53 protein-coding genes and 2 tRNA genes (1 of these 55 cut by a window edge) are annotated in these 57,671 nt (G+C 39.3%); 29 read left to right on the top strand and 26 right to left on the bottom strand.

Annotated features, from left to right (window positions below):
• Positions 1–395, top strand: partial view of a glycosyltransferase gene (locus V6C71_20565; GenBank protein ID HEY9770851.1) — the end only. 856 nt of this gene lie to the left of the window's left edge; the window shows 395 of its 1,251 coding nt (coding positions 857–1,251); the start codon falls outside the window, past its left edge; the stop codon is at positions 393–395.
• A 38-nt stretch (positions 396–433) separates the two neighbouring features.
• Positions 434–1,105: a Fe2+-dependent dioxygenase gene (locus V6C71_20560; protein HEY9770850.1), complete on the top strand. Its 672-nt coding sequence runs from the start codon at positions 434–436 to the stop codon at positions 1,103–1,105.
• Between the two features lies 1 nt (position 1,106).
• Here V6C71_20560 and V6C71_20555 read toward each other — a convergent pair whose 3' ends face one another.
• The 4 genes from V6C71_20555 to V6C71_20540 all read right to left on the bottom strand — a co-directional run bounded on the left by V6C71_20555 (position 1,107) and on the right by V6C71_20540 (position 5,550).
• A complete protein-coding gene (locus tag V6C71_20555; GenBank protein ID HEY9770849.1) occupies positions 1,107–2,069 on the bottom strand; it encodes an NAD(P)-dependent oxidoreductase in 963 nt (320 codons plus the stop codon).
• Positions 2,070–2,482: 413 nt separating this feature from the next.
• Positions 2,483–3,919 (bottom strand): DNA phosphorothioation system restriction enzyme, encoded by a 1,437-nt coding sequence (locus V6C71_20550; protein ID HEY9770848.1) that lies wholly within the window; start codon positions 3,917–3,919, stop codon positions 2,483–2,485.
• Between the two features lie 31 nt (positions 3,920–3,950).
• Entirely contained in the window at positions 3,951–4,181 is a 231-nt protein-coding gene (locus V6C71_20545; GenBank protein HEY9770847.1) for a DUF4327 family protein, read from the bottom strand.
• A 253-nt stretch (positions 4,182–4,434) separates the two neighbouring features.
• Entirely contained in the window at positions 4,435–5,550 is a 1,116-nt protein-coding gene (locus V6C71_20540) for a Gfo/Idh/MocA family oxidoreductase (protein HEY9770846.1), read from the bottom strand.
• 253 nt (positions 5,551–5,803) lie between these two features.
• Here V6C71_20540 and V6C71_20535 point away from each other — a divergent pair, with 253 nt between their 5' ends.
• The 4 genes from V6C71_20535 (at position 5,804) to V6C71_20520 (ending at position 12,128) form a co-directional block, all read left to right on the top strand.
• On the top strand, positions 5,804–7,519 hold the full coding sequence (locus V6C71_20535) for an ABC transporter substrate-binding protein (GenBank protein ID HEY9770845.1): 1,716 nt from the start codon (positions 5,804–5,806) through the stop codon (positions 7,517–7,519).
• A gap of 147 nt (positions 7,520–7,666) precedes the next feature.
• Positions 7,667–8,872, top strand: coding sequence for an argininosuccinate synthase (locus V6C71_20530; protein ID HEY9770844.1), 1,206 nt, complete (start codon positions 7,667–7,669; stop codon positions 8,870–8,872).
• Between the two features lie 807 nt (positions 8,873–9,679).
• Positions 9,680–10,966 carry an oligosaccharide flippase family protein gene (locus tag V6C71_20525; GenBank protein HEY9770843.1) on the top strand — a complete coding sequence of 429 codons (1,287 nt, stop codon included), beginning with the start codon at positions 9,680–9,682 and terminating at the stop codon, positions 10,964–10,966.
• Positions 10,959–12,128: a glycosyltransferase family 1 protein gene (locus tag V6C71_20520; GenBank protein HEY9770842.1), complete on the top strand. Its 1,170-nt coding sequence runs from the start codon at positions 10,959–10,961 to the stop codon at positions 12,126–12,128. Before V6C71_20525 ends, V6C71_20520 begins: the two co-directional genes overlap by 8 nt.
• 54 nt (positions 12,129–12,182) lie before the next feature.
• Here V6C71_20520 and V6C71_20515 read toward each other — a convergent pair whose 3' ends face one another.
• On the bottom strand, positions 12,183–12,383 hold the full coding sequence (locus V6C71_20515) for a hypothetical protein (protein ID HEY9770841.1): 201 nt from the start codon (positions 12,381–12,383) through the stop codon (positions 12,183–12,185).
• Between the two features lie 39 nt (positions 12,384–12,422).
• Here V6C71_20515 and V6C71_20510 point away from each other — a divergent pair, with 39 nt between their 5' ends.
• Positions 12,423–13,619 carry a glycosyltransferase family 4 protein gene (locus V6C71_20510; protein HEY9770840.1) on the top strand — a complete coding sequence of 399 codons (1,197 nt, stop codon included), beginning with the start codon at positions 12,423–12,425 and terminating at the stop codon, positions 13,617–13,619.
• Positions 13,620–13,822: 203 nt separating this feature from the next.
• Here the strand turns inward: V6C71_20510 and V6C71_20505 are convergent, their stop codons facing one another.
• Together V6C71_20505 and galE are read right to left on the bottom strand one after the other, a co-directional pair.
• Entirely contained in the window at positions 13,823–14,773 is a 951-nt protein-coding gene (locus V6C71_20505; GenBank protein ID HEY9770839.1) for an NAD-dependent epimerase/dehydratase family protein, read from the bottom strand.
• 422 nt (positions 14,774–15,195) lie between these two features.
• Positions 15,196–16,176, bottom strand: a complete 981-nt coding sequence (gene galE, locus V6C71_20500) for a UDP-glucose 4-epimerase GalE (protein ID HEY9770838.1) — start codon at positions 16,174–16,176, stop codon at positions 15,196–15,198.
• Between the two features lie 540 nt (positions 16,177–16,716).
• Between galE and V6C71_20495 the strand changes: the two genes are divergently transcribed.
• A complete protein-coding gene (locus tag V6C71_20495) occupies positions 16,717–16,881 on the top strand; it encodes a hypothetical protein (GenBank protein HEY9770837.1) in 165 nt (54 codons plus the stop codon).
• A gap of 251 nt (positions 16,882–17,132) precedes the next feature.
• Here the strand turns inward: V6C71_20495 and glcD are convergent, their stop codons facing one another.
• Positions 17,133–18,611: a glycolate oxidase subunit GlcD gene (gene glcD / locus V6C71_20490; GenBank protein ID HEY9770836.1), complete on the bottom strand. Its 1,479-nt coding sequence runs from the start codon at positions 18,609–18,611 to the stop codon at positions 17,133–17,135.
• Positions 18,612–19,017: 406 nt separating this feature from the next.
• Between glcD and V6C71_20485 the strand changes: the two genes are divergently transcribed.
• Both V6C71_20485 and V6C71_20480 read left to right on the top strand, forming a co-directional pair.
• Positions 19,018–19,248 (top strand): hypothetical protein, encoded by a 231-nt coding sequence (locus tag V6C71_20485; protein ID HEY9770835.1) that lies wholly within the window; start codon positions 19,018–19,020, stop codon positions 19,246–19,248.
• A gap of 366 nt (positions 19,249–19,614) precedes the next feature.
• Complete coding sequence (locus tag V6C71_20480) at positions 19,615–20,463, top strand: rhomboid family intramembrane serine protease (GenBank protein HEY9770834.1); 849 nt, start codon at positions 19,615–19,617, stop codon at positions 20,461–20,463.
• A gap of 25 nt (positions 20,464–20,488) precedes the next feature.
• Here V6C71_20480 and V6C71_20475 read toward each other — a convergent pair whose 3' ends face one another.
• On the bottom strand, positions 20,489–21,715 hold the full coding sequence (locus V6C71_20475) for a methionine gamma-lyase family protein (GenBank protein ID HEY9770833.1): 1,227 nt from the start codon (positions 21,713–21,715) through the stop codon (positions 20,489–20,491).
• Between the two features lie 256 nt (positions 21,716–21,971).
• Here V6C71_20475 and V6C71_20470 point away from each other — a divergent pair, with 256 nt between their 5' ends.
• The gene (locus tag V6C71_20470) at positions 21,972–22,799 is read left to right on the top strand and encodes a fatty acid desaturase (GenBank protein ID HEY9770832.1); all 828 of its coding nucleotides are present in this window, start codon (positions 21,972–21,974) and stop codon (positions 22,797–22,799) included.
• Positions 22,800–22,965: 166 nt separating this feature from the next.
• Here V6C71_20470 and V6C71_20465 read toward each other — a convergent pair whose 3' ends face one another.
• The 3 genes from V6C71_20465 to V6C71_20455 form a co-directional block, all read right to left on the bottom strand.
• Positions 22,966–23,310 carry an STAS domain-containing protein gene (locus V6C71_20465; GenBank protein ID HEY9770831.1) on the bottom strand — a complete coding sequence of 115 codons (345 nt, stop codon included), beginning with the start codon at positions 23,308–23,310 and terminating at the stop codon, positions 22,966–22,968.
• A gap of 126 nt (positions 23,311–23,436) precedes the next feature.
• On the bottom strand, positions 23,437–24,039 hold the full coding sequence (locus V6C71_20460) for a DUF6272 family protein (GenBank protein HEY9770830.1): 603 nt from the start codon (positions 24,037–24,039) through the stop codon (positions 23,437–23,439).
• 50 nt (positions 24,040–24,089) lie between these two features.
• Entirely contained in the window at positions 24,090–25,802 is a 1,713-nt protein-coding gene (locus V6C71_20455; protein HEY9770829.1) for a SpoIIE family protein phosphatase, read from the bottom strand.
• 532 nt (positions 25,803–26,334) lie between these two features.
• Here V6C71_20455 and V6C71_20450 point away from each other — a divergent pair.
• A complete protein-coding gene (locus V6C71_20450; protein HEY9770828.1) occupies positions 26,335–28,833 on the top strand; it encodes a diguanylate cyclase in 2,499 nt (832 codons plus the stop codon).
• Between the two features lie 30 nt (positions 28,834–28,863).
• Here V6C71_20450 and V6C71_20445 read toward each other — a convergent pair whose 3' ends face one another.
• Positions 28,864–30,201: a histidine phosphatase family protein gene (locus tag V6C71_20445; protein HEY9770827.1), complete on the bottom strand. Its 1,338-nt coding sequence runs from the start codon at positions 30,199–30,201 to the stop codon at positions 28,864–28,866.
• Positions 30,202–30,374: 173 nt separating this feature from the next.
• Between V6C71_20445 and V6C71_20440 the strand changes: the two genes are divergently transcribed.
• The gene (locus V6C71_20440; protein ID HEY9770826.1) at positions 30,375–31,934 is read left to right on the top strand and encodes a CPBP family glutamic-type intramembrane protease; all 1,560 of its coding nucleotides are present in this window, start codon (positions 30,375–30,377) and stop codon (positions 31,932–31,934) included.
• 208 nt (positions 31,935–32,142) lie between these two features.
• On the opposite strand, the gene V6C71_20435 is transcribed toward V6C71_20440, so the two are convergent.
• Positions 32,143–32,310 (bottom strand): hypothetical protein, encoded by a 168-nt coding sequence (locus V6C71_20435; GenBank protein HEY9770825.1) that lies wholly within the window; start codon positions 32,308–32,310, stop codon positions 32,143–32,145.
• On the opposite strand from V6C71_20435, the gene V6C71_20430 reads away from it, so the two are divergent.
• A complete protein-coding gene (locus V6C71_20430) occupies positions 32,246–32,848 on the top strand; it encodes a DUF928 domain-containing protein (GenBank protein ID HEY9770824.1) in 603 nt (200 codons plus the stop codon). The two genes, V6C71_20435 and V6C71_20430, sit on opposite strands and share 65 nt — an antisense overlap.
• A gap of 4 nt (positions 32,849–32,852) precedes the next feature.
• Here the strand turns inward: V6C71_20430 and glyS are convergent, their stop codons facing one another.
• The 3 genes from glyS to V6C71_20415 form a co-directional block, all read right to left on the bottom strand.
• On the bottom strand, positions 32,853–34,994 hold the full coding sequence (gene glyS / locus V6C71_20425; GenBank protein HEY9770823.1) for a glycine--tRNA ligase subunit beta: 2,142 nt from the start codon (positions 34,992–34,994) through the stop codon (positions 32,853–32,855).
• 951 nt (positions 34,995–35,945) lie between these two features.
• Entirely contained in the window at positions 35,946–36,545 is a 600-nt protein-coding gene (locus V6C71_20420; protein HEY9770822.1) for an ATP-dependent Clp protease proteolytic subunit, read from the bottom strand.
• 73 nt (positions 36,546–36,618) lie between these two features.
• Positions 36,619–37,308 carry an ATP-dependent Clp protease proteolytic subunit gene (locus tag V6C71_20415; GenBank protein ID HEY9770821.1) on the bottom strand — a complete coding sequence of 230 codons (690 nt, stop codon included), beginning with the start codon at positions 37,306–37,308 and terminating at the stop codon, positions 36,619–36,621.
• A gap of 225 nt (positions 37,309–37,533) precedes the next feature.
• Between V6C71_20415 and mgsA the strand changes: the two genes are divergently transcribed.
• The 6 genes from mgsA (at position 37,534) to V6C71_20385 (ending at position 43,218) form a co-directional block, all read left to right on the top strand.
• Positions 37,534–38,829 carry a methylglyoxal synthase gene (mgsA, locus tag V6C71_20410; protein ID HEY9770820.1) on the top strand — a complete coding sequence of 432 codons (1,296 nt, stop codon included), beginning with the start codon at positions 37,534–37,536 and terminating at the stop codon, positions 38,827–38,829.
• A 212-nt stretch (positions 38,830–39,041) separates the two neighbouring features.
• Positions 39,042–40,781: a GUN4 domain-containing protein gene (locus V6C71_20405; protein HEY9770819.1), complete on the top strand. Its 1,740-nt coding sequence runs from the start codon at positions 39,042–39,044 to the stop codon at positions 40,779–40,781.
• A gap of 49 nt (positions 40,782–40,830) precedes the next feature.
• Positions 40,831–41,256, top strand: a complete 426-nt coding sequence (locus V6C71_20400) for a secondary thiamine-phosphate synthase enzyme YjbQ (protein ID HEY9770818.1) — start codon at positions 40,831–40,833, stop codon at positions 41,254–41,256.
• On the top strand, positions 41,253–41,606 hold the full coding sequence (locus tag V6C71_20395) for a DUF952 domain-containing protein (protein HEY9770817.1): 354 nt from the start codon (positions 41,253–41,255) through the stop codon (positions 41,604–41,606). Before V6C71_20400 ends, V6C71_20395 begins: the two co-directional genes overlap by 4 nt.
• A gap of 57 nt (positions 41,607–41,663) precedes the next feature.
• Positions 41,664–42,098: an NUDIX domain-containing protein gene (locus tag V6C71_20390; protein ID HEY9770816.1), complete on the top strand. Its 435-nt coding sequence runs from the start codon at positions 41,664–41,666 to the stop codon at positions 42,096–42,098.
• A 13-nt stretch (positions 42,099–42,111) separates the two neighbouring features.
• Positions 42,112–43,218, top strand: coding sequence for a tRNA (guanine-N1)-methyltransferase (locus tag V6C71_20385; protein ID HEY9770815.1), 1,107 nt, complete (start codon positions 42,112–42,114; stop codon positions 43,216–43,218).
• 344 nt (positions 43,219–43,562) lie between these two features.
• On the opposite strand, the gene hisA is transcribed toward V6C71_20385, so the two are convergent.
• From hisA to V6C71_20370, 3 genes are all read right to left on the bottom strand, one after another.
• Positions 43,563–44,333 carry a 1-(5-phosphoribosyl)-5-[(5-phosphoribosylamino)methylideneamino]imidazole-4-carboxamide isomerase gene (hisA, locus tag V6C71_20380; protein HEY9770814.1) on the bottom strand — a complete coding sequence of 257 codons (771 nt, stop codon included), beginning with the start codon at positions 44,331–44,333 and terminating at the stop codon, positions 43,563–43,565.
• Positions 44,334–44,423: 90 nt separating this feature from the next.
• Complete coding sequence (locus tag V6C71_20375; protein HEY9770813.1) at positions 44,424–45,308, bottom strand: carbonic anhydrase; 885 nt, start codon at positions 45,306–45,308, stop codon at positions 44,424–44,426.
• A 107-nt stretch (positions 45,309–45,415) separates the two neighbouring features.
• A tRNA-Ser gene (locus V6C71_20370) sits at positions 45,416–45,502 on the bottom strand.
• Positions 45,503–45,628: 126 nt separating this feature from the next.
• Between V6C71_20370 and V6C71_20365 the strand changes: the two genes are divergently transcribed.
• From V6C71_20365 to V6C71_20335, 7 genes are all read left to right on the top strand, one after another.
• Positions 45,629–45,997, top strand: coding sequence for a 2Fe-2S iron-sulfur cluster-binding protein (locus V6C71_20365; GenBank protein HEY9770812.1), 369 nt, complete (start codon positions 45,629–45,631; stop codon positions 45,995–45,997).
• A 99-nt stretch (positions 45,998–46,096) separates the two neighbouring features.
• Positions 46,097–46,612, top strand: coding sequence for a thermonuclease family protein (locus tag V6C71_20360; GenBank protein HEY9770811.1), 516 nt, complete (start codon positions 46,097–46,099; stop codon positions 46,610–46,612).
• A complete protein-coding gene (locus V6C71_20355; GenBank protein ID HEY9770810.1) occupies positions 46,609–47,436 on the top strand; it encodes an inositol monophosphatase family protein in 828 nt (275 codons plus the stop codon). The genes V6C71_20360 and V6C71_20355 overlap by 4 nt, the downstream gene beginning before the upstream one ends.
• 291 nt (positions 47,437–47,727) lie before the next feature.
• The gene (locus tag V6C71_20350; protein ID HEY9770809.1) at positions 47,728–48,537 is read left to right on the top strand and encodes a DUF3747 domain-containing protein; all 810 of its coding nucleotides are present in this window, start codon (positions 47,728–47,730) and stop codon (positions 48,535–48,537) included.
• A 319-nt stretch (positions 48,538–48,856) separates the two neighbouring features.
• A complete protein-coding gene (locus V6C71_20345) occupies positions 48,857–49,855 on the top strand; it encodes a DnaJ domain-containing protein (protein HEY9770808.1) in 999 nt (332 codons plus the stop codon).
• A gap of 69 nt (positions 49,856–49,924) precedes the next feature.
• Positions 49,925–51,178, top strand: coding sequence for an ATP phosphoribosyltransferase regulatory subunit (locus V6C71_20340; GenBank protein ID HEY9770807.1), 1,254 nt, complete (start codon positions 49,925–49,927; stop codon positions 51,176–51,178).
• Positions 51,179–51,396: 218 nt separating this feature from the next.
• Positions 51,397–51,966, top strand: a complete 570-nt coding sequence (locus tag V6C71_20335) for a Uma2 family endonuclease (protein ID HEY9770806.1) — start codon at positions 51,397–51,399, stop codon at positions 51,964–51,966.
• Between the two features lie 40 nt (positions 51,967–52,006).
• On the opposite strand, the gene V6C71_20330 is transcribed toward V6C71_20335, so the two are convergent.
• Complete coding sequence (locus V6C71_20330) at positions 52,007–52,324, bottom strand: DUF433 domain-containing protein (protein HEY9770805.1); 318 nt, start codon at positions 52,322–52,324, stop codon at positions 52,007–52,009.
• A 275-nt stretch (positions 52,325–52,599) separates the two neighbouring features.
• On the opposite strand from V6C71_20330, the gene V6C71_20325 reads away from it, so the two are divergent.
• On the top strand, positions 52,600–53,202 hold the full coding sequence (locus V6C71_20325) for a Uma2 family endonuclease (GenBank protein ID HEY9770804.1): 603 nt from the start codon (positions 52,600–52,602) through the stop codon (positions 53,200–53,202).
• A 1-nt stretch (position 53,203) separates the two neighbouring features.
• Here the strand turns inward: V6C71_20325 and V6C71_20320 are convergent, their stop codons facing one another.
• The 3 genes from V6C71_20320 to V6C71_20310 all read right to left on the bottom strand — a co-directional run bounded on the left by V6C71_20320 (position 53,204) and on the right by V6C71_20310 (position 55,638).
• The gene (locus tag V6C71_20320; protein HEY9770803.1) at positions 53,204–53,962 is read right to left on the bottom strand and encodes a phytanoyl-CoA dioxygenase family protein; all 759 of its coding nucleotides are present in this window, start codon (positions 53,960–53,962) and stop codon (positions 53,204–53,206) included.
• 85 nt (positions 53,963–54,047) lie between these two features.
• Positions 54,048–55,364: an aminopeptidase P N-terminal domain-containing protein gene (locus V6C71_20315; protein ID HEY9770802.1), complete on the bottom strand. Its 1,317-nt coding sequence runs from the start codon at positions 55,362–55,364 to the stop codon at positions 54,048–54,050.
• An 85-nt stretch (positions 55,365–55,449) separates the two neighbouring features.
• Positions 55,450–55,638, bottom strand: a complete 189-nt coding sequence (locus tag V6C71_20310) for a hypothetical protein (GenBank protein ID HEY9770801.1) — start codon at positions 55,636–55,638, stop codon at positions 55,450–55,452.
• Positions 55,639–55,727: 89 nt separating this feature from the next.
• Between V6C71_20310 and V6C71_20305 the strand changes: the two genes are divergently transcribed.
• Positions 55,728–56,567, top strand: a complete 840-nt coding sequence (locus V6C71_20305; GenBank protein HEY9770800.1) for a prohibitin family protein — start codon at positions 55,728–55,730, stop codon at positions 56,565–56,567.
• 154 nt (positions 56,568–56,721) lie between these two features.
• Here V6C71_20305 and V6C71_20300 read toward each other — a convergent pair.
• Positions 56,722–56,801: transfer RNA gene (locus V6C71_20300), tRNA-Leu, on the bottom strand.
• A gap of 386 nt (positions 56,802–57,187) precedes the next feature.
• On the bottom strand, positions 57,188–57,526 hold the full coding sequence (locus V6C71_20295; GenBank protein HEY9770799.1) for a P-II family nitrogen regulator: 339 nt from the start codon (positions 57,524–57,526) through the stop codon (positions 57,188–57,190).
• Positions 57,527–57,671: the final 145 nt, after the last annotated feature.

The following is a 57,671-nucleotide window of genomic DNA, read 5'->3' as shown; positions in this document are numbered from 1 at the left end:
CCTTAGGAGGCGCAACTGAACCAGATGAATTAGGCTATGTTCCTGGTTCACCGATTGTGGTTAAAGCAGCACCGCAACTAGCTTTACTTCAGCGCGCTAGTTTATGTATTACACATGCTGGAATGAACACTACCCTAGAATCTTTAAGTAACGGTGTGCCAATGATAGCTATTCCGATAACCAACGATCAGCCAGCCGTAGCTGCACGCATAGCTTGGACAAAAACAGGAGAGGTAATTGACCTCAACAATTGCACCGTAGACACTCTCAAGACAGCTATCCAACAGGTTTTATCTCAACCCGAATACCGTCAAAATGCTTTAAAGCTAAAAGCTGAAATTGAACAGGCAGGAGGCGTAAGCAAAGCAGTCGAAATCATCGAAGCCAATATTTAACAGTTAGTATTAAATATTTATTTCATACACAGCGCAATATGATTTTTTCCATCGACCAAATACTTTCCCCTGACGAGGTGGCAGAAATTAAGCAAGTTTTGTCACAAGCCGAATTTATTGATGGCAAACTTACAGCAGGATGGCACGCTAAGTTAGTTAAGAACAATCAGCAGTTAAAAGCAGGAACATCTCAGAAGGAGTTAAAAACCAAGGTTCGCACCGCAATTAATAAAAATGCTCTATTTGAGTCAGCGATTCGCCCTAAGCTAATTCATTCATTACTATTCAGCCGATATGATGTGGGAATGTCTTATGATACCCATGTTGATAATGCGCTAATGGGAGGAAGTTCTGGTTTATATCGTTCTGATATTTCTTTTACCCTTTTCCTCAATTCACCTCAAGATTATGAAGGCGGAGAATTAGTTATTGAGGGAGTACAGTCAGAACAAAGCTATAAATTAGAGGCGGGTTCGGCGATTGTTTATCCTTCGACTACTCTGCATCGTGTAAATCCTGTGACACAGGGAACTAGATTAGTTGTGGTAGGTTGGGTGCAAAGTATAATACGTAATGCTAGCGATCGCGAAATTCTGTTTGATTTGGAAACCGCCCGTCGTGCAATCTTCGCTAAATCGGGAAAAGTCCCAGAGTTCGATCTGATTTCTAAAAGTATTGCTAACCTACTCCGTAAATGGGCAGATGTCTAATTTACATGCCTGAAGCTTTCATTAAATCTTTAACGGTGGAACAGTAATTCTCCATGCCAAAGCTAGCAGGAGTAACGGGGTTGCTGTAGATAAAATGGCGGTAATTGAGAGAGAAGCGACTCCAAGAATCCATTTGAATCCGAAAGATTTTAATGAAGATGTTAGTTAGCCAAACATAAAGCGGAATACTTAGATAAACCTTTTGATTAAAATAGCTAGTTATTTCGGCGATCGCTCGATCTACGGAAATTGCTGGGTTACCTAATACTAGACAGTCTACTGCTGCGCTTTCTTTTGGTGTGGGGGAAAAGTCAGGATTTTCTACTAAATAGCGAATTACTTCGGCAATATCTTTAGCGTGGATAAAGTGGAAACTACCATCGAGGCTAAACCAGCGAATTAAGCCGATCCATTTAGTTACGTCGCTGATTCCAGCACTTAAATGAGAATAAGGTTTATTTTTTTCGCCCCCAAAAACTAAAGTCGGAAAGACGGCGATAATTTTATCGGCGATTGTCTGTTGAGAAAGTTGGGAAAAGCACTGATACTTAGTACGAATGTAGTCATGACCAAACTGACTTGCGGGTAACAATAATTGATTATTGCGGTCTAAAATACTAGCGGTGGAAAAATAAATAACTCGTTCACAAATTTGAGGATTGAGCAGATTGATTAACGCCAAGGTTTTAACTACATTAATATCGTAGGTTTCGTCTCTGCCTCCCCAAGCTGTTGCTGCCAAGATCGCCACATTAATATCTTTTAAGAGTAAATCACTGTATTTTTCAATATGAGATATATCCCCAACTAAAAGATGAATTCCTGAACGAGCCTGGTAATCAAACTGAAGCTTATCTGGATTTCTTACTAGCAAATATAGTTCATGATTGGTATTTTGAATTAATGTCTCTGTCATGTAGTGACCAATACAACCACTCGCGCCAGTAATAAAAATCCGTTTCATATATTAGTTTTTACTAAAAAATCTAGTTTACAACCATATTTAATTCACAATTTAGGTTACTTCACTTTCTATTTTTTGCAAAGAAGTTGAGAAGAGTAGATGCAAGTAGCTCAAAACCCAAGATAGTGAGTAATAAGTAATGAATAATTAGTAGCTATCAGCAATCATCTCAAGCTAATTAATATTTTCCAACGTGGTTTTAGTTGTCTCGTCTATTCCATATCTATTCCGTCATAAAAATACGCCACATTACAAACACAGTTATGCCTAAATAACCACACACTGCCAACCAATCCAGTTCATTACTACTAATCATTTTTGCCTAACGCTCAAATATATACACGTTCACTGTTATCTTATTTTTGTAACATCTACAGACAAATAAACATAGTGCAGAACTTCAAACTTCAAAATCAAAGCTCATATCGTTCTTGCAGTTGAAGTAATTGCTTGGTAGCCTCATCTGCATTGTCAGCTAATTCGGCAAAGGTGAGAAATCTGAGTAATTCCTTACGTAATAAATTTCTTTCTACTTCCCAAGTATCTCGTTCTAAACTGGGAGGAATAACAATAGTGTCAAACAAGGTTGCTTGACTTTTGCCAGGATGGGGACGCAAAATTCTACCGCGACGTTGAATGAATTGACGAGGATTACTGCTGCTGGCGAGGATGATCGCGGTTTTGATGGCAGGGATATCTATTCCTTCGTCTAAACAACGTATTGCCACTAACCCTTGTAACTCGCCTAGTTCAAATTGACGGCGTAGACGTTCTCGTTCTTCTAAAGATGTATCGGTAGTATAGGTATTGACACGGTAGCCTAATTCTTTACCTAATAGGTGGGTGACAGCATCGATTTGCCGTGTTTCAGCATCTAAATTTCCATCACCGCAATAGAAAAGTGTGTGGCTAGTATTTAGCCTTGATGTCATTAATTCTTTAAGACAAGTTAACTTATTGGCTGCGGTGGCAATTAACCGCGATCGCTTGGTCAATAATGAGGTTAATGTATCATTACCTAAAAAGCTAGGATTTTTGTTTAAAGTCCAGCCGATACGTTTAGTAAGTTGAGCATATTCCCAAGATTCCGATGCGGTTAATTCGACAAATACTGGATAGTATAAATAGTTAACTAATGCTCCTTGTTTGATAGCATCGGCTAAAGTAAACTCTGGCTGAATTATTGAACCGAAATAGTTAAGTAAGGCTTCTGTGCCTAATTCATCGTATTGTCTTTCTGGAGTTGCCGAAAGAGCTAAACGTAGACCAATATTACGGGGTAAGCTTGATTCTAGGCGACTTGAACCTAAGTTATGTGCTTCATCTCCAACTATTAAAGTTTTGGCAGGAAAGTATTTTAGCTGCGATTGAAAACCTTGACTAATTAAAGTCGAGTTAGTAGTAATAATTGTCAGAAAAGATTGAGCTGAGTTTTGTAAATTATAAAGCTGGTTAGAAAGTTTCCCTTGCCAATTGTCCGCCCGCGTCATCGCAATAATCGGCAAGAGATTAAACTTCTGACATTCTCTCGACCACTGAGTTACTAAGTGCCGATAGGGACAAACTATTAATAAGATCTGTAGTCCTATCTGCTGATATAGTTCTACGGCGATCGCCAAAGCAATGATAGTTTTACCACTGCCTGTTGCCATTTTTAATGTTCCCCTACCTTTATTTTCTAGCCAGTTAGCTACTACCTGATGCTGGTATTTTCTCAGGCTTAAGTTATCAGGAAAAACAGGAATTCCTAAATTACTACTTTGATAACTTTTTTTACTTTCTTTTAATCGTTTGTCTTGATGTTTATCGCGATATAAAGCAGCTAACTTTTGCCAATCTATTTGATTCACTAATTAATTACAACAAAAAACGAAGACGTGTTTAGTCGCTTTCCCAACTTATTTTTCCAACCAGATCAATAATGCGATCGCGCAATAAATAGTCATGCCTCTCCAGTTCACATTCAATTACATTCCACTGTTTAGCAGGTAAATATTCAAATAAAATTCGTAGAGGTCGATCCAAAGCGATCTCGCCAATTTGAACCAGATAGATCGCTTCTTCACGAATTTCAACAAAAGAATAGCGTTTAGTCGATGCTGTGGATATCATAAGCGATACTTCAATCGGTAATGAAATCTAATTTAATAGCGATCGGTAGCTTAATAGTGAATTTGAGCAAAATGAATTCGCAATTATTCACTCCAAGTACAATATTTTGTAAATGGTTAAATAAGTAACTGAATTGGCTTTTGTCAATTTGATATTATTAAGTGTTTTTACCGATCTTAAATCTAATGATATTCTTTTTACTAATTTTTGCCAATTATTAAATGTTAGGGTTTCTTAACATTATCTTCAATATTTAATTAGCCATAAATTGTTCAATGTCAGGTACATTTACCCAAGTTTTTTGTTGATGAGACTGATGGGTTAAATCCATCAATAATTGTGAGTAAACCCCCTCTTTAAGAGAGGGAACAAGAGATTTATCAGAATCGATTGAGGCGATAAAGCGATCGACTACTCGAATAAACGGGGCTAATCTACCGTCAGTAAATACCTGAGAAAAATCATATTTTTTAGGTATGGAAACCTTTTTTAAAGATTTTTCAGCGGGGGCAGCCAATAATTCAAACCCATGAACATAATCTTTCAAGTTACTACTGCCTAAAACCAATGTTCCTTCTTCGCCATATATTTCTACCCAATGCCCTCTACCGCTATAGGTAACAGAACTAATCGATAGCTGTATTGGAGTACCGTCTGCCAACTCCATCATAATTAAGCAAGTATCATCTGCATCCACAGGCTTCATTATGCCACCGTCGTTATGATCGGGGCGTTGGGGAATAGCACAGTTAAGATAACCGCAGAGTCGAGATACAGAGCCAAATAGCCAGTTAATATAGTCAAAAGCATGGGAAGCCACCGCACCCAATGCACCACCCCCAGCGTCCTGTTGCGAATACCAATTCCAATCCCGTTCGGGGTTAGCGCGGCTGGTAACTAGCCAGTCAATCTTAATTAATCTTTTTTTGCCCACGTAATCAGCCTGTAAATATTCTGCCAAGAGTTGCCAAGCTGGAACATAACGAAATTCAAAATCAGCGATCGCTACTACTCCTTGAGCTTGGGCAAGGTAATATAGTTCTTTAACCTGTGAGGCGTTCATTGCCATCGGCTTTTCCAACAGCAGATGTTTTTTTGCTTCTAAGACTTTCTTTGCCATCTCATAGTGCAAAAATGGCGGAGTGGAGATACTTACCGCATCCACTTCAGATAGAGATAGAATGCGATCGAGATCATTGTAGGCGTAGTAAATCTTATTTGCGTCGGCAATTTCTTTAGCTTTGCTAAGACTGCGGTTATATACAGCTACTACTTCAGTACGAGGATGATATTGAAAACCTGGAATGTGTATTTTTTGCCCAAATCCCGTACCAAGTACAGCTACGCCAATCTGATTATCATTTATCATTTATCATTTACCATTTATCACTTACCAAAGCTAATAGCTAAGACCTAAAAACAATATTACTATCAAATTAAGACCTCAAATTGACAGTAAATTGATTTGACAAGTAAGTTTTCTATAACATTACCGAGGCTTATAGCTTAGAGCTAAAAAAAGTATAATGTGGCATTAATTTATAAAATTGAGTAAGGGAAAATTATTGGCTTTGGGTTTACTAAACTTGCTCCGAATTCTGATTACTAAATCATTAATAATTGTGTTTGCAGCACTGTTATTACTTCCGATCGCAGCCTGCAATCCTAGAACCCTGTTGGCAAATCCTAATCAGCCACCACAATTAGTTTTGACTATTTTGGGCGATCCTAAAACTTTTAATTCGGTGATTGCTACCGATGCTACAAGTGCTGAGGTTGGAGGAATGCTATTTGATGGTTTGGTAACTCAAAATCCACTTACGGGAAAAATTGAACCTGAATTAGCCGAATCTTGGGAGATTTCGGCAGATAATTTAGAAATACTCTACACCTTAAGACCAAATCTTAAGTGGTCAGATGGTGAACCTCTAACGGTAGATGATGTGGTGTTTACCTACAATCAGCTTTACCTCAATCCAGATATTCCTACGGGAATGAGAGATGTTTTAAGAATTGGGCAGAATGGCACTTTGCCCAAAGTTACCAAAGTTAATGACAGACAGGTTAAGTTTACTATTCCCGAACCTTTTGCTCCATTTTTAGAGGTTTCAGGAGCAGAAATTCTCCCAGCTCATATCTTGAAAAAGACTGTAGAGCAAAAGGATAATCAAGGACAATTAAAGTTTCTCTCAACTTGGACAGTTGATACTCCGCCAGAAGAAATTGTTGCCAGCAGTGCTTATAAACTAAAAAGCTATGCTACTGCTCAAAGGGTTGTATTTGAAGAGAATCCTTATTACTGGAAAAAAAATGTTGTCAATGAAAATATTCCCTATATCAAAGAGGTAGTTTGGGAAATTATTGAATCTACTGATACTGCTTTGATGCAGTTTAGATCGGGTAGTTTAGATTCGCTTTCAGTTTCTCCTGAATATTTTTCTCTGTTAAAAAAGGAAGAGGATAAAGGTAACTTTCGGATTGAAAATGGGGGAGAGGTTTACAGCATGACCTTTATTTCCTTCAATCTCAATCAAGGCAAGAAAAACGGCAAGCCAGTAATTAATCCGATTAAATCTGGCTGGTTTAATAACCTTAATTTTAGGCAGGCTGTATCCTATGCAATTAATCGCGATCGCATGGTAACAAATGTTTTCCGAGGATTAGGTAAACCACAGGTATCTTTTATCTCCAGGCAATCTCCTTTTTATGCCAACAATGTCAAAGAATACGAATATAATCCTGAAAAAGCGAAACAATTGTTGCTAGAGGCAGGATTTAAATATAATCAGCAAGGTCAGTTATTAGATCGAGATGGAAACCGCGTTAGCTTTGTTTTAAACACCAATACTGGTAATGAAATCCGCGAAGCTATGGGTAATCAGATTGAAGAAGACTTAGCAGCAATAGGAATCAAGGTTAACTTCAGAACCATTAATTTCAATGTCTTGATTAACCAACTAGATAATACTCTCAACTGGGACTGTATTTTACTTAGTTTTTCGGGAGGGAATGAACCCAACAGTGGTTATAATTTTTGGGCGCTTGACGGTAACTCTCATTTATTTAATCAGTTAACGGTCGACGTAAAAGAGAGAACTATTACTGATTGGGAGCAAGAAATATCTAGACTGTACATAGAAGGGGCAAAAGAGCTAGATACAGAGAAGCGTAAGGAAATATATGCCGAAATTCAACAAATAGTAGCTGAGAAGTTGCCCGTAATTTGTCTGGTGAATCCTTACTCAATGTCAGCAATACGCAACAAGATAACAGGAGTCGAATATTCTGCTCTTGGTGGTGCATTTTGGAACATGGAAGAGTTAAAGATTGCCAAATAAGCAATATTGAGCAATTTAAACAAGATAATCTGCCACTGGCTATTTCTAGTTCCCGTTTTTTAAAACTCACAAATTCTGTCAGAAAAACGTTTTTAGGAGTAGGCTTTTGGGTACAATACCCCTTTAGTTATATTTAGGGAATCAATTATGGGACGCGCAGATAAAGTTGTCTTAGCTTATTCGGGTGGAGTAGATACTACCGTATGTATTCCATATCTAAAAGAAGAGTGGGGAGTAAAAGAAGTAATTACCCTGGCTGCTGACTTAGGACAAGGAGAAGAATTAGAGCCAATTCAGAAAAAGGCGTTGAAATATGGTGCGGTTGAATCTTTAGTGGAAAACGCTACCGAAAGCTTTGTCAAAAATTATGCTTTCCCCGCTATTCAAGCTAATACTCTGTATGAAAATCGTTATCCTTTATCCACTGCCTTAGCCCGCCCTCTAATTGCTAAATTATTAGTTGAAGCTGCGGAAAAATATGGTGCAGATGCAGTAGCTCATGGCTGTACGGGGAAAGGTAATGACCAAGTGCGGTTTGATGTGGGCATTATGGCACTTAATCCTAGTCTAAAAGTATTAGCCCCCGCTAGAGAATGGGGTATGAGTCGAGAAGAAGCAATTTCCTATGGCGAAAAATTTGGCTTAGAATTTCCCGTGAAAAAGTCTTCTCCCTACAGTATCGATCGCAATTTACTCGGTCGCAGCATTGAAGCTGGAATACTTGAAGATCCGATGGCAGAGCCTCCTGAAGAGATTTATGTCATGACTAAAGCGATCGCCGATACTCCAGATGAACCAGAATATATTACCATCGGTTTTGAACAAGGTCTTCCCATAACCATCAATGGGAAAAAACTAGATCCTGTTGCCTTAATTACTCAGTTGAATGAAACTGTTGGTAAACACGGTATTGGACGCATCGATATGTTAGAAAACCGTGTTGTCGGGATTAAATCACGGGAAATTTATGAAGCACCAGCCTTACTTGTTTTAATCAATGCTCACCGTGACTTAGAAAGCCTGACCCTGACAGGCGATATCACCCAATATAAACGCGGGATCGAACAAACTTATGGTGAATTAATCTATCGTGGCTTGTGGTATAGCCCTCTCAAAGAAGCTCTCGACGGCTTTATCCAAAAGACTCAAGAAAGAGTTTCAGGAGAAGTAAGAATTAAACTATTTAAAGGCAACGCTATTATTGTTGGTCGTCAGTCTGATAATTCGATCTATACTCCCGATCTCGCAACTTATGGTGCAGAAGATCAATTCGATCACAAAGCTGCGGAAGGATTTATTTATATTTGGGGTTTACCCACTAGGGTTTGGTCGCAGAAAACTAGAAGTCTTTAAGTAAAATATACTCTCAATTGTGAATTAGATTTGAGTATTAAAGGGTAAGGTTGAAAGGTTTCTGGCTTTATTCACACCTCCCTTTGATTTTTAGTTATGTAATTAATTTAATAACTAACCGCCACAAACCCAGCAATTAGTTTCGCTAGCGATGGCTTCGGTGCGATCGCGCAGCCTAGGCAAAGCCCAATCGCATTTGCTATTAAAGAATTGAAGAAGTAGTAAATAACTATACAAGCTGCATCGATGTTTTTAGCAGGTTCATTTATGGAATGATATTCAGAAAAAGTCGCGATAGTATAATTATAATACTTTTTTTAGAGTGTTATTAATATAGATACGCAAATACACTTAAATATTATCAGTAATTTGGCTTAAGACATTGTTTGGCTAAACAACACTCTGCATTTAATAAGAATATAAAATTGTTCGTTACAAGCTTAATACTAAATTAAAAGTGCCACGTACATGTAGTGCTAAAGCTCCAGCATAAATTCAAGATTTATTTTGTATTGCTAATATTACTTTTATCTAACGTAAAAAAAGTTATTATGTTTTGTTTGCTTATTTTAATTGAAACCTCAGCAATTTTTATCAACACAAAAGACATTTAATTAAGTAATTATATAGCTAAAAACTCATAACATCTTGAGTTTAATCGACATCAATTTATCTAAATTTAATGTTTAATATTTCAAAAATTACAATAAACAGATAATGTAATTAATTATTCATATTATATGATTGTATAAATTTAACGTCGCAGTATTTGAAAGATAGAAAATTTAAGATGAAAGTAATAGATATATGCAAAGTAAACAATTAACACTACGGCGTAATTTCTCGTGGACTTTTGTGGGCAATGCTGTTTACGCAGCTTGTCAGTGGGGAATGTTAGTTGTGTTGGCAAAACTTGGTAGCCCAGAAATGGTAGGACAATTCACTCTGGGATTGGCGATTACTGCTCCTGTGTTTATGTTTACCAATTTACAGTTGCGACATATACAGGCAACAGACGCTAAACAACAGTACCTTTTTGGCGACTATCTAAGTCTACGTCTTATTTCAACTGCTTTGGGATTAGCTTTAATTGCGATGATTACTTTGGCAGCAGGGTATCGCTGGGAAATTTCGCTAGTAATTCTGCTGGTTGGTCTGGCAAAAGCTTTTGAGTCTATTAGCGATGTATTCTACGGTCTAATTCAGCAGCAGGAACGAATGGATCGTATTGCTTTATCCTTAATGCTCAAAGGTCCTATATCACTAATAATGTTAGGTCTGGGTGTATATCTATCGGGTAATATTATCTGGGGGATGATAGGGTTGGTTGTAAGTTGGGCTATAGTCGCCATCGGCTATGATCTTCGTAACGGTAAGTCGATTTTAAAAAATATTCGAAGAGATACCCATAATAAAGAATTAATTTTAGATGCTCGATTAAAACTTAATTGGGAGCGAAAAAAATTAGCTAATTTAATTTGGCTCGCTTTACCTTTAGGTTTTGGAATGCTGTTAATTTCTTTAAACGTTAATATTCCACGTTACTTTGTTGAGAGATATTTAGGAGAACGAGAACTAGGCTTTTTTGCTGCCATAGCTTACTTAATGGTGGCAGGAAATATGGTAGTCAATGCGCTAGGGGAATCAGCCACTCCAAAATTAGCAAAGTACTATGCAGCAGGAGATAGTAAAGCTTTTAGAAAGCTACTGATTTGGTTATTGGGTATTGCTGCTTCGCTTGGTGGATTAGCGATTATAGTAGCCAAAGTAGCTGGAAGTCAAATTCTCACACTTGTCTATCAGCCTGAGTATGCTAAATATGTAGATTTATTTGTCTGGCTAATGGTTGCAGCAGGAATCAGCTATATTTCTTCTTTTTTAGGCTATGCAATGACAGCCGCTAGATACTTTCGTGTACAAATGCCTTTGTTTTCAATAGCTACAGCTACTTCTGCTTTAAGTTGCTTTTGGTTAGTTCCTACTTTTGAACTTAAGGGAGCAGCGATCGCCTTAATCCTTTCAGCAGTTGTTCAAGCGATTATGACTTTTGGAGTAATTATTCATGCACTCAACACAATTAACAAGCATGCTTAATAAAAACTCAGCATCAGATTACCAGCCAAGCAAAATCCTTCATGTCGTTGGTGGCATGAATCGGGGTGGCATCGAAACCTGGCTAATGCACATACTGCGAAATATTGACCGCGATCGCTATAAGATGGACTTTTTGGTTCACACTACACAACCTTGCGCTTATGACGATGAGATTCGCGCTCTTGGCAGTCGGATTATTCCCTGTACGCCTCCATCTGTGCGCTGGTGGAATTATAATTCAAATTTTACTCAAATTCTGAAGCAATACGGTTCTTATGACATTGTACACAGTCATGTTCATCACTTTAGTGGCTATATTCTTCGTTTGGCAAAACAGTCTCAAGTGCCGGTGCGGATTGCTCACTCTCACAACGATACCTCTTCAGCAGAAGCTAAGGCAGGATGGAAGCGAAAAATTTATCTTGCTTTAATGGAACGGCTAATTGCTCGCTATGCAACTCTTGGTCTGGCAGCCAGTCATGAAGCAGCAGCAGACTTGTTTGGCTCACTCTGGAAAAAAGATTCCCGCTGGCAGATTCTTTACTATGGTCTCGATCTAACACCATTTGAAAAACCGGTTGATTCGCTCGCCCTTCATGCTGAATTCAATGTTCCTCCTGATGCCTTTGTCATTGGTCATGTGGGAAGATTCGAGACTCAAAAGAACCATCAGTTTATTTTAGAAATTGCAGCAGAGGTTACCAAACAAGAACCAAAGATGCGCCTTTTGCTTATAGGAGATGGACCACTGCGTCAGGATATAGAACAAAAAGTAGCTCAGTTAAACTTAAGCGATCGCGTAATCTTCGCTGGTTTACGTTCTGATGTTCCACAGTTGATGTTAGGTATGATAGATGTGTTTCTTTTTCCTTCGTTATACGAGGGATTAGGACTGGTATTTATTGAGGCTCAAGCAGCAGGAATAACTAGTGTTTTGTCTGATGTCGTTCCTAAGGCAGCAGATGTAGTCGCTCCCCTAGTCAAACGGTTATCTTTATCTAATTCAGCACTCTCTTGGGCAGAAGCAATTTTGAACCTAAAGCACGAAGCGAAAACAGCGATTGCTCGTTCTGAAGCTTTATCTCTGGTGGCAAACAGTCAATTTAATTTGGAAGTATGCCTAGAACAATTAACAAAAATTTATCAATCTCAATTTAGTTAAACCAATAATTTTTTTGATTAATGTTTATCTATCAATAATTTATTAATTTTATAACTATATAATTTGAAACGCTTTATTTATGCTGGATTTGCTATTTTGGTTGAGCCTTCTATATTGGTCTTTGACTCCAGCAACTAAAACACCTTGGGTAGATATAGCTTCGGTACCAGTTAACAGTAAGGATATAGTTTTAGTTGTACTATCGTGCATCTGTCTATTATGGGCAGTAATCAAAAACCAAGACGATGCTGACAAAAGAAATTCCAGTTAATAATTGCACTTGCTTTAATAAAAATGAAAATAGTTGTAACCATCGAACATCGTTTTGAAAGCACGCCCGATGGAACAGTATGGACACAAACTCAGTTCCCCTACTCATTCTGGACAAGATATTTAGAGGTTTTTGACGAAGTTAATGTAGTAGCTAGGGTGCGCCCAACCGATTCGATTCCCCCTAATTGGAAACAGGTAAACGGAGAGCAAGTATCCGTCTGGGCAATTCCTTATTATGTTGGCCCTTGGCAGTATTTAAAGCGATCGCTACAGGTCAAGCGAGCTGCTCGTAATGCTTTAGGAGAACAAGACGCGGTTATACTCAGACCAAGCTCCACAATTGCTGACTGTATTGAACCACTGTTGCAACGTACTAGTCATCCCTATGGTGTAGAAGTTGTAGCCGATCCTTATGATACTTTTGCACCAGGTTCGGTCAAGCATCCCTTACGACCATTTTTTCGTTGGTTAACTCCCCGTAAATTACGTCATCAATGTGCTAACGCTGCTGCTGCTGCCTACGTGACCCAGTTCGCTTTGCAACGTCGATATCCCCCATCTCCAAAAGCTTTTACCACGTACTTTTCAGATGTTCAGCTACCCGAGCAGGCTTTTGCATCTGCTCCTCGATTACCAAAAACAGATAGTAAATTTACCCTAATTGCTGTTGGCACTCTGGCTCAACTGTATAAAGCTCCAAATATACTAATAGAGGCCGTTGCTGTCTGTGTCAAAAAAGAATTAGATCTTGAATTAGTTTGGCTCGGCGACGGCAAACATCGACCAGAATTAGAGGAGCAGGTCAAAAAACTAGGTTTAGGCGATCGCATTCATTTTCTAGGTCAGTTATCTGCTGGTGATGCCGTCCGCGCTCAATTAGATCGCGCCGATCTTTTTGTCTTACCTTCTTACCAAGAAGGTTTACCCAGAGCAACCATTGAAGCAATGGCGCGGGGATTACCTTGCATTGGCTCTACAGTAGGTGGATTTCCTGAACTACTGGCATTAGAAGATATGGTACCACCTGGAAATGTAAATGCCTTGGCAAAAAAGATTCGTGAAGTAGTTACTGACCCACAGCGGATGGCTCGGATGTCGGTTCGTAATCTGGAAAAAACTAAAAGTTATCAAGAAAAGATGCTGCGCGAGCGACGACTTAAATTTTATCGACATTTGCGAGAAACTACTGAAGCATGGCTAAAAACTTCAACAGAATAAAATTGGTTCACCGAAAATCTATCCAAAAAAGTGGCTCGAATTCTTCAAGATGAACCAGCTCTTAATGAGCGCTACTGTTCTTGGTGCATTGAGAGAATTTCTGCTTCTTGCCAAACACGTCTGTCCTCTGAATTAGCAGGTAGATGCCATAGCTGGTAAAGCCTGTACTTGTAACAATTACTCAATCACCCAAATCTCAAATCTTAACCATAAATAGTTTTAATCCATTCCCATTCTTTGGTCAAACCTTCGGCCAGAGAAACTTGGGGAAAGTAACCTAAAATTGTCTTAGCTTTAGTAATGTCTGCGCTGGTGTGGCGTGCGTCTCCTTTAGCTTTCTCAACATAATTTTTGCGTATTGGTCGTCCCATAACCTGTTCCATAATCTTTAATAACTCAATTAGAGTGACTCGGCTACCGCCACCAATATTAAATGTCTCGCCAATAGCTTCTGGTATTTTTCCCGCAGCTAAATTAGCTGCTACTATGTCGCTGACAAAGGTATAGTCTCTGGTTTGCTGTCCATCACCATAAATGAAAATCGGCACATCATCTAATGCTGCTTTAAAAAACTTGTGAAACGCCATATCAGGACGATGACGTGGCCCATAAACCGTAAAGTAGCGTAATGCTGTGGTTGGTACTCCAAAATTCTGGTGATATAGCCAGCATAAACGCTCTCCAGCTAATTTTGTTATGCCATAAGGAGAAACAGGTTGAGGACATAAAGTTTCTGGGGTAGGCATAGTCGCTGCATTCCCATAGATTGAAGAACTAGAAGCATAGACAATTCTTTTTAGTGATTTAACTTGTTTAGCTGCTTCTAAAATTACCTGTGTGGCATTAATATTTCTGTCAGTATAATTTGAAAATCTTTCTCCCCAACTATCCCTAACTCCTGCTTGTGCTGCTTGATGATACAATACGTCAGCCGACTGTAAAAGCTCTCGCCAATCTAAGTCTTTGATATCGGCTTTGATTAATTTAAAATTGGCAAACTCCTTAAGATTAACTATATTTTTTTGTTTAAGTTGAGGATCGTAGTAATCATTAAACTGATCGATACCAATTACTCCAATACCTTCTTTTAATAGAGTTTCTGCTAAATGCGAACCAATGAATCCCGCAACACCAGTAACAATATGAATACTCATGGCAATCAGTTTTAGGTTAAATATTAATTATTAAGTATGGTCAAACCTATATCATTGTCAAGAGAAAAAATCTCAGTTTTTCCTAATAAGCAGTTGGTTAGCTCAAAATATTTTTCAGATATCAGCTATGCCAGAAAAATAAATACGGGGTGGTTAATTCAAAGTATAAAATTGAAAGTAACAGTATTTGTAGCTATCAGCTATTAGTTTTTAAATATTAGCTTTTAATTTGTTATAACATTTAAAACTACAAAAATAATTATTTGACTGTCGTAGCCTGACTCCCCAACATCATTAATGTTAATTAATAGTTTAAACAGTCAAAATTAATTCAAGCTGTTTTCAAGATGGATTAGCAAAAATTAGTAATAGCAATTTTAACGAGGTGCTTTGACTTAACTACCTAACTACCTAACTACTTATTAGTGTCGTTTTTGATGCCATTGCCAAGCATGAGCAATAATATCTTCTAAATTAGAATATTGAGGTTGCCATCCCAAAACTTGCTGCGCCTTGGCACCACTACCAACTAAAATAGGAGGATCTCCCACACGGCGATCGCTTATTTCGGCTTTGATTTCTTTTCCAGTAATTTTACGAGCTGTTTCAATTACCTGCTTAACCGAAAAGCCATTACCATTGCCCAAATTGAAAACATCTGTTGTTCCGCCATCTAAAAGATATTCTAAGGCTAGAATATGAGCCTGAGCCAGATCGAGAACATGGATATAGTCTCGTACGCAACTTCCATCTGGGGTGTCATAATCAGTGCCAAAAATAGAAATTGATTCGCGCTGACCTAAAGCAGTTTGCAAGACTAATGGTATCAGGTGAGTTTCGGGATTGTGATCTTCTCCTAACCTAGCTTGAGGATCGGCACCAGCAGCATTAAAATAGCGCAGACATACCGAGCGAAAATCATAGGCAAGACTGAAGTCTTGCAAAATTCTTTCCACCATTAACTTAGTAGCACCATAAGGATTGATCGGATTTTGAGCTTGTTCTTCTTTAATTGGTACAGAGTCAGGTACACCATAGGTAGCGCAGGTTGAAGAGAACACAAAATTATTTACCTCTGCTTCGCGCATGGCTTCGAGCAGGGTAAAAGTCCCAATCACGTTGTTGTAATAATATTTGGCTGGTTTGGTAACTGATTCTCCTACATAAGCATAGGCGGCAAAGTGCATTACGGCATCTATTTGATACTCTGAAAATATTTGTTGCAGTAAGGCGCGATCGCAGGTATCTCCCACAATTAATTTAGCTCCCAAAACCGTTTCTACTAGGTCTTGATGACCATATACCAGGTTGTCTAATACAATCACTTCGTAGCCAGCCTGTTGCAATGTCAAGACGGAATGGGAGCCAATATATCCTGCTCCTCCTGTTACCAGAATAGTCATCGTAAAAAATATACTGTTTGATTACAAAGCCAAATATAGCAATAAAATTAACTACAATCGCAATTTTCTTAAATAGTCTCTCTTGCCAAGTAACTTTTTAGTATGTTGCCAGAATTCTCTTCTGTGTTAAAAACATGACTCATAAAATATTATATAGTTACTACTGTTTCTGATGCGCTGAGAGGATTTCTATTTCTTGCAGCACATTTCCAGGGTCTAAACTGGCAGGTAGATGCTATGGCTTGTGGAGTCTCTACCTGTAATGATTGTCTCAAGGCTTTTGATCGCGTCTGGGCTATAACCTGGTCGAGTAATCCTTTAAACTTCAAATTTTAGACGATCAGCTAGTTTACAAACCCTCGCTCAAAACGGAAGCTAAAATTAATACTACTGTTGGCTGGTAAGAGCGATCGCGCTTACTAGGGTACTTGCAGTTCCCAGAACCTGTTAACTGCCTCGATTCCTTTTCATGACTGTGATGAAGCAAGAGGTTCACTGGTTGTTTTAGATAAGAGCCATCGCTGGTCTAATTTACAGGACATGAGGCATTTTAACGACCCCGATTTAAGCGACCTAACAGACAAATTTCAGGTAGCGGGCAAAAAAGTAGTCAAAGTCCCGATCACCTTAAAAGACGATCTGCTTCAATTTAGAGCCAAATCAGTTATTGACGCTCCCGCCGTCGGAGACTGGGTGACTGGGTGACTTTTGAATGGGCTATGTTTTACGAGGTTTTCTCTACCCTACTTTTTTGTCTAGTGATGCAGACTTTCCGGTTCTAGGGTTCAGCTACCAAGAGCCATTCACAACCGCTGGAATTAAAGAGACTCCCACTGAGAAAATTTAAACGACTCTTATAATACAATGATCTAGGTGTTTTTTTTTAAAGATTTGATATCTAAATTGTTAAGTTATTGCCCTCGCTTTCATCCCCCACGTCCCGTGGGGGTCTGACTTTAATATAGTTCGGCATTTTCAAACTGCTGCATCTTCTGTGCGTTGGCTGCTTCACCGCAACTACGAGGAGTCGGAAAAATCTTGTCTGGATTGGCTAGTCCTTTCTGGTTCAAGGCAGTGCGAACATACTGCATGGTTTCTAAATCGATCGCGTTAAACATATAGGGCATATAGCAATTTTTATCTGCGCCAATACCATGTTCTCCAGATAAACTTCCTCCCGCATCAACACAAAGCTTCAGTATCTCACCGCCAATTTCTTCAACCGTCTCAAATGCTCCTGGTACAGAATTATCATAAAGAATTAGAGGATGAAGATTGCCATCTCCAGCATGAAAGACATTAGCAATTTTATAGCCATAACGATCGCTCAAAGCAGTTATTTCTTTCAATACTTCTGCCAGCTTAGTACGAGGAATTACTCCATCTTGGACAAAATAGTCGGGGCTTATATGTCCGGCAGCAGCAAAGGCAGCTTTTCTTCCTTGCCAAAGTTTGGCGCGGGTATCAATATCATTGGCGGTAGTAATACCAGCAGCATTGTTCTGCCGACAAATAGCTTCAATTCTTTGTTTATATGCTTTGACCTCTACTTTTAAGCCATCTAACTCTACAAGCAATACAGCCTCTGCCTTACGGTCATAACAGCCTGTAGCTACAATATCTTCGACCGCATTAATGCTGAGATTATCCATAATTTCCATCCCCGCAGGGATAATTCCCGCGCTGATAATATCGGCTACGGCGGCTCCAGAATCTTCGACGGTAGGGAAATTTGCCAACACGACACATACTGATTCGGGACGTTTGAGAATGCGCAGCGTAATCTCAGTAGCGATACCCAGCGTTCCCTCTGAGCCAACAAATAAACCTGTTAAGTCATATCCAGGCATCTCAGGAATTATGCCCCCCACATCAACAATCGAACCATCAGTGGTGACTATTTTCAAGCTTAAGACGTGATTGGTAGTCACACCATATTTCAGACAGTGAACTCCTCCAGAATTTTCCGCTACATTGCCGCCAATAGAACAAATGATCTGACTAGAGGGATCTGGAGCATAGTAAAAACCAGCACCACTAACTGCTTGAGTCACCCAATTATTGATTACTCCTGGCTGGACAGTAATATAGTGATTATTAAGATCTTGGTGTAAAATTCGATTCATCCTCGCCGTAACGATCAATACGCCATCTCGGTTAGGCAATGCTCCCCCAGACAAACCCGTCCCCGCACCTCTAGCAACCCAAGGTAGTTCGTTATCGTGGCAGACTTTAACTATAGCAGCAACTTCTTCTGTAGTACGAGGTAAAACTACTAAAGCAGGACGTTGACGATAACTAGCCAAACCATCACACTCATAGGTCAATAGTTCTTCTTTTCGCTGGATCACTCCATCTTTGCTAACTATATTTTCAAGCTGTTTTACTATCGGCTGCCACTTGTCTTTGCTGACTGGAAAAAGCTGACTTAACATCGCAATTCTAAATCCTGCTAATTTACCTCTATTTTACGCTTTATATGAATTAACTTCGTTCAAGTCAGAAGAGATGCTTCGAGCATTAATCAAACTTCTCCTTCACTATCTTCATTTTGACAACATTCTTGTTTAAATCATCCCGCCCGGATGCAACGCCAAAAGTTGTAGTTATCTTTGAAGGTAGAGCAGCAGGTAAAGGCGGAACAATCAAGCGTATTAGTGAATGTTTAAATCCCCGTGTTTATAAAGTTGTGGCTTTAGGAACACCAAGCGATTACGCTCCAAGCGCTTGCCCTAAAGGACTAGCTTCGCACCCGAATGGGTGTAGCCTTCGGATCGCGAACAGGAAAAACGGTTTCAAGATCGAATCAACGATCCGACAAAACGCTAGAAAATCAGCCCGATGGATTTAAAAGCCAGGGAAAAATGGGTAGACTACTCCGGAGCTAAAGATGATATGTTTGCTGCTACAGATATTCCTAAATCTCCTGGGAATGTGGTGGAGGCTGATGATAAGAAAAAAGCGAGACTTAACTGCATTAGTCAATTCTTAAACACAGTTTTTTATGAAGATCTACCCGTCCAACAGATTGAGTTACCAAGCTTTGAAGGAGCTAAAGTCACGTTGTGCTAAAGCATACACCTTCGGATATCCTGCGGGAAGAGGAAAAGTCAAAAGTTAAATAAAGTATTTCAGAGTCTCAATTTTTTTCAGAAGAGCGATCGCTTTACTCTAAACAGATGCAACCTAAATTTCTGTAAAAATAGCAATATTTATATAGGTGATAAAACAACTAATTACTATTGTTCTATTTTCTTGCGAAAACAAATTATAAGCACTGTGGAAATTACTTCTAAGTGAGCTTTGTCGTTGAAAAATATAAACTCAAACTGGTTAGTGTAGATGTTGTTTGTCCGTCTGCATAATTTTTCAACTGACGTAACCCATCATTTGATAGATGACAAAAAAGTCAGTTTAATAAAATCTGGAGTAATGCTGGTGAACGGTACTCCACCTTCTTGCTCCGTCCATATGTCGGAGGTTTCCTTCGATGGGGCGGTGCAATCTGTGACTTGGCTCAAACAAGATTTAACAGCACGAAACCATATTCTTCATTCTTCCGCTCTTAAAAACATGGTTCCTTTAAAAGACGAAAATCCGATTAAAATTACTCCCTATGTTACCTATATTTTAATTGCAATTAACGTATTGGTTTTTGTTTACGAACTAAACTTAAATTCCACACAGTTAGATATTTTTTTTCATTTATTTGCCGTTGTACCAAAGGAATTAACCGCCAGCTTCAGTGGAGTTAATCTACATCAAAGCATTCCCGAAACAGTAACTCCAATCAGTTCCCAGTTTCTTCATGCAGGATTTACTCATATCGCGTTTAATATGCTTTTTTTGTGGATCTTCGGCAATAATATCGAAGAACAGCTAGGTAGAGTCAAATTTTTACTTTTCTATCTTTCCTGTGGTGCTTTTGCAGTGATGGCGCAGTGGTTTTTTTCGGCAATGTCTGACGTACCCTCTTTGGGCGCAAGTGGAGCGATCGCTGGAGTTATGGGAGCATATATACTTAAGTTTCCCCAGGCAAGAATCGTTACCCTTGTACCTTTAGGGTTCTTTTTTCCGATCTTTAGAATACCCGCAGTTTACTTTCTGGGATTCTGGTTTGTGGAACAGGCGTTAAACGGCGTTGCCTCTTTTGAGGTTACCGCCAGCGTGGGTATGGAAAGCGGTGGGGTGGCATATTGGGCTCATGCAGGTGGATTCGTCGCAGGCGCAATATTAGGACCAATGTTAGGGCTATTTGCTCAACAATCAGAGAAGATGGTCAATTAGATCGGTTTTTAATTTCTCGATTAGATTAATCGACAACTGCATCAATTGCTGCTTCGAGAGCGATCGCAATATGTGTCCAGTGTGTTCCTCCCTGACAAAAAGCGATATAAGGCTCGCGCAGTGGTCCATCCGCCGAAAACTCTGAGGTGCTGCCATCGACAAAAGTGCCTCCTGCCATGACTAATTGACTTTCATATCCAGGCATTGCTCCAGGAACGGGTTCTACATAAGAATCTACAGGGGAATGCTGTTGAATTGCCCGACAAAAAGCAATCAGCTTTTGAGGTGAACCTAACTGTACTGCTTGAATAATATCCTGCCGTGTTTCTAACGGTAGAGGATTAACAGGATATCCTAACTGTTCAAACACGTAGGCAATCAGATGGCTACCTTTAATTGCTTCTCCTACCATTTGTGGTGCTAGGAACAATCCCTGAAACATTAGGCGGTTTTGGTCAAAAGTTGCTCCACCGCTGCTGCCAATGCCTGGTGCAGTCAAGCGACAGGCTGCTGCTTCAACTAATTCTGCCTTGCCTGCGATATATCCTCCTGCGCTAACAATCGTTCCTCCAGGATTTTTGATTAATGAACCCGCCATCAGATCTACCCCAACCGCAGTTGGTTCTAAATTGCTAACAAATTCTCCATAACAATTATCCACAAAACAAACCGTATTCGGGTTTTGTTGCTTAACTAGCTCGACAATTCTTTTAATATCTTCAATAGACAAACTCTGCCGCCAAGAATAACCACAGGAACGTTGAATCAAGACCAAACGAGTTTTGCTAGTTACTGCACTGACCAATGCTTGCCAATCAATAGTTCCTTTCTGCGTCAAATCTAGCTGACGATAATCGATGTGAAAATCTTTTAAAGAACCTTGATTATTACCCCGCAGGCCAATTACCTCCTCTAAGGTATCGTAAGGTGCGCCAGCCACAGCCAACATCTCATCACCTGGACGCAAAACTCCATATAAGGCACAGGCGATCGCATGAGTCCCTGAAACAAACTGTACCCTCACCGCAGCGGCCTCACACTGCATAATTTGAGCAAACACTTTGTCTAAGGTTTCTCGTCCCAAATCGTCATGTCCATAACCACTAACGCTGTTAAAATGCTGTACTCCAACTCGGCGATCGTAAAAAGCGGTCAAAACTTTTTTAAGATTTTGCTTGACCTGAGTGTCAATACCAGAAAAAATCGGTATTAGTGCTTTTTCTGCTTCTAATAGCAGATGATTAGTTTTCATATTTTTGATTTAATACTTAGTTATGTTTTCAGTTGTCGACCAAAAAACGCTTTTGCAGTTTATCTCGGTATCGGCAATTTCTGACCGCGGAAGGCGGTGTAACGTTGACTAACAATCTCGAACAATTGCATTGCACAATATTTGAGAAAGATGGCAGGTAACATTAAGATATTTTTGCTTTCTGCCTTCTACTTATTGGATGATGTATTTAATTACACCATACACAATGACATAGAGTTGAAGTTTAGGTTTTTAAATGACAGTTGCGACATCTAAAAAAATTCCTCCTGCCTGGGGAACTATTATTTATATGGCTATAATTCATTTTGTAGCCTTATTTGCTCTAATTCCTAGTAATTTTAATTGGAGTGCGCTAGGGGTAGCGTTGATACTTTATATAATCACGGCAGGAATCGGAATTACTTTGGGATTTCATCGTCTAGTTTCCCATCGTAGTTTTCAAGTACCCAAGCTAGTCGAATATTGTTTAATTTTTTGTGGCACTCTTGCTGGTCAAGGTGGCCCTTTAGATTGGATTGGATTACATCGTATTCATCATCAATATTCGGATACCGAATCTGACCCCCACAATTCCCTCAAGGGATTTTACTGGAGTCATCTCGGCTGGATGTTATGTCAAAATCCAGCCAACGAAAAAATTGCTCGCTATACTAAAGACATATCAAGCGATCGCTTTTATTTATTTTGTCAGCATGGCATGATCCCTATACAGCTTGCCCTGGCGCTGTTGTTTTATTACTGGGGTGGACTACCATTGGTAATTTGGGGGGTTTTTGTCCGCTTAGTCGTGGTCTTCCACTGCACTTGGTTTGTTAACAGTGCAACACACAAATTTGGTTACAAAAGCTATGAATCTTATGACACTTCCCTTAACTGCTGGTGGGTAGCATTACTCACTTTTGGCGAAGGCTGGCATAACAATCATCATGCTTTTCAATACTCTGCGCGTCATGGTCTGGAATGGTGGGAAATTGACTTAACCTGGATCATGATTCAGACTTTATCTTTCTTGGGTTTAGCCAAAAATATCAAACTGCCACCCCAAAAAGCCAAACGAACTTAAAGCTGCCGAGAACATAATTATCTCCATAGACAGAAGATGAATACAATATTTCAGTTCCATCTTTTGTCTATTTTTAATCTAAATCGCGTTCAAAAAGCAAATAGTTTGTGGTTCTTTATGCTTCTCTCTCTTTACCAACGGTAATCTCTGACTTGTTACTGATTAATTATTCCAACTCCAGCTTCAAAGAAGGCATTAGCCGTTGTAAATTCTTTAAAGATTTACCCTGCCAGGGGTTCTTTTTCGCGCCGACTACAACCATCTGAATATTTTTACGCTTGCGCACGTTGATCACAAATTTGGACAAAATGCTAATTCCCGAACTATTTAGAAAACTTAATTCTTTGAGATTTAAAACAATTTTTTCTGGTTCTTGTTGAACAACGTTATTAAGCAACTCAAAAATTGAGGCGTATTCTGCGCTGCCATTAAGACGTAGAGAACCATCGAAAACAATGTTGTGAGATGTCTCATCATATCTAACTTGATAATTCTCGGTTTTAATCTCCATGGCGGTCTTAAAAAATGAGTATTCCGATGTATTAACTAACGATCATAGATTACGACTCTTTATTGCCGATGATTAAGACTAAATAATTGTTCCCAATTAGCCATCTTAGCCTTGAAAAAATAAAAATTAAATGGCAAGCTGCACCATTGTCGTGACGGCTATCTCCGCAGATTTTTGAGACAATGGTTCAAATTTCCAGCCTAGCTTAGCACCATAATCATTAAGCATGGTTAGCAGACCCAAGTTAGATTCTCCATGGTTCTCTTCTAAAGCATTATGTTCTAATTGAGCCAAATATAGTTCACTAGGATCGCTATTGAGCAAAGTTTTAATTTTATTTTGAAACTGTTGTGTTTGCTGGATAGTAATACTGTTGGTTAATTGAAAAACAATGCGGTTTGGATTCAAATGAATTTGAATACTAATGGGGAAAGGAGATGTTTCTACGCAATATTTCATCCCATTTTCTAACAGTTCATTAGCAATATAGCCAACGGCACTTTTAACTTCTGCCTGTTTTTGTGTATCTGGCTGCTGATTATCGTTACCCAGAAAAAAGGTACTCAAATAATCGGCTAAAAAATCAGCCGACAAACAATTGTTGCGCCATCTTTGGCGCAGAGGCATTGAGCCAGGAGAAAAACTGAGGATTAAATATTCTTGGCTAGGGGGTAATTTTTGAATGAAGTCGCCTAATATTTGTTCGAGAGCAATATTACTGGCATTCATATAGTTAGTTAATGTATTAGTTAAATAATATTTGGGGTTTTTGAGTAAAGTTATTTTCGTTTAAAGACAACTAAGGTAATATCGTCATAAAGTGGTTCTACACCAATATGCGATCGCAAATCTTGAATAACTGCCTGCCGAATGTTCTGTGCTGACTGTTGCCAATTTTGCTGAACCACCGTACATAGCTGCTTCAAACCATAATGTACCCCTAAACGATTCTCTGCCTCGGTAATACCATCGGTATAGAGTACTACTACCTCATTCTGCTGTAGCGGAATTTGCGCTTGAAACACAAAATCTTCAATTGTTTCTTCTAAGCCAATCGGAAACCCCAAATCTACGGTGTCTATTCTTTCAATTACTCCGCCAGCACGTACAATTAATATTTCTTCATGTTGACCACTGACACTGAGAACGCCATCGCAGTAATCAACCAAGGATAAGGTAAGATTTTTATCAGAATCCATGCGCTGCACGTTTTTGTAGATAGTACGATTAAGCACTTCAAAAAATTGCTTGGGATTAGTTTCGTTATTCTCGATTAGAGTCCGTACCGCAGTCTGTAGCATCAGCATCAGCACTCCACTTTCTAAGCCATGTCCCGACACATCACCAATGCCAATTATGACTCGTCCCTGATGCTGAAAAACATCATAATAGTCTCCTCCAACTTCAGCCGCAGGTTCAGTAAATCCCGCAATTTCTAAAACTTTGATTTGGTTAAGTTCCTTTTCCTTAGGAAGCAACATCGTTTGTAAACGCTGAGTAATTTCTAACTCGGTACTGAGTCGAGTATTTTCAGCCTGAAGGCGATTGTTAAGCTTGCTAATTTTTTGATTCGCCTTGGCTAGCTTTTTGATATAAGAAGATTCTTGATCTCTCAATCTTTTCTGTTCTAAACACGCTCCTAATCTAGCTTTTAGCAATATGAAATTAAATGGTTTTGTCAGATAGTCTGCTGCTCCCATGTTGATGCATTTAACAACGCTATCTATCTGATCTAAAGCCGAAATCATAATAGTAGGGATATATTGCCAAGGACTATTATGAATCCATTGTAGGACTTGATAACCATCGATCTCTGGCATGATAATGTCTAAGAGAATTAAGTCATAAGCTCCTGTCTGAATCATTTGTATGGCTTGTTTGCCGTCCGCAGCCGTAACTGCCTTATAACCCTGCGCTTCTACCTGATTTGCCAGTAACTCTCGATTGGTGATGCTATCGTCCACGATTAAAATAGTGTATGATGCTGCAAGATCGGCAACCGATAGTGAACTCGTATCCATCACCACTTCAGTTTCGGAATCTGCCGCTTGAGAAATATTGGCTGAGTGAGGCACAATCTCAGTTAAAGAGTTGATTTCTTGTAAAAGTTGATTAGCTGCACTATTGATTTTCTCTAGCTCAACTGCAAAATCTTCCTCGATTAAGGGAACTAATTGCCGACAATTATTAATAACTAGTTGAGTTGATTTTTCTAACTCTGTTCTTAATTTTGAATTACTAATAATTTGTTGAAAGTTTAGCTGGCTATTAGACAACTTTGCTGGATCGAAAAAACTATTAATTGAGGCTAATAATTCAATTCCACACTCTCGAATCTGCTCTAATTCACCAAGATATTCAACATCGCGATCGATCTCTTCTATTTCTTCGATAATTATTTCGCTATAGCCAATTATGGCATTAATTGGCATACCTAGTTCCTGGCGCAGGCGAGAGATGAGAGATAACTCAGATTTACTATCAGTGGTCATAGAAAATGGTTATAAATAAACTGGGAAAATACTTTGAATAAGCTATAGTCCCTAGATTCGAGCGATATAACAAAGTAGCTAGCAACCTCAAGCAAAAAACCACAATTTTAATTTCTTGGCGTCAGTCATAGTTGTCGCTAATAGCTCGATCAATATTTTGATCTTGCTAAAAGAGGGATAGGTTATTTGAACCAATGCGATCTTAAAATTCAAACTAAACAGTCTATTCATATGATTCCCAAATTTGCCTCAGAAATAAAGATCGCAAGATAAAGATTTTGTCGAGCCATTGTGAACTTATTCTATGGTGTTGAATTGATAACAATTGGGAATCCCCGCTTCTGATCTAAATCACAGCGATAATGCTATTTTTCTTTTAATTTGTGAATACCGCGTTAATTAATTGAATTAAATATTTTAGATTATATTCTAGAAGTTTAAGCTCAGTAGATTGATCGTCTTAAATTTGATTAGCTTTTAGACCAAAAATATACGTTAGCTGATAGCTATAGTTAATTAGATGTTCTACGAAATGCAATTTAAACTAGGAGAAGTAGCTCAGTTAACGGAAGCTAATTTATCCTCTACCTCAATACCACTGATTCAAAATATTTGCGATGCAGCTATTGTTTTTGATACCAAAAAAAACTGTCTATTTTTAAATCATGCAGCCGAACAAATATTTGGCGATCGCCTAAATATTTCTTTAATTGGAGATTGGATTCGCGACATAATCCAAGATGCGCCACTGCAAGTTATGTTTTTTAAGCTAGAAGAACTTCCTTTTACGCTGGCTTCAATTGACGAATGGCAATTTAAAGAGATGGAAGTGTGGCTAAGTCGGCAAGACGTATCGGATGAATTTTGGCAGGAATTAAATCAACACAAATTGTTAGCTATTCGAGAGCCTAAAGTTAAGCCTACCTATGCTCAAAAATTTGAAGTTTTACAGCCTGAATCTCTAACTACAACTATTAGTTACGATCAATTAACTGGCTTACCTAATTATAATTTACTGCTAGAGTATATCGAACAAGAAATTAGCTTTTGCCAGCAACGGTTAGGTTATAAATTTGTGATTCTTTTTGTTGATGTAAATCGGTTTAAAATAATCAACAGTAGTTTGGGCAGAATCTTAGGCGATCACCTATTAATTGCTATTGCTGAAAGATTGCAAAACTGTCTGCGATCGCACGATTTTATTGCTCGTATGGGTAACGATGAATTTGTTATTTTATTGAGTAATGTTGAACATTTGAATTATGCAACCAACGTTGCTGAAAGAATTTATCGCGAATTAAGCATACCTTTTAATCTTGAGTCATATGAAGTTTTTGTTGAAGCAAGTATCGGTATTGCAGTCGGCAACAAAGAATATAGCAAACCAGAAAATCTCCTCAGAGATGCTGAGTTAGCTGTATCTGATGCTAAAAGACAAAATAAATCTCACTATCAGATTTTCGATCAATCGATGCGTGGTAAAGCTCTGACTTTACTACAGCTAGAAAATGACTTGAGAAGGGCAATCAAACGTGAAGAATTCATGCTGCACTATCAACCTATTATTTCTTTAAGCACTAATAAAATTAAAGGATTTGAAGTATTAGTACGTTGGCGACATCCTGAAAAAGGAATAGTCTCTCCAGGTGAATTTATTCCTCTAGCAGAAGAAACAGGATTAATTATTCCTCTAGGTTTTTGGGTTTTGACAGAAGCCTGCAAACAAATGTGTAGCTGGCAAGTTAAATTTAGGGGTTTACTTGATTGGAAAGTTAGCGTTAATATTTCTAGTAAACAGTTAGGTTTACCCAATTTTGTAGCTCAAATCAAACAAATTTTGCGGGAGACTAAATTAGATCCACATAATTTAAAACTGGAGATTACCGAAAGTTCTTTAGTAGAAGATACTCAGAATACTATTCTCATGCTCAAAGAGCTGAAATCTTTGGGTATCGAGTTTTCTTTGGATGATTTTGGCACTGGTTATTCTTCTTTGAGCTATTTACATCAATTTCCTTTTGATACTCTCAAAATTGACCGTTCTTTTGTTAATAGCGTCGGCGATAATCTTGAAAAATTAGGTATTGTTCGCGCGATCGTTGCTTTAGCTCGTAACCTGGACATGGATACTATTGCTGAAGGTATTGAAACCGTAGATCAGCTAGCTCAGTTGAAGGCTCTAAAATGCGAATATGGTCAGGGATATTATTTGTCCAAACCGTTAGATAAAGAAATATTGGAAAATATTATCGCGACAGATCTTGCCGATCAGCCCAAAGTAGAGCCTGAAGATTATCGATCGCTCTTGGATGAACAAATAGCCCAAGAGCAACTCATATTTATGATCGAACAGCTGCGTCAAGAGTTAAAAGAATTAAAATTAGAAAAAGCCGACCTAGAGATAGTACTAGATAATACCACCGAACACGCTGACCTGGTAGAGTCTCAGCTACACAGCGAAATTTGCGATCGGCAAAAGGCACAAGCAGCATTAAGTCTGGCAAACAGGGAACTAGAAAAGCTTAGTGTACTCGATAGTCTGACTCAGATAGCTAATCGTCGTCGGTTTGATAATTATCTAATTCAAGAGTGGCAAAAGCTTCGGCAAGAGCAAGCTCCACTGTCTCTCATTTTGTGTGACATTGATTATTTTAAGTTCTATAACGATACCTATGGTCATCCCATCGGGGATTATTGTCTCCAGCAGGTTGCTCTAACGATTGAGTTCATCATCGAATCGACTCAAGGATTAGTAGCTCGATATGGAGGAGAGGAATTTGGCATTATTTTACCAAATGTCGATGGAGCAGAGGCTTTGAAGATAGCTAACAAGATTGCGGTTAACGTTGAAAAATTACACGTTACCCATCAAAAATCTCTGGTTAGCGATTATATTACGCTCAGCTTAGGAATACATAGTTTAATTCCTTCTTCTGAATCTAGTCCTGAATTACTAATTGCTCTGGCTGACAAAGCACTGTATGAAGCAAAAGCACAGGGGAGAAATCGGGCTTGTTTATACGCGGATTAAGTGAACTACCCTAATTAAAATGAAGGTAGTTCATAAAGCTCCTGCTGCGGTTTTATCGATAATGCTGCCACCGCCTAAGTGAGTAGTAAGATTGATCGCTTGCAGTACAGGTTTGCCTGATGCACCGTTAGGATAGTCAATGACGCTGACTGCACCATTGCCTTGCTTAATGTTCCAAAAGTTATCTGGTTTTAGACCTAATAAATAGCAAAGAATTACTTTATTGATGGCATCATGGGCCACTACCAATCCTGTTTGGGGTGTGTCAGCGTGGCTATGAGCTGCGACAATCTTATTCCAGGCGGCAACTCCTCTATCCCAAACTTGCTGTAAATTTTCTCCTTCGGGCATTTGTACTGTTTCTGGTCGATCTTTCCACTGCTGAAGTAGTTCGGGATAGTCGGCTTGGATTTCTGCTTCTAACATTCCCTCCCACAAACCATGACAAATTTCAATTAATTCTGGAGTTGTTGCCAATGAGACACCAGGATGTTGTTCGAGAATAATTTCTGCGGTTTCTTTGGGACGCAGCATCGAGCTGGAGACGGCAAAGTCAATTGGGACATTCTGGAGAAACGTACCTGCTTTTCTTCCTTGCGATCGCCCGTTATCATTGAGCGCAATATCCCTAATCCCTTGGAAGCGCGATTCTTTGTTCCAATTGGTCTCTCCGTGGCGCACCAGCAGCAGACGCGGCCCAGAATGGAATGGGCGAACTGGAGGAATCGGAATACCCAAATGGGAAGTTTGATTGAGGGATTCTAGCTGCACAGGATCGCCAAAACCGCCCGTGAAGTTAAGAATATTGATGCAGCAGTTAGATTGTTGAATGTCGTGATAGCGATCGATGTCAATACCAATCGCACTCATAATTAAGCAGCGATTAATGCCATTATGAGCGGTAATCAAGATTGTTGCATCTTGATGTTTGATAATGGTTTCACGCCAGAAATCTTGTGCCTGCTGATAAAGAGAACGAACAGGATAATATTCTCTTCCTTCGATAATCATTTTGAAGTCTTGGGGACGCTCTTTCCAGGAGCGATAATCATCGGCAAACTTAGAGATTACTTCCTCTTTTTTCATCTCTGACCACAGACGGAGATCGATCTCCATTAGTTGCTCCGTGGGTTGCAAAGCAGGAGGATTAGTTAAACTATGATAAATCGTCTCTGCTGTTTGTTTGGCTCGCTGTAGGGGACTACAATAAAAGGCATCAATTTTGAGTTCACTTAAAGCCTTTCCTACCTGTTGCGCATCGGCAATTCCTCGGTCAGTTAAAACAGATTTATCACAACGACCCTGAATTATCTTTTGTGCATTATAGTTGCTTTGTCCATGACGAACGACGATCGCGCGAGTAGCCAACCTTCTAACCCTCTTAATAAATTCACCTCAGTTATTGTATCCACAATTGGGCAAATATACTCTTACTCTGATTATTTGATTGGTTAGCTTAGAGCTTATAGCTGTTAAAACATTGATAACTATTCAAGGAAAAGAGATAATGCCCAATAGCCTTATTACTAATTTCTATCCTGATGACGATAAAACGAGCAATTTTAGCTTTACTGACTATCTTGGCGATCGCTCAAATTAGCTTTTCTTTAAAAAACAGTCTGTCTCAACCTCAAATTCAAAGTCGCCTAGAGCTATATCAAACTAATCTAGTTCTCCACGTAGCAGAGTTTAAATCTAATCCTACAGATGATTTCGATCTAAACGGTGCAGTTAGTTCTTTGGTTGGTGAAGATCCTTATTCGGCTGCGCTTAAAAAGTATCAGCAAGTTCTTACCGAATCGATAATCAGTCGCGATCAGTTTAAATCACAGCTAGAGCAGTTGAACAACTCGGAATTAGGTATTTCCGAAGTAGCAGATAAATCCCAGGTAAATGTTGCTCAGAAAAAACAGTTAAAAGCTCAAATTGCCGAATTAGAGCAGTTTCTTAATGAATTAACTCTAAAACAGGGACTTTTGACCGCGGTGCAGGGTAAACCTGAATCAGCTATTGCAATTTGGGATGAGCAAATTAATCGGCTCGATGATCCTCAAAATCGTTACGTACAGACGGCTACAGTTCTCAAGCAGCTATGGCAGGGGAAGACACCAGAAGCGGAATATAGTGTGGCAACAATTACTAATAACTTAGATAGCTGGTTTCGGTATCAAGCTCTAGCTAAATTTAATCAAGTTAATCAGCTGAGTAAAGATTTGACTTTGCTTCAGGAACAAGAGTTAAAAGTTGCCAGTAACTCAGTATTAAAACTAGCTTTAATTAGTGGCATTCCTGTATTTGGTGGGATAGCTGGGGTAATTATACTTGTCTCTTTAATTATTCAAAGATTGGTTAAGCCAGAACAGGCAATTATTGCAACTAATAGTAGTATTACCTGGAAAACGCCTTGGAATTGGGAAATAACCTGGCAAGTTTTAATTGTAGGCTTTTTCTTTATTAGTCAATTTGTTTTGCCTTTGTTGTTAGCTATTTTGCAGATTAATCCAGTTAACTCGCCTTTAAGAATTAAAGCTTTATATGTTTTAGGTACTTATATCTTGATGGCTGTAGGAGGTATTTCAGTCTTATATTTTTCAATTAAATCATTTTTGCCCCTGCCCGAAGATTGGTTTAAATTTAAACTCAAATCTAATTGGTTTGTGTGGGGTTTGGGCGGTTATTTAGTTGCTATTCCCTTGGTGTTGTTAGTATCTCTAATTAATCAGCAGATTTGGCAGGGACAAGGAGGAAGTAATCCTTTGTTGTTTCTAGCTTTACAAGCACAGGATAAGGTAGCGCTGGCGGTATTTTTTGGTACTGCATCGATCGCAGCCCCAGTTTTTGAAGAGATTATGTTTCGGGGTTTTCTGTTACCCTCATTAACTCGCTACATCTCGGTTAGCGGTGCAATTGTTATGAGCGGGTTTATTTTTGCGATCGCTCATTTGAGTTTATCGGAAGTCTTGCCTCTAGCGACGCTAGGTATAGTATTAGGTGTAGTTTATACGCGATCGCGCAATCTTTTAGCTCCTATGTTGCTTCACTGTCTTTGGAACAGTGGAACTTTAATTAGCCTGTTTGTTTTAGGCAGTGGAGTTCAGTAGTAACTAAATAAAATAGCCAAAATTGACTAATTTCCCCATACTAATATGTAATTCATTTAACATTGAATCTTAGTCAGATAAATAATTACAGATACAAATTTAGAATTGCAGGCTGTTAGGGAAATAAATGAGCTAAAAATGAGAAGTAACTTGACCATAATCATTACCTGTTTGCTGTTTCCCTGTCTTTGTGTTAGCGCAAATTAAACTAACGAACAGCAAGCTGCATCCGCATCTCTATCCAAGCGGAAAAATCCCCAGACTGCGAAGAGAGATAGTAGTGATAATAGTGAAGATCTAGACTTCTCAGAATACTGGGTCGTCCAGGACAGCAAACTGCGGGGGAAAGCCGAGGTAGCTGTGCTAATGCTGCCAAACCCCTGGAAGCGGTAATACCTGTATCTCACTCCGGGAAAACTGTTGCAGCACACCCTAGTTTTTGGGTCTATTTGCCTGATACTGACCAACAAATAAATCAGATGGAATTTGTCCTTCAAAATGAAGCTAGAGAAGATATTTGGCGCTCGCCAAAGTTAAACGCCAAACCAGAATATAAAAACTTTGCTTTACCAGAAAAGGAACCTGCATTAAAAATTGGTCAATGGTATCGCTGGTATGTAAAAGTATACTGTGACTCTCAAGTTGCTTCTACTCAATATGTTCAAGGTTGGATCGAGCGAATTTCTTTGACTTCCAAACTATATTTAGAACTACAGCAAAACTCACTAAATCTTCACCTTACTTATGGCAATCATCATATTTGGTATGATGCGATCGATCAGCTGCTGAGACTTTATCAAAGCAACCCTCAAAGTCTAGCTTTAGAACAAGATTGGCAAGCTTTTATTAAAGCCAAAGGAGTGCAATTACAGCAGCTACCGAGCATAGGAGGTAGTCGAGTCAGTAATCAATAATTATCTACCCTTTGACTATCGCGCCAAAATCCGCTAGAATTCTGGCATGATTTCGTAGCAAACCCAAAAGATTTAACCTATTGCGCTTGACATCGGGATTTTCTGCCATAACCAAGACGCTATTTTCTCCGTCAAAAAAGTTACTGACTACAGGAGCAATTTTTGCTAACCCATCAATTAAAGATTGATAATTACGTTCTTGTTGGGAAGCTTCTGTTTGCGGTAATAGTTCCATTAGTGCTTGATAAAAAGCTCGTTCACAAGACTGCTCGAATAACTCAGGATTAATTAGGTCTTGAGGATCTAAAGCTTGAGTATTCAAATCACCTTGAGCTGCCAAACGTGCCGAACGATTAATCGTTTCATAGATTTCGTTGAGCTTGCCGCTGTCGCGTGTCTCTTGTAGGAATAAAGCGCGATCGCGAATATCTAATAAATCTGCTAAAGCTCTTACGGTGTATTCACAATCGTTGTCGCCCACCACCGCATTGACTAGATCGTAATCAATATTCTTTTCGTCTAGTAAAGTTCTAAGGCGCTGGATAAAGAACTCTTGTAAAGCTGCTATTGGCGACTCGCAATCTGAATGTGCTGACACAAAATCTGCTGCACCCTGTTCGAGTAATTGATTCAGATTAATTGGTAGATTTGCTGACCAAGTAATGTTAACCACCCCGTTTGCTGCACGGCGCAGGGCAAAAGGATCTGACGAGCCAGTCGGAATCATACCCAAACCAAAGATTCCGATTAAAGTGTCCAAGCGATCGGCTAAACCGACTACCTGACCATTTAGAGTTGTCGGCATCAAATCATCTGCGCCTCTAGGCAAATAATGTTCAAAAATTCCTTTAGCCACTGTAGGGGACTCGCCACTTACAACCGCATATTTTTCTCCCATTACTCCCTGTAGTTCGGGAAACTCATAAACCATTTGTGTTACCAAATCGGCTTTACACAAAAGGGCGGTGCTTTCAATTTCGTTTTGTTGTTCTTCATCAACTCCTAGCTGTTCGGCGATAGTTTTCGCCATATCAATAATGCGATCGACCTTATCCCGCATTGAGCCTAAATCTTCTTGAAAAGTAACTGTTTCTAACTGAGGCAGATAAGTATCGAGATGTTCATCACAGTCTGCCTGATAAAAGAACTGAGCATCTGCCAACCTAGCGCGAATGACCCTACCGTTTCCTTCGGCAATGACTTGTTTTTGGTTTGGATCGCCGTTAGAAATAGTAATAAAGTTAGGTAATAATGTACCCTCGTCACCCTCTTGATGTACGGGAAAGTAACGCTGATGGCTAACCATTACAGTAGTAATTACCTCTGTCGGTAATCTCAAAAAATTTGCTTCAAACTCACCTGTTACTGCGGTGGGATATTCTACTAAATCTACTACTTCTTCGAGTAAATCGGGGTAAATCTGCGCTTTTGCGCCAATACTTTGAGCTTCAGCCAAAACACCTGCTTTGATCTTTTCTTTTCTGGCTGTAGAATCCACTTCTACAGCCGCAGAGCGCATAGTCTCTACATAGTCTGTGGCTTGAGTAATGGTTACTGTATTAGGATGTAAAACACGATGTCCGCGACTAGTGCGATCGCTCGCGATCCTCTCTGAACCATTAATTAATTCCAGAGGCAAAACTTCACTATCCCATAACGCTACTAGCCACCGAATCGGACGAGGAAAACGCAAATCTCCATCTCCCCAGCGCATAAAGCGTTTACCTTCTAATCCAGTAATCCACTGAGGACATAATTCCTGTAAAATTTCTCTTGTCTTACGACCTTTAATTTGTTTTTGAACAAAGACAAACTCTCCTTTGGGAGTATCGCGAATTTCTAAATCTGCTAAATTTACTCCCTGCTTACGAACGAATCCTTCGGCGGCTTTGGTGGGTTGCCCATCCTTAAATGCTGCTCTCACAGGAGGACCTTTTATTTCTTCTTCTCGGTCTACTTGCCGCTCGGAGATATCTTTTATTAACACGGCTAAACGGCGGGGAGTCGCATAATATTCGATTACTGCGGGGTTTAAAAACTCCTGGGATAAGCTGCTAGGGATTTTAGTCTGCCATTGCGCGATCGCACTACTAACAAAATCTGCGGGTAATTCTTCTGTCCCTACTTCCAATAAAAAATTAGCCATAAAAGAGATTTACTTATTGCCGTATCGTTTAAACAACGATAGCAGTTATCCGTGGTTCATTTTCAGTTATTCCCTTCTCCCAGTAGATTAAAAAGTTAAATGATTTACCATGCAGGCAAATAAAATTGATTAACCTAGTTTTGTCTTTTAAGTCCCCCGTATTTTCTGATTATGTTGAAAATAAAATAAGTGACAAATTTAAGTTACAAATTGCGATCGCTTTGCCTGGACGAAGTTCAATCGCTTTCCAGTTATTTGAATCCAAATTGTTATTTTCCAACACGTTCGTTCAAAGGTTTTAAAAATTACTTAATTTAAAATTACTTTTAAATCAAACCAGATGACTTGCTCAAACGAATAATCCCAGAAAAACGCAAAAAACTGCCTTGTATGTACAAGGCAGTTTTTTAATGTATGTAATTTTAATGTTTAGTTCAGGGTGTATTCAATATAGACATCATTTGAGTTGATAATTTCTAGGCTTCCCCAGGACTCTAAATCTTTGAGATAATTTAGGTTCTGCTTCGTATTTTTAATTTTGCCTAGCAATCTATTTTTGGTTTTTATAGCGTTGCTTCTTAGAGTGTAGTTATTCATTAATTTTTACCTGTTAGACTCGATATTCGTACTTACCAATTTGTCAACAGTATAAATACTAATAGTTAAATAATAGAAAAGTTGGTTTGCTTATCTAAATTTACCTACTATTTTGTTGACCAAAAAATTATAGAATAACGCCATACGTTACAGCAAGCTTAGGAAACAATAAGTATTTAAAGAATTTAAACACAAAAGTAATATAGCTTAAAACAAAAATCAAAAATTATTAACTAAGTGAAATCACTCGATTGTGATTTTAAATTTTTTTGGTCAAAAAATATTAAAAAACTGGCAGGTCGTTAAAACTTGCCAGTTAAAAAAAATATATTTGTAATTTGGTAGTATGAAAAACTACTGTTTGTCTTCAATCACCTGATCGATCAGACCATATTCTTTAGCTTCATAAGCTGACATAAAGTAATCACGGTCAGTGTCTTTTTTGATTTTCTCAATAGATTTCCCTGTATTATCTGCCATCATTTGGTTTAGCTGATCGCGGATTCGCAAAATTTCTTTGGCTTCAATATCGATATCTGTTGCTTGTCTGCGCCCCTGCACACCACCTAAGGGTTGGTGAATCATAATTCGTGCATGAGGCAAAGCCAGACGTTTACCTTTAGTTCCACCACAGAGTAGAAATGCTCCCATCGAAGCAGCCAGACCAACACAGATAGTAACTACTTCTGATTTAATGTGGCGCATAGTATCATAAATCGCCAATCCAGCAGTCACAGAACCACCAGGAGAGTTGATATATAAATAAATTGGTTTGCCTGGGTCTTCAGAATCCAAATAGAGCATAATAGCAATAATCTGGTTTGCCAAAGCATCGTTAACGCCTCTGCCTAAAAAGATAATGCGCTCGCGATATAAACGGTCATAAATGCTGATCCAGTCACTATACTGCTGACCAGGCAGTTGATAGGGAACTTTGGGAATACCAATGGGCATAAGATTTTTTTACCTTGAAATATTGATGATTTATTTTTGGTTATGGCCTGTAGCTCATAGCCCATAGCTTTATTTAACTTAGAGTAGAAACAGGAGTAGGTAGGTCGCTGGTGCTTTCTAAAACCTTATCGATTAAACCGTACTCTTTAGCGTCTTGAGGGGTCATATACAGCATTCGGTCTGTATCTTTCGCCAATTTGTCTATTGGTTGACCAGTGTTGCGACTAAAGATTTCTAGGACAGCGCGTTTGTTTTCTAATACCTCTTTGGCACGGATTTGAATATCTGTCGCTTGTCCCTGCGCACCCTGACGAGCTTGGTGCAGAATAATTGTGCCATTAGGCAAACTAGCGCGGTAGCCCTTTGCTCCTGAAGAGAGTATCATTGCCGCCGTTCCCATTGCCTGACCGATACAAATTGTATGAACCTGTGGTTTGATGTAGTCCATTGTGTCACAAATGGCAAAAGCCTCAGTTTCAAAACCAATCGAATCTCCACCGTACCAAGAAGTACCAGTAGAGTTGATATACATAGTAATTGGTTTGTCAGGATCATCAAATTGCAGAAATAGCAACTGAGCTACGATTAATTCTGTAACGTCAACTCCTATTTGGTCTTTATACTCATCGGGAGAGACTAAAGGGAGACCCAAATAAATAATGCGCTCTTTGAGTAGTAGAGAAGGTAAATCTGGGGGTGGAGTACGATAGTTGCCACCGCCTCCTCTATAAGGAGCTTGTACTGCCTGAATTGGTGAATTCATAAGTATTTCTAAGTTAATTTACCTCTTACGTTATATTGTTATCTACTCAACTAATTATTGAATCAACAACAAATAAGCTTAAATTATTGCTTTTATGGCAAGGTTAGTAGAATGATTTTAACGCATCTATCTACCAGGATTTACCCTGTTTTAATCTATAAAACCGAACCACGACCGAACTAAATGCTTTTTTAAAGTTTGAAGCTTTTTTGTAACCAATCGACTATGGCTAGAACAATTGCTCTGATTGCTCATGACGCTAAGAAGAACGATATAGTAGATTTTGCTATTCGTCATAAACCTTTACTATCTCGCTATCATCTTATTGCGACGGGAACAACAGGCAAGCGTATTCAAGAGGCCACATCTTTAAATATAGAGCGATTAGCATCAGGGCCTCTGGGGGGAGATACTCAAATTGCTGCCAAAATTGTGGCAGGAGAAGTAATTGCGGTCATCTTTTTGATCGATCCTTTGAATGCTCAACCTCATGAACCAGATATTCAGGCACTATTGCGGATTTGCAACGTTCATTTAGTTCCTTTAGCGACAAACTTAGGCACGGCAGAAGCGATCGCCAATAGCTTTGCTCAAAGTTTGGTAGCTCATTTAATCTTTAATCCTGTCTCTGGGAATGGTAACAGCAAACAAGATCTAGAATTTATCAAACAAATGCTAGAGCCTCATCTACATTTAGAGGTTCATTTAACCAGTCCCGATATCGATCCCCAAGAATTAGCGCAACAAGCGATCGCCCAAGATGCCGATCTAATTATTGCCTCTGGCGGAGATGGTACGGTATCTGCGGTAGCAGGAGCAATTATTGGCACTGACATTCCTTTGGGTATTATCCCTAGAGGTACAGCGAACGCTTTTAGTATGGCGTTGGGCATTACCCAGCAAATTAATCAAATGCGACGGGCTTGCGAAATAATTTTGGCGGGAAAAACACGGGTAGTGGATACAGCTGTTTGTAACAATTTACCCTTAATTTTGCTGGCGGGAATTGGCTACGAAGCAGAGACGATCGAAAAAGCAGACCGCGAGGCGAAAAACCGTTGGGGAACATTGGCTTATTTAATGGCTGGCTGGCAACAGCTTGACGAACAACAGTTATTTGAAGCAGAAATAGAAATAGATGGAGAGATCCGAACTTTCCAAGCAGGAGCAATTACGATCGCCAATGCTGCGCCACCAACTTCGGTGTTAGCTCAAGGAATTGGGGAAGTTGTCGCTGATGACGGCTTATTAGATATTACTATTGCTACCGTAGATAACAAAATACAGGCAGTAACCACAATTTTAAGTATGTTAGGTGCTGCTTTAATCAAGACCAATGCAGGACTAGATAATATAGTTCATTTGCGATCGCCCAAAGTCAGAATTTCGGCTAACCCTGTGCAAAAAGTCGTACTTGACGGCGAAATTATCGGCAATACACCACTAGAAATTAAGTGTCTTCCCAGAAGCTTGAGTGTTTTTGTTCCTACTTCTGAAAGAGAACCCAAACATAAGCAATAGTAACCTTGGTACACAATCGGGTTGAAAGTAATTTTTAATTCACATCAAGTGTACAAGTACAATAGTTAATAATTCATCATCTATAATAAATTCCTATTCAATTTTTATCAGTAGTTTGTCGAATCTAACTCAATATCTTGGTACGGAACACTAGCAAATTTAAACGTCAATACCAATGAACATTATTAGTTAGACTTATTGGAGTTAAATATATGAAATTTACGAGCAAAATTAGCCAATTATTAATTGGAGGAACAGTAGGCTGTACTATCATCTTAGGCTGGTTATTTGTGGGACTAGAACCACAATACACCAAGGCTGCCGTTGCCCAACTAGCGCAGGCTCTTTCCCCAGAAGAAGTTAATCTTCGAGCTAAACAAATTAGTGTTCGTATTGATGGGGCTAACCTTGGTTCTGGCTCACTAATAGATCGCTCTGATAATGTTTATACCGTGTTGACCAACTGGCACGTGATGAAAAATCAAGGAGACTATGTTGCCCAGACTATTGATGGAAGGGTGCATCAGGCTGACCCCGCCAGTATTAAACAATTGCCAGGGCTAGATTTAGCCGTATTCAAATTCAATAGCGACCAAAATTACCAGACTGCTGAATTGGGAGATGCTAGTAACTTGAGCGAAGGACAAAACGTATATTTCGCAGGCTATCCAGGTGAACTACGGGAAGAAGATAATCGTTACTATCGCTTTTTTACGGCTAATTTAGTTGGTATACTGCCAACATCAACGGAAAACGGCTATTCTTTGGTGTATAACGGTGAAGCTTTCCCAGGCATGAGTGGCGGGCCAGTGTTCAACAAAAATGGCTTAATGATCGGAGTTCATGGAGAGGCTAATATTAATGCCATATCTGGAGGGACTTCTAATTATGCTATTCCCATTAACAGCTATCAACAGGCGATCGCCAAACTGAATACTCAACCTGCTGCTGAAACTCAACTGCCAGCACCAACTTCTGAAGTAGCTCAACAATCAGAACCAGCAGAATCAACAGACCCAGATAACATTTCTTCTGTACCAACTTTTACGACCCAGCCTTCTCAAGCAACATCTAATTCAGAAGCACAGCCAGAAGTAATAGTCGAACCAGAAGCGACTCAGCCAGAAGCACAATCACAAACAGCAGTCCAACCCGAAGCGACTCAGCCAGAAGCGACTCAGCCAGAAGCAGCAGTCCAACCCGAAGCGACTCAGCCAGAGGCACAATCACAAACAGCAGTCCAACCCGAAGCGACTCAGCCAGAAGCACAATCACAAGCAGCAGTCCAACCTGAATCAGTAGAATCAGAAGAGATTGCCATTCCCACCACTACTAGAAAGATATCTTTGATTTCTCAAAAAACTGGGATTGACTATACTAAGCTACGTAATTTACTGAGAGAGAAAAAATGGTCAGAGGCAGATATTCATACCTACCAGCTAGTCGAGCAAATCGTCAAAACTGCTAAGCAGCAGAATGAGCATGTATTCATCGAGTTAAATACTATTGCTGAATTTTCCTGTCCTGATATTAGAACTGTTGATTATCTGTGGAAAAAATATAGTGATAATAAATTTGGCTTTAGTCCCCAACAAGAAGTTTGGCAGAGCGTGAATCAAAAAGGAGATTTTTCTACCCAAACTTGGCGACGTTTCGCTACCAAAGTAGGTTGGAAAAAAGGCGAAGTTATTAATGGCACTGGTTATCTACTCTACGATGAACTAGATTTTGAACCTAGCAAAGCTCCAGCTGGTCATCTTCCCTGGTGGTTTGCTCTCCCTGATGAAGAACAAAAGGTGATTAAGTCTTTATTTGCTCGCTGTAATCTAAATCCGACAGTTCAAGAGCTAGAAGCAGAAGCCAGAGAAAATTCAAATTCAGCAAATACGGCTAACAATCAGCCAAACGTTAATAAACGCCCCAAAGCTCCCAACGATAAAGCTGATAGCTGATCATCCCGTCTAGATGCCAACGAAGTTAATTCACTTGACAGCATAATCAATGAAACATCATCAAACAGCTTTAAAAATTAAAACTACAGGTAAATCGCTGCACAAGATTACCAGCCAAGTTGAACAGGCTGTAGCTAAGTCCAATGTTGAGACTGGACTATGTACTGTATTTGTGCGCCACACTTCTGCATCTTTATTGATTCAAGAAAATGCCGATCCTGATGTATTAACCGATTTAGAAAACTTTTTTGCGCAATTAGTCCCTGAAGATTCTACTCGCTATATTCATAGTGCGGAAGGGATGGATGATATGCCAGCTCATATTAGATCTGCTTTAACCCATACTTCAGAAAATATTCCCATTTCTGGAGGAAGATTGGTTTTAGGTACATGGCAGGGAATTTATCTTTGGGAGCATCGTCAACGTAGTAATTACAGAGAGATAATTGTTCACATTAGTGGAGAGTCAAATTGAGCAGCGGTGTAGTATATCATATAACTTCTGCTGCTGAGTGGAATGATGCTCAAGCCACTGGAGAATACGAACCATTAGGTTTTGCTCGCGATCGCTTTATTCACTGTTCCTATGGTCATCAACTCTTGACAGTAGCCCATAGATTTTATAGGGGGCAAAGTGGTCTTGTTATATTGGTCATTGAATCCTCTAAAATAAATAGCAGTCTAATTGAAGAAAACTTAGAAGGGGGTACAGAACTATATCCTCATCTTTATGGTGTACTGCCAATTAATGCAGTGAGAAAGACGATCGCCTTTCCCAATAATGCTGATGGTAGCTTTAGTTTACCTGAGGAACTAAACATTTAAATTATGACTTGAAACACCTATTTTGATTAAGATCGTCTCTGTCGTCGATCGCTCTCCATGCAAAAAGTAAAATCCTGTGGCGTAATTTGCTTCACTCGAACCAAGCAACCATCATTCTTATTAATGAAGCGATCGTATCGTTATGACTTGCCCAAAGGTCATATCGAACCAGGAGAGACAGAGTTACAGTGTGCTTTAAGAGAATTATTTGAAGAAACTGGAATTTCTAAAAGGCAAGTTTGCTTGGAATTAGATTTTAGGTTTAGAACGATTTATTATCCTCGCTACAGGCGTTTTGGCGGTCAAAAAGTAGAGAAATCTTTAGTTATTTTTTTTGGTTGGGTAAGTGAAGAATTAGAAATTGTCATGACTGAGCATAACGCTTCAGAATGGGTTAAATGGAATCCTCCCCACTATTTTCATAACCGAATAATTGACGAGTTGTTAGAAACAGTTCAAAAGCAATCGGTAATTAAAAAATATAATAATTAAAAGGAAATATTTATTGAGCGGTCAAGGCGATTGGCATCAGGAAGGAAAAGCTAGATTTCAGGTAGGTAATGCTTTTTATAATCCCCAAAATAAATTTGTCCGCGATTTAGGAGTATTAGCTGCCATAGTTGAGCGACAAGATCGGGGTAGTCTAAGAGTATTGGATGCTTTGGCAGGCTGTGGTGTTCGCAGCTTGCGCTATTGGCAGGAAAGCAATGCCAGTTACCTTTGGATCAATGAAGGAAATCCGCAGCTTAATCAGATCTTACAGCAAAACTTGCTAAGAGCGATCGCCTCTAACAATTATCAAATTACCCATCAAGATGCTCATCGAGTTTTCTTTCATTGTTATCAACAACGAGACTATTTTGATTTGGTAGATGTCGACTGTTTTGGTAGTGCAGTTCCCTATCTAAATAGTATGCTGTGGGCAACCAAAATTGGTGGATTAATGTATCTCACTAGCACTGATGGACGGATTATAACAGGTCACCCTCCAGAAAAAACCGTTCAGACCTATGGAGCGATCGCTCGTTCCCATCCGGCAATTCAAGAGCAAGCTTTAAGATTACTCATTGGCACCACTCAACAACAAGCTGCTACTAAAGGATTGGGTATTAAACCAATATTTTCGGTGTTTACCGGGCAAACTTACCGTGTAATGCTGCGTTTGGTATCTAAACCGCAATTAACTGCCAGCAACTATGGCTTTCTAAGTTATTGTCATAGTTGCGGTAACTATCAAACTTTTACCTGGCGCAAATTAAACCAGATCGGCTGCACCTGTGATGCTCCTGCCGTAACCGTCAGTGGAGCGATGTGGCTCGGTCAATTACACGATCCACAGCAAATAGAACGTTTGATCGTCTTGGCTGAGAAATTAAATTGGCAAAAAATAGTCAAGCTACTTAAATTAATGCAGGGAGAAATAAATTTTCCACCATACTTTTACACTTTGAGCGAAATTGGTAGCCGAGGCAAGCTGGATCTACCCAAGCGATCGCACTTAATTACCGCCTTACAAAATCAGGGTTATCAAGCAGCAGCCACCCACATAGATCCCCAAGGAATTAAAACTAATGCCAAGATGGAAACCTGTATTAAGCTCAGTTCGGGTTAAGGCAATTTAAGGGTTATCAAAGCTATAAGCTAATCGTTAATACGACGCGTAGCTTATACTAAAGCACTCGCTTCGCGACGCGAAGCTAGTCCTTTAGGGCATCGTCCGAAGGTGTCCTAAAGGATACCGCTACGCATATACCCTTTAGGGAGTCCTTTAGGGCATATCCTTTAGAGCATATCGCTTCTTAAAAATTCAAGGAAAATAACAGTTTGAGTAGTAGGTTGGGCAGACCACATTGATTGGTCTAAGTAATATTTAAAGCGGTTTAGCGAGCTTTTTTTTGTAGTCTCAAACTCATTTATAATGTTGCCCTTGGTAAAATTTATTCTAGGGGATAATTTCTAGGCGATAAAAGTACCAGTATCGGGGGGAACATCCTGCCAACGCCCATCACCAACTGCCCTTACTGCTTCTTTAAGACTAACATCGCCAGTATATATCGCCCGCCCGACGATCGCACCGATAACCCCTAATGATTCTAAACTCAACAGACTTAACAAGTCAGTCACAGAGCTAACACCACCTGAGGCAATCACGGGAATATCAATTGATTCAGCTAGTTCTCTTAAAGCCTCCATGTTAGGGCCAGTCAATGTACCATCACGATGAATATCGGTGTATATAATTGCTGCTACCCCTTGCTGTGCCATGCGGTGCGCTAAATCCGTTGCTGCAACCTCTGAAGTTTCTAACCATCCTTTAGTAGCTACTTTGCCTTGGCGGGCATCAATACCCACGACAATTTGTTCGGGAAACTCCTGACACAATTGTGTCACTAACTCTGGTTTTTCTACCGCCACCGTACCCAGGATAGCTCGCTGTACACCTGTGTCGAGTAATCTGGACACCCCTGCGCGATCGCGTAATCCCCCTCCCACCTGTATGGGAATGACAATGGCTTTGGCGATCGCTTCAATTACAGCTAAATTAACCGATTTTCCCGCTTTAGCTCCATCCAAATCTACTATGTGCAGTCTGGTTGCACCTTCATCTGCCCACTGACGAGCGACTTCTACGGGATTATTATTAAATATTGAAGCTTGGTTATAATCACCTTGGTAAAGACGAACGCATTTGCCGTCTAGTAAATCTATTGCCGGGATAACTTCCATTTCTGATTTAGTTTATAGGTTTGGTTTAGATACGGTAATCTTTGTTAAAGCTATTAGCTTCCTCAAATGAATTTTAGTTAATTAGTTAATTTAGGCGCGGGAATATATTTTTTCTGCCCAAAGCTGTACCGATTCTGAAAACAAAGAATGATAATTTTGTAGTTCAATATTGTTCATTCCATTGCGTCGCGCTTGATCAAATAAAGTTACGAGCGATCGCGTTGCTTCTTCAGCGTCACTAGAACTTTCAGGGGATAATTTTAGTAAAGCTTCTAATTCTTTCTTAATCGGAATTAAAGACTCGCGATTATCAGCAGTGGAGAAAGAACGAACTGTTGATTCTTCTTGTAATATTTGACCTTCAGGGGGAATATAGGTATGAGTGCGAGCATCATAAGCTAAAACATTACCTGTCTCGATATTGTAAATCCAGGCATAAATCTTGAGTCTTCCCTGATGGAGTCTAGCCCTAACTATCGGATAAGTTTTAAGATTTTCGATTTGAATTAGTACGTTTTCCGCTACCAAGATTTCCATCAAATCTTTGCCCTTATAGTGAGGATAGTTTTCTATCACTAGGCGACGAGTTGACTCTGCGTGCTTAAGCCAGTCGTAAACTAAAGGCATATCTTTTTGTAGCTGATTAAGCTTGAGCAATCCTTTCATGGCACCACAATTAGAGTGTCCACAAACAACCACTTGCTCGATACCTAGAGCCTGAATTGCATATTCAATTGTTCCCCCTTCTCCGCCATTTGCTGCACCATAGGGAGGAATAATATTGCCAGCGTTGCGAATGACAAATAGTTCCCCGATCTCAGTATCGGTAATTAAGTTAGGATCGACTCTAGAATCAGAACAGGCAATAAACAAAACTCTGGGCTTTTGCCCCTGAGAAAGCTGTTCTAATAGCTCCTGATGACTACTGACATAAGTTTGCCTAAATTTATCAAGACCGCGGATTAACTTTTTCACTTTCTATCTAATCTGAAAATTGATAACTCCAATCTTTATTATCGGATAAAAGCTCGAAAGATTAAATCGCTCTTGAAAAAATGCTTAGAGTAAATTCTCAAATAAAGCGGAGAGGGGGGGATTCGAACCCCCGAACAAGTCACCCCGTTACAGCATTTCCAGTGCTGCGCCTTCGACCACTCGGCCACCTCTCCAGGCGACGTACGATTTTTAATTATACATGGTTAGTTGTTGCTGTCAAAGTTTTGCCAATTCTTTTTGCTGTAGACTACAAAATAAGTAATTTAAAAAATATTTAAGCAGCAAGGATCTTTAAATAAATGACTAAAACCCATATTGTTAAGGTGCGCGATCGCGCTACAGGTAAAGAACATATTGTCGAAGTTAGAGAAGACCAATACATTCTGCAAACTGCCGAACAACAAGGTGCTAAGTTACCTTTTTTGTGTCGAAATGGTGCTTGTACTAGCTGTGCTGCCAAGATCATTTCAGGAAAACTAGCTCAACCAGAGGCCATGGGGCTATCTCCCAAGCTCAAAGATCGGGGTTACGCTTTACTTTGTGTTAGCTATCCCCGTTCGGATCTAGAAGTAGAAACTCAAGACGAAGACGAAGTATATCAAATGCAGTTTGGTCGCTATTTTGCTAGAGGTAAAGTTAGGTTTGGCTTACCTTTGGATGAAGATTGATTTCAAAGCAGAAAGAATAAGTAATTATGTAGCGAGTAATTGCTGACGAAATGCGGTTAACGACTTATCTTTTTGATGTTGTTACGCCTTGTTTGAAAAATGCTCAAGATTAAAACAGTTTTTATTTGTTGCTGTTTGGTATTGTTGTTGAGCTGTAGTTCTCAACCTAATCCAGCAAATTTGCTTTCGGGGAAAGTAACGCGGGTAGTTAGCGGTCAAACTCTTGAAGTTTTATTCACAGGAACATCTGAGGTTGCTCAAGTCAGAATTACAGGAATTGATGCACCCGATCTGCGTCAGTCTCCTTGGGGAGAAGCTGCCAAAAAAAAATTGGTTGAGTTAGTGATGGGGTTGCCGATTGAGATCGAGCAGGAAGATGCGCAGCGCGATCGCTTTAACCGTCTTACGGCTCACATTTGGCAAAACAAAACCTTAATTAGTCAGCAATTAGTTCAATCAGGATGTGTACTGGCAAACGATAGATATGACCATTCCTATAGTAAGCTGCTTATGGAGTCTCAAGAATATGCTCGCCTGATGGGTTACGGAATCTGGAATCCAAAGCTGGCAATGCGCTACACTCCTAGTCAATTTCGTTCAATGAATAAACAATGACTCAACCTGCTGCCGAACAATTACAAACCTTTCTCGATGTCGCTACCGAATCAGTCTTGGCTGCGGGGGCAGTATTAAAAGAACGTTGGGGTAAATTAAATAATATTCAGGAAAAAGGTCGTCCAGGAGACTTAGTAACCGAAGCTGACAAGCTAGCAGAAGCAGAGGTACTAAAAGTACTCAAGCGTCATTTGCCAGAGCATCAGATTCTGGCGGAAGAGTCGGGGGCATTAGGTAATGCTGATAGTAAATATCTTTGGGCGATCGACCCTTTGGATGGTACAACTAACTACGCTCACGGCTTACCTTTAGCAGCAACCTCAGTTGGCTTGATGATTGATGGAGTTCCTGCGGTGGGTGCTGTATATAATCCTTTTAGTGATGAGCTATTTCGCGCCGCAACAGGATTGGGGGCAACCTGTAATCGCCGTCCAATTCAAGTTTCTCAAACTAAAGACTTAAATAAAAGCTTGTTAATTACTGGTTTTGCCTACGATCGCCAAGAAACTACAGACAATAATTATGCAGAGTTTTGTCATTTGACTCATTTAACCCAAGGAGTTCGTCGTCTTGGTTGTGCTTCGATGGATCTGGCGGGAGTCGCCTGTGGTAGATTAGACGGCTACTGGGAAAGAGGAATTCAGCCGTGGGATATGGCGGCAGGAATTGTCATTTTGCGAGAAGCTGGAGGCAAGGTAACCGCTTATGATGGCAGTTCTTTGGATATTCCTTCGGGACGGATCTTGGCAACAAATAGCTTCATTCATGATGCTCTAAGCAAAGCTTTAGCCGAAACTCCAGCCTTAGCCGAATGGAAATCGTAAATTATTGGTTCATTTTCAGGCAAAGTAATCTGCAACCGTTAATCGCAGTTCATTAATAATTTTAATTAAACTTTTCAGGCAAAAGTTAGTTTTCAACCTGCAAATGTTTGAAGTTTTTTTAACCAAATTTATGTAGTGAGGGCTGTATTATAAAATAAAATTGCTCGCTCAATTAAAGTAATACGTAGTCATTAACTAGCAGTCAGAGCCAGCTTAGTCATCTTACTTGCTTTTTTGGATAGGAATGGCGGAGTAATCTCTGGATTTAAAACTAACCTCAATTACCAAGACATGAAATTATCTCTGCCTGTCAAAGTTGCTACTGTAGCAACTTTAGGAGTTAGCGCGATCGCGCCTTGGCAATCAGCTAAGGCGATCGAATTTGATGAATTTGCTGTAGATCAAAGCCAATTTGTAGCGGTTGCAGTTCCTTACAGCTACAGAAGATATAAGCTGGCAATTATCGAGCAAGTTCCTGGACAACAAGCCTGTTGGCAAGAATCAGGTAGTTATCCGACTACGGTGGATTTATTGCTGCTCAATTTCGATCATACTAATAGCTGTCGTAAAGCAGTTGATACCAACGGTTATTCCCTAAGATACAACGCAAAAGACGACAAGGTAGAATATATGCTTAACTTAGTTGAAAATAATGGACAGCTTCAGTTGATTGCCGATCATCAAGATCCCGCTCGACAAGATTTAGTTATCGGTACTACAAATGGTGTCGTAGAAGCACCAATGAAAATTGAACTAGATCCAAATTGGCAGTTTACCAAGCGTCTTTATCAAGGAAGTGCTATACAGCACATATACATGAGCAATAACCCTAGTCCCCAGGTACTAGAGAATGTCGTGACTCTTCCAACAACTAACGATCCTGCCAACATTAATCCTTCTGGGCCTGCTGTACCTCAGCAACAGCCAGCACCACCGCAACCAGTTGTCACCCAGCCTGCCCCAGCTCAAACTCCTGCAACTACGGTAGAAGGATTAATTACTAACATCTTGACTCCTTTGAGTAAAGCCGTTTACGAAACCTATAATAGCCTATTTACTCCTACATCAAGTACTCCTCAACCTACTGTTCCTCAACAATAAGAAGCAAAAAAGAGTTTTTCGATTTGATAAGGTTATGGATTTAGCCCAATAGTCGATCGCCCAGTTGATTTAATTTTTCATTCCAAAAATCAAGCTTTGTTTTAGAGACGGCTTCATTTTTTTGCTGTCCAACAGCGAAGAACTTTAACAACCTTGATTCTTACTCTTCAATTATTACTAAACTGCAACGCAAAATTTATTAACTCGTTGGTTGATTCGTGTAGAGTTCAGGGAACTATATAAATACAGCTAGTATCTTAATTGATATTTCCATGAAAAGGATATGTCTTATTGCTGATAATTTATATCTTTATTTCTTATGTCATTCGCGATTAAACACGGACTTTTTAAGCTCAACATAATAGATCATCATGCAGTTCTAGGCGTGTCACTTGACGCTGAACCTCAACAAATTCGCTTACAATATTTGAAAATTGCCCAAAAGCTCCATCCAGATAAATGTCGCTCCGATGCAGCCAAAATGAAAACAGCGGGACAAATCTTATCGAAGCTGGTTAATCCTGCTTATGAGCAACTATCGCGAAAAACCACTTTTGCCGAACATAAGCTAATTTTGACTCAGATTGGCAAACGCTTAGTGGAAAATAAAGATAAAATTACAGTGAAAAGCCAACTGGCTCAAGAGCTATTAAAGGCTAGAGATAGTGCGGAATTGGTTTATCCTAAACTATTAAGCAAGCTTACTGGCGAACAATATAAATTATTAGAACAAACGGAAAAAGAAATTGAAGTAATTAGCGAGCTGAATTTAGTTTACTTAATGCTTAAACACGATCGCGCAATTAATCATCTTAATCGTAATGTCACACCTGCTCCAGAAAAAGCGATCGCACTTCAACAAACCGTAGCTCAGAATCAAACTACAGTAACTCAAGTACCTTCTGAATCTTCTGACGCTACAGCCAAAGTAGAAGAACCAACTAAAGAATCAAGAGTGGCTGCATTTGTCAATCGCGCTCAACAATATATATCTAAAGAAGAATTTGACCACGCCATCCAAGAGTTAAAAGATGCTTTAAAAATAGATCCAAATCACGGTATCGCTCATGCAGTCATGGGAAGAGCTTATTTAAACAAAAAACAATTGACCATGGCAAAGGTTCATATAAGTAAAGCCTACGAAGCAGAACCTCATAACCAAATCGTCATCGAAAGCAAGAAGGCGTTGGACAAACTAGCCAAAACAGTCAACAAATCTAAAACATCTAATCCTGGTTCTATACCAAATGCCGAGCAAAATAATAAACCAGCTAATAGTGGCTTCTTTAGTGGATTTTTTGGGACGAAAAAAAAGTAAGATGACACAAGTAGAGATTACTATCAATATCTAAGTTAAGGGTTGCTGGCTATTATTCAGTATATCCCGTTGACTTTTCACAGCGAATTCGCCATTTTACTAGAAATGATTTATCAACCCCCTGCTGGAGCTAGAGATTTACTGCCTTTAGAAGTAGAGCAAAAGCGTTGGATTAACGATCGCCTGCAACACAGATTTCAAACTTGGGGCTATCAGCGAATTGTCACCTCTACTTTGGAATGGCTCGATACCCTAACCGCAGGTGGTGCAATTAAACCCTCTAAAGTGATTCAACTACGCAATAACGGCGAAAACTCTTTGGGATTGCGTCCTGAATTAACTGCCTCTATTGCCCGTGCAGCAGTAACTAGGATGGCAGGCAATACTTATCCACAACGTCTTTGCTATCGTGCCAATGTATTTCGTAACCCACCGTCAAGTCATCATGGTCGCCAGCTAGAATTTTATCAGGCTGGAGTTGAGCTACTGTTTGCTGGAGGTGTTTTGGCTGATGTTGAAATTATTTTGTTGTTGGCAGACTGTTTATATGACTTGGGTATACCAGATTGGTCAATTTTGTTAGGAGAAGCAGGATTAACGCGATCGCTTTTGGCAGTATTTCCAGAATCAATTCGTACCTCAGTACGTAATTGTATTGCGAATCTCGATCGTATTGCTTTAGAAAAATTAGAATTGACAGCAGATTTGAAAGCACGAGCTTTGTTATTGTTTGATTTACGAGGCAAGCCAGCAGACGTTTTAAGCAAGATTTCTAGTCTGGATTTAGATGTTGCTGCCCAGGAAACAGTTAATAATCTTAAATCTTTAATTGAATTACTTAATAATAGTTGTGAGCGTCCTTTACCCCTAACACTCGATCTCAGTCTGTTGCAAACCTTTGATTACTATACAGGGATTGTCTTTAAAGCAGTCAGTTTTCAGGAGCAACAGTCTTATATTTTGGCTGAAGGAGGGCGTTACGATCGATTATTGGGACTATACGATCCTCAAGGTAAATCATCACCTGGGATTGGTTTTTCTCTCTACATCGAAGATTTACATTCTTGTTTATTATCCACCGAAAAATTACCCCAACAAGCTCCTGCAAGCGATTGTATAATCATTCCCACGACTACTAAAGTAGAAGCGATCGCCCTTAGATACGCTCGTCAATTAAGAAGTGAAGACGATTCTGCCAGGGTTGAAATTGATTTAGGTGAGCGATCTGAAGCAGCAATTAAGCAATATGCTAAAACTTGTCGGATTAAGCAATTGATTTGGATTGAAGCCGATGGTACACCCAGAGTTGAAACTTTAAATTAATTTACGCTTGATTTAATTTTGCTTGGTTAAAACTCATTGGTTTTTAGTCCCCAGCTTTTTAAAAAAGATCTAAAATGATTTTTTTTAGTTTAAAAGACTTTATAGCAAGAAGACATTGAGACGAACATTTATTGATGGCAATTGCTAATTTTTGAAGCTTTAGGGGAATGATTTCTTTATAGGACTTAAAAAATCGAGAAAATATAGTCAAAAATAAAATGAATTTACCCAATCAGACTATATCTAAACCGACATTGGCAGAATTCTTGGAACTTGCACCAACCAAGCCAGAACAAGAATACTTAGCAGGAGAAATATCTCAAAAACCAATGCCACAAGGAGAACATAGTGTTTTACAAGCTAGTTTAGTTACAGAAATCAATCAAGTCGGTAAACAACAAAAACTAGTTTGTGCATTTCCTGAGTTACGTTGTAACTTTGCAGAAAGTTCGATTGTGCCTGATGTTGCAGTGTTTGAATGGCAAAATATTTCCCTAAAAGTTAATGGCAGAATTACCAATAAGTTTGAAATTGCTCCAGATTGGATAATTGAAATACTCTCTCCCAATCAATCAGCTAATCGAGTAATTAGAAAAATTACTTTTTGTTTAAATCAAGGAACAAAACTAGGATGGTTGATTGATCCTGAAGATGAATCGGTGGTAATTTTTGAACCTAATTCGACTCCCGTAGTTAAAGCTGATAATGATATTTTATTGGTTTTAGAAGCTTTAGCAAATTGGCAACTTTCAGCAGTAGATTTATTTGGTTGGCTAAATTTCAATTAAATAGCTATTCATATTTTATCTCGTTCATTTTGCGAACTTCCTAAGCTTGTTTTTGTCGCTGTTGTAAATATGCTTCTACTTCCTGTTGATTATTTAAGTAAAATGCAATAGTGGCGTAGACATCCGCTATCTTCAGTGATGGATAGCGATAGACAATTTCCTCAGCCGTAGTTCCCTGCTTAAATACAGTAACAACAGTGTCTAGAGTTACACGAGTTTTACCTACTTGCACCAAGCCATCAGCATTTGTCTCTAGAGGAAGTTCAGCAGCAATGACTAAAGTCCTACTAGCCTCAGATTTAATTAACTCTAGGATATCAAAACCTTGATCGCGGTTACCTAGATCGAGAATTTTCAATCAACAACTTAACCTCAATGTAATAGTATAAATCTAACTTTCGTCAAAACCTTTACTTTTGCGATCGCGCGCTAAAAACTGTAGATCAATTCATGAGTAATCTAGTACCAACGTTTTCTCCAAAAGCAATTGTTAGAAGTATTAGTTTAGTAGCTGGAGGAGCGATCTAGCTAATCATGCACGGGCGAAGCTTATTACTCTATCGATCCAATATAATAGGGACTGTAACGAAAAACTGAGCTATCAGAAGATTATTAGCTTTTGCGATTGAACTTGTGTGTTCTACTCAACCCAAAAGTGCCGTAAGTGACGGTAAAAAATCAGCAGACATGACTTCAATTATTTATCAATGGTCAGTAGATGAATGGCATGAACTGGTTGACGCTGGTGTGTTAGAGGGAAAACCAGTTGAACTTCTCGAAGGAAATATTGTTGAGATGAGTCCAGAGGGAATTGAGCATAGCTATACCAATCAATCTGTAAGCGATTACTTGAGAGATTTACTCAAAGGACAGGCCCATGTAAGAGAAGGTCATCCAATCACCTTAGATAACTCTGAACCAGAACCAGACATAGCTATAGTTCAACTACCAGAAACTATATATCGCAGTCATCACCCTTATCCACAAGATATTTATTGGTTGATTGAGGTATCTAATAGAACTTTGAAAAAGGATCTAGAACAGAAAATTATTACCTATGCCCGCAATGGAATACCCGAATATTGGATAATTGATTTAAAAAATAAAAAACTGATTATTCACACTCAACTGCAAAACACTCATTACTCGCAAACTACTGAATATCAATCGGGGTCAGTAACATCTCAAGCTTTTGCTGAGATTAAGATCGATTTGGATAAACTGTTGCTGTATTGATTTATTTAATAAACTTCATGCCGTATATCGGTTCGGCTTTAGACATCCAGGTATGTCTCAGTAGTTTTTGTAATCTTGGACTGGCGTTTTGAATCGTTTTTGGTTGATGGTCGAACAAATTATTTTCTAAAGGATGAACGTATTGCGGTGTATAGTTTCCCAGTAAAGATACTCTGGGGCGATCGCTTTTGTTTTCCGAAGTATCGTGCCAGCAAAGTCCGTGAGAAATAATTGCTGTTCCTGCTGTTCCAGTAATCTTTTCAGCAGCTTTTTTAAACTGTTTTTTATCGGGTTGAGTCGCCAAATTCTGTGTTCCCGCAGCAAACAAAGGTGCGCCATTATCGGCAGTAAAATCTTCCATTAACCAAATCACCTGAAGTTCTAAAATCGGGTATTTAGGGAAGGGGGAAGACATTGCCCAATAGGGATAATCAACGTGAATACCCATTCTTTTGGCGCCTGGATGGAGGATATGTGCCGAAAAACCGCCCAAAATCGCATCTTCGCCAATAATTGCTTCAATCACTGAGAGAATCAGCCGATCTTGAACTAGGTTAGTAAAAACATCTCCCTTGTAGAGCAAACCGTATAGTCTCTCTTTTCGCCCCTCAACAATTAATTTATTTTGCTGTTTTTCTTGTTCGGCAAGTTGAAGAATTAAATTTCTGGCTGCCGTTGTTTCTTTAAGACTCAAAAGGTTAGGTAGCATAACATAACCTTTACCGTGAATGATTTCTTCGGTTATTTGGGCAATTTTCACTGTAGGTAATTTGTTAAAAATGATAATTAATCTGTTGTGATTGTTTGTTGTTTGTTATTAATTACTGGTTCATCGATAAGTCGGCTTATCTCTCCATATCCTTAATCGATTTGGGTACGTCTGAAGTCAAAATGTCATGTCCATCGGGTGTTACTAACAAGTCATCCTCGATGCGAATACCAATTCCTTTCCAGCGATCGGGAATTTCTGGCTGTCCTTCGGCGGGTTTGATCTGGGGCGAAATATAAATTCCTGGTTCAACTGTGACTATGTGTCCTGGAGTAAGATTTTGCCAATCTTCGTTGTGCCGATAAACTCCGACATCATGGACATCTAAGCCCAGCCAATGCCCTGTACGGTGCATATAAAACGGCTTGTATTTTTCTTCCTTGATAATCTCTTCCAAGTCGCCTTGGAGTAATCCCAAATCTAATAAACCTTGAACAATTACGCAGACAGCCATATCGTGGAATTCATTGTAAGGCTTTCCTGGCTGTACTTCGGCGATCGCTTTTAACTGCGCTTCTAAGACAATTTCATACAGGGCTTTTTGTTCTGGAGTAAATTTACCACCTACAGGAAAAGTGCGGGTAATATCACCGTTGTAGTAGCCATAAGAGCAACCAGCATCAATTAGCAAAAGCTCGTTATCCTGCATTTGACGATCATTTTCAATATAGTGCAGAATACAGGCGTTTTCTCCCGATGCCACGATCGAGGGGTACGCAATACCAATGCCCCCTTCTTTACGGAAAATATGCTCTATTTCTGCCTGTACCTGATATTCATAAATTCCTGGTCGAGCAAATTCGCGGGCGCGATTGTGTGCCATTGCTGAAATTTTAGTTGCCTGTCGCATCAGGGCTACTTCTCCAGGGGTTTTTACCAACCGCATTGGAAAAGTCAGAGGACGAGTATCTTCAATCGCTAAGGGTGCTTTACCGCGTTTTTGATAACCCTGCATTAATCTTTGCCAATGAGAAATTATTAGCTGGTTAAATTTCTCATCATTACCTAAATAATAGTAAATGCGATCGGCATTAATTAAATACTGGGGTAGTTTTTCATTTAGTTCGCCAATTGGATAGGCTTCATCTGCCCCATAAATTTCTTTAGCTGCTTCCACACCACAGCGATACCCTGTCCAGGTTTCTTTCTCAGGATCTTTAGGCTGAACAAATAAAATATACTGGTGTTCTTGATGATGGGGGGCGAATACCGCTACGGCTTCTGGTTCATTAAAGCCTGTCAAATAGTAAAAACTACTTTCTTGACGATAGGTATATTCAACGTCGTTGTGCATAGTTGCCATCGGCGCACTACGAAAAATTGCCGTTCCTGCGCCAATTTTGGACATTAATTTTCGTTGGCGTTGGCGATACTCTTGCTGCTCAATCCCCATGCTGATTTAATTGCTTAGCACTGTAAATATTCTTATATTGTTTATTATGCGATAAAAACAATTTTCATGTCTGTGGAACAGTACACTATTTGTTTACAGCAGTTTTTGATTGGGTAGACCACATTGATTTGTCTAAGTAATAAGTATTAGTTGAACTAGACATCGCTAAATTAATTACGGCATAATATCCAGCCTGGGCAATTAACGAAAATTGTTGAGCAGTTGGTTGTTGCGAAGTCGCTAACAAATCGCTTATTTGGTGTAAGTAGTTCATTACTATTCATTCCTGCTAAGTCATTAAATACGATAAACTTGCAAATACCATTAACAGACTAATTTTATATACATATAGGAGATATCGGCTTGAATACTCAGTCGTCTAATAGTTGGCAGCCTCTGCTAGGTGGTATTGTTGCCGCTATAGTACTTTTGATCGCTTTCAATTCATTTATAATTCTTAATCCCGGTCAGGCTGGGGTTTTGAGCATTTTGGGGAAAGCTCAAGACGGTGTTTTGCTAGAAGGAATTCATCTTCGTCCCCCATTGGTTTCCAACGTGGATATCTACGATCTGACGGTACAAAAATTTGAAGTCCCCGCACAAAGCTCTACCAAAGATTTGCAAGATCTTAAAGCTAGCTTTGCGATTAACTTCCGCTTAGATCCAATTGAAGTAGTGGAAATACGCCGTAAACAAGGAACACTGCAAAATATCGTTTCCAAAATTATTGCTCCCCAAACTCAAGAATCTTTTAAAATTGCAGCAGCTAGAAGAACTGTAGAAGAAGCAATCACCAAACGCAATGAATTAAAAGAAGACTTTGATAATGCTCTAAGTGAACGCTTAGATAAATATGGCATTCTAATTTTAGATACTAGCGTAGTCGATCTTAGTTTTTCTCCTGAATTTGCTCGAGCAGTCGAGGAAAAACAAATTGCCGAACAGAAATCCCAAAGAGCTGTATATGTAGCTAGAGAAGCCGAACAGCAAGCTCAGGCAGATATTAACCGTGCTAAGGGTAAAGCAGAAGCTCAAAGACTACTGGCTGAAACATTAAGAGCGCAAGGTGGAGAACTAGTACTAAAAAAAGAGGCGATCGAAGCCTGGCGAGAAGGTGGCGCACAAATGCCTAAGGTTTTAGTCACAAGTGGCGACTCTCAAGGTGGTATTCCTTTCTTATTTAACTTGGGAAGTGTTGAGTAAGCTTTTCTAATAGATTACATCGATTATTTTGAGCGACACTATAATGCTGTACTTTTGTATAAGTACAGCGTTTTTTTAATCTATATTTATAGTCCAGTTAAATTATATTTAACCGATTTTTAGATAAGCTAAAAGCTTTCTTTTCAATAACTTATGGGCGGGGGGAGACTCGAACTCCCACGATTTCTCGCCACATTTTGAGTGTGGTGCGTCTACCAATTCCGCCACTCGCCCGTGACTTTAACTTTTACCAGTATAGTCTATCCAGGATCATCGATACAAGCTATTTTGAATTTAATAAAATAGCTAGATAGATAGAAAATCGCTCTTGTAGTAGCGCATCCAGATTAATTGGTTGGGTATTGAAAATTAGTTTCAGCCCCCTACCCCCCAAGCTTGGGGGAATCAGCCCAAATAATTTAATATATGAAACATATTGGAAAGTAAATTAATTTTATATCGTGTTATAACCCGTGGTTTTTACCCCCAAAACCTAACTTTTTCCTAAAAGCATTGAAAGCCGATCATTTCTAAAGCTATAGAAGCTGATTTTAGTTTCATACTAAATAGACTGTCTGAAAAGCGAACAGCAGCATGGTTTAGGGGGCTAAAAAATCGGACTATACTGCCTCTAAATTTTTCTCTCCAGTACGAATTCGGACAACTTGGTCTACAGGATAAACAAAGATCTTACCATCGCCGATTTCGCCTGTGCGTGCAGCAGCAATAATTTTATCTACTACCATTTCTACCTGATCGTCTTCGATTACAATTTCAATTTTTAGCTTTTGCAGAAATTCTACTGTGTATTCTGAACCCCGATAACGCTCAGTTTGCCCTTTTTGGCGACCAAAACCACGTACTTCAGAAACAGTCATTCCAACTACTCCAGCATTAACTAGAGCAATCTTGACTTCATCTAATTTAAAAGGTCTGATAATAGCTTCTATTTTTTTCAATTTACAGTCTCCTGTCGTTGTTATAAGAATTAGACTTTCACTATTTTACGTATATTCATTCAGAAAGCTAGTCCTACAGTTTATACATCTTATTGGTCGCTTTTATGATACAGGGTTTGGGTTTTTAGGATAAAGGCGATCGCAC

This window comes from Coleofasciculaceae cyanobacterium (genome assembly GCA_036703275.1).
Taxonomy (GTDB): domain Bacteria; phylum Cyanobacteriota; class Cyanobacteriia; order Cyanobacteriales; family Xenococcaceae; genus Waterburya.
This window is presented reverse-complemented; position numbering and strand designations above follow the sequence as displayed.

Coding starts and splice junctions, on each gene's coding strand:
- V6C71_20420 (HEY9770822.1), bottom strand. CDS start 36,545: ATGCCCATTGGTATTCCCAAAGTTCCCTATCAACTGCCTGGTCAGCAG.
- V6C71_20540 (HEY9770846.1), bottom strand. CDS start 5,550: ATGATAAATGATAATCAGATTGGCGTAGCTGTACTTGGTACGGGATTT.
- V6C71_20530 (HEY9770844.1), top strand. CDS start 7,667: ATGGGACGCGCAGATAAAGTTGTCTTAGCTTATTCGGGTGGAGTAGAT.
- V6C71_20520 (HEY9770842.1), top strand. CDS start 10,959: ATGCTTAATAAAAACTCAGCATCAGATTACCAGCCAAGCAAAATCCTT.
- mgsA (HEY9770820.1), top strand. CDS start 37,534: ATGGCTAGAACAATTGCTCTGATTGCTCATGACGCTAAGAAGAACGAT.
- V6C71_20465 (HEY9770831.1), bottom strand. CDS start 23,310: ATGGAGATTAAAACCGAGAATTATCAAGTTAGATATGATGAGACATCT.
- V6C71_20315 (HEY9770802.1), bottom strand. CDS start 55,364: ATGGGGATTGAGCAGCAAGAGTATCGCCAACGCCAACGAAAATTAATG.
- V6C71_20510 (HEY9770840.1), top strand. CDS start 12,423: ATGAAAATAGTTGTAACCATCGAACATCGTTTTGAAAGCACGCCCGAT.
- hisA (HEY9770814.1), bottom strand. CDS start 44,333: ATGGAAGTTATCCCGGCAATAGATTTACTAGACGGCAAATGCGTTCGT.
- V6C71_20360 (HEY9770811.1), top strand. CDS start 46,097: ATGCTCAAGATTAAAACAGTTTTTATTTGTTGCTGTTTGGTATTGTTG.
- V6C71_20350 (HEY9770809.1), top strand. CDS start 47,728: ATGAAATTATCTCTGCCTGTCAAAGTTGCTACTGTAGCAACTTTAGGA.
- glyS (HEY9770823.1), bottom strand. CDS start 34,994: ATGGCTAATTTTTTATTGGAAGTAGGGACAGAAGAATTACCCGCAGAT.
- V6C71_20555 (HEY9770849.1), bottom strand. CDS start 2,069: ATGAAACGGATTTTTATTACTGGCGCGAGTGGTTGTATTGGTCACTAC.
- V6C71_20415 (HEY9770821.1), bottom strand. CDS start 37,308: ATGAATTCACCAATTCAGGCAGTACAAGCTCCTTATAGAGGAGGCGGT.
- V6C71_20345 (HEY9770808.1), top strand. CDS start 48,857: ATGTCATTCGCGATTAAACACGGACTTTTTAAGCTCAACATAATAGAT.
- V6C71_20400 (HEY9770818.1), top strand. CDS start 40,831: ATGAAACATCATCAAACAGCTTTAAAAATTAAAACTACAGGTAAATCG.
- V6C71_20390 (HEY9770816.1), top strand. CDS start 41,664: ATGCAAAAAGTAAAATCCTGTGGCGTAATTTGCTTCACTCGAACCAAG.
- V6C71_20495 (HEY9770837.1), top strand. CDS start 16,717: ATGAGGCATTTTAACGACCCCGATTTAAGCGACCTAACAGACAAATTT.
- V6C71_20475 (HEY9770833.1), bottom strand. CDS start 21,715: ATGAAAACTAATCATCTGCTATTAGAAGCAGAAAAAGCACTAATACCG.
- V6C71_20525 (HEY9770843.1), top strand. CDS start 9,680: ATGCAAAGTAAACAATTAACACTACGGCGTAATTTCTCGTGGACTTTT.
- V6C71_20485 (HEY9770835.1), top strand. CDS start 19,018: ATGGATTTAAAAGCCAGGGAAAAATGGGTAGACTACTCCGGAGCTAAA.
- V6C71_20450 (HEY9770828.1), top strand. CDS start 26,335: ATGCAATTTAAACTAGGAGAAGTAGCTCAGTTAACGGAAGCTAATTTA.
- glcD (HEY9770836.1), bottom strand. CDS start 18,611: ATGTTAAGTCAGCTTTTTCCAGTCAGCAAAGACAAGTGGCAGCCGATA.
- galE (HEY9770838.1), bottom strand. CDS start 16,176: ATGACTATTCTGGTAACAGGAGGAGCAGGATATATTGGCTCCCATTCC.
- V6C71_20460 (HEY9770830.1), bottom strand. CDS start 24,039: ATGAATGCCAGTAATATTGCTCTCGAACAAATATTAGGCGACTTCATT.
- V6C71_20560 (HEY9770850.1), top strand. CDS start 434: ATGATTTTTTCCATCGACCAAATACTTTCCCCTGACGAGGTGGCAGAA.
- V6C71_20545 (HEY9770847.1), bottom strand. CDS start 4,181: ATGATATCCACAGCATCGACTAAACGCTATTCTTTTGTTGAAATTCGT.
- V6C71_20505 (HEY9770839.1), bottom strand. CDS start 14,773: ATGAGTATTCATATTGTTACTGGTGTTGCGGGATTCATTGGTTCGCAT.
- V6C71_20440 (HEY9770826.1), top strand. CDS start 30,375: ATGACGATAAAACGAGCAATTTTAGCTTTACTGACTATCTTGGCGATC.
- V6C71_20455 (HEY9770829.1), bottom strand. CDS start 25,802: ATGACCACTGATAGTAAATCTGAGTTATCTCTCATCTCTCGCCTGCGC.
- V6C71_20355 (HEY9770810.1), top strand. CDS start 46,609: ATGACTCAACCTGCTGCCGAACAATTACAAACCTTTCTCGATGTCGCT.
- V6C71_20470 (HEY9770832.1), top strand. CDS start 21,972: ATGACAGTTGCGACATCTAAAAAAATTCCTCCTGCCTGGGGAACTATT.
- V6C71_20335 (HEY9770806.1), top strand. CDS start 51,397: ATGAATTTACCCAATCAGACTATATCTAAACCGACATTGGCAGAATTC.
- V6C71_20365 (HEY9770812.1), top strand. CDS start 45,629: ATGACTAAAACCCATATTGTTAAGGTGCGCGATCGCGCTACAGGTAAA.
- V6C71_20310 (HEY9770801.1), bottom strand. CDS start 55,638: ATGAACTACTTACACCAAATAAGCGATTTGTTAGCGACTTCGCAACAA.
- V6C71_20405 (HEY9770819.1), top strand. CDS start 39,042: ATGAAATTTACGAGCAAAATTAGCCAATTATTAATTGGAGGAACAGTA.